The 52,670-nt window shown below is 48.6% G+C and carries 40 protein-coding genes; 16 read left to right on the forward strand and 24 right to left on the reverse strand.

Going from position 1 to position 52,670, the window contains the following annotated elements; translation table 11 throughout:
• The first annotated feature begins 519 nt into the window (after positions 1-519).
• A complete protein-coding gene (locus tag ACLR2L_RS04975) occupies positions 520-1,611 on the forward strand; it encodes a glycosyltransferase family 2 protein (protein WP_413366223.1) in 1,092 nt (363 codons plus the stop codon).
• Positions 1,612-1,627: 16 nt separating this feature from the next.
• On the opposite strand, the gene ACLR2L_RS04980 is transcribed toward ACLR2L_RS04975, so the two are convergent.
• On the reverse strand, positions 1,628-4,033 hold the full coding sequence (locus ACLR2L_RS04980; protein WP_413366225.1) for a DNA polymerase II: 2,406 nt from the start codon (positions 4,031-4,033) through the stop codon (positions 1,628-1,630).
• A 144-nt stretch (positions 4,034-4,177) separates the two neighbouring features.
• Here ACLR2L_RS04980 and ACLR2L_RS04985 point away from each other — a divergent pair, with 144 nt between their 5' ends.
• Complete coding sequence (locus tag ACLR2L_RS04985) at positions 4,178-5,191, forward strand: MBL fold metallo-hydrolase (RefSeq protein ID WP_413366227.1); 1,014 nt, start codon at positions 4,178-4,180, stop codon at positions 5,189-5,191.
• Between the two features lie 35 nt (positions 5,192-5,226).
• Here ACLR2L_RS04985 and ACLR2L_RS04990 read toward each other — a convergent pair whose 3' ends face one another.
• The 11 genes from ACLR2L_RS04990 to ACLR2L_RS05040 form a co-directional block, all read right to left on the reverse strand.
• Positions 5,227-6,291 (reverse strand): tetratricopeptide repeat protein, encoded by a 1,065-nt coding sequence (locus tag ACLR2L_RS04990; RefSeq protein ID WP_413366228.1) that lies wholly within the window; start codon positions 6,289-6,291, stop codon positions 5,227-5,229.
• Between the two features lie 36 nt (positions 6,292-6,327).
• Entirely contained in the window at positions 6,328-6,828 is a 501-nt protein-coding gene (locus tag ACLR2L_RS04995; protein ID WP_413366230.1) for an Ig-like domain-containing protein, read from the reverse strand.
• 11 nt (positions 6,829-6,839) lie between these two features.
• On the reverse strand, positions 6,840-8,417 hold the full coding sequence (locus tag ACLR2L_RS05000) for a DUF4331 domain-containing protein (protein ID WP_413366232.1): 1,578 nt from the start codon (positions 8,415-8,417) through the stop codon (positions 6,840-6,842).
• Between the two features lie 215 nt (positions 8,418-8,632).
• On the reverse strand, positions 8,633-9,331 hold the full coding sequence (locus ACLR2L_RS05005; RefSeq protein WP_413366234.1) for an anti-sigma factor domain-containing protein: 699 nt from the start codon (positions 9,329-9,331) through the stop codon (positions 8,633-8,635).
• A complete protein-coding gene (locus ACLR2L_RS05010) occupies positions 9,328-9,864 on the reverse strand; it encodes a sigma-70 family RNA polymerase sigma factor (RefSeq protein WP_413366236.1) in 537 nt (178 codons plus the stop codon). The genes ACLR2L_RS05005 and ACLR2L_RS05010 overlap by 4 nt, the downstream gene beginning before the upstream one ends.
• 108 nt (positions 9,865-9,972) lie before the next feature.
• A complete protein-coding gene (locus ACLR2L_RS05015; RefSeq protein WP_413366238.1) occupies positions 9,973-11,280 on the reverse strand; it encodes an ATP-binding protein in 1,308 nt (435 codons plus the stop codon).
• 18 nt (positions 11,281-11,298) lie between these two features.
• Positions 11,299-11,883 carry a chemotaxis protein CheX gene (locus ACLR2L_RS05020; RefSeq protein WP_413366240.1) on the reverse strand — a complete coding sequence of 195 codons (585 nt, stop codon included), beginning with the start codon at positions 11,881-11,883 and terminating at the stop codon, positions 11,299-11,301.
• Positions 11,880-12,245, reverse strand: a complete 366-nt coding sequence (locus tag ACLR2L_RS05025) for a response regulator (RefSeq protein WP_140961435.1) — start codon at positions 12,243-12,245, stop codon at positions 11,880-11,882. Before ACLR2L_RS05025 ends, ACLR2L_RS05020 begins: the two co-directional genes overlap by 4 nt.
• Before the next feature lie 276 nt (positions 12,246-12,521).
• A complete protein-coding gene (locus ACLR2L_RS05030; protein WP_413366242.1) occupies positions 12,522-14,399 on the reverse strand; it encodes a phytase in 1,878 nt (625 codons plus the stop codon).
• Positions 14,396-15,388, reverse strand: coding sequence for a metallophosphoesterase (locus ACLR2L_RS05035; protein WP_413366244.1), 993 nt, complete (start codon positions 15,386-15,388; stop codon positions 14,396-14,398). Before ACLR2L_RS05035 ends, ACLR2L_RS05030 begins: the two co-directional genes overlap by 4 nt.
• Before the next feature lie 116 nt (positions 15,389-15,504).
• Positions 15,505-18,198 (reverse strand): TonB-dependent receptor, encoded by a 2,694-nt coding sequence (locus tag ACLR2L_RS05040; protein ID WP_413366246.1) that lies wholly within the window; start codon positions 18,196-18,198, stop codon positions 15,505-15,507.
• A 359-nt stretch (positions 18,199-18,557) separates the two neighbouring features.
• On the opposite strand from ACLR2L_RS05040, the gene ACLR2L_RS05045 reads away from it, so the two are divergent.
• Together ACLR2L_RS05045 and ACLR2L_RS05050 are read left to right on the forward strand one after the other, a co-directional pair.
• Positions 18,558-19,457, forward strand: a complete 900-nt coding sequence (locus ACLR2L_RS05045; protein ID WP_413366248.1) for a GGDEF domain-containing protein — start codon at positions 18,558-18,560, stop codon at positions 19,455-19,457.
• 39 nt (positions 19,458-19,496) lie between these two features.
• On the forward strand, positions 19,497-20,525 hold the full coding sequence (locus tag ACLR2L_RS05050; protein WP_413366250.1) for a helix-turn-helix domain-containing protein: 1,029 nt from the start codon (positions 19,497-19,499) through the stop codon (positions 20,523-20,525).
• Positions 20,526-20,634: 109 nt separating this feature from the next.
• Here the strand turns inward: ACLR2L_RS05050 and ACLR2L_RS05055 are convergent, their stop codons facing one another.
• From ACLR2L_RS05055 to ACLR2L_RS05065, 3 genes are all read right to left on the reverse strand, one after another.
• Positions 20,635-21,810, reverse strand: a complete 1,176-nt coding sequence (locus tag ACLR2L_RS05055; protein ID WP_413366252.1) for a pyridoxal phosphate-dependent aminotransferase — start codon at positions 21,808-21,810, stop codon at positions 20,635-20,637.
• A gap of 30 nt (positions 21,811-21,840) precedes the next feature.
• Positions 21,841-22,662 (reverse strand): sulfite exporter TauE/SafE family protein, encoded by an 822-nt coding sequence (locus ACLR2L_RS05060; protein WP_140961449.1) that lies wholly within the window; start codon positions 22,660-22,662, stop codon positions 21,841-21,843.
• A 172-nt stretch (positions 22,663-22,834) separates the two neighbouring features.
• The gene (locus ACLR2L_RS05065) at positions 22,835-25,411 is read right to left on the reverse strand and encodes a TonB-dependent receptor plug domain-containing protein (protein WP_413366287.1); all 2,577 of its coding nucleotides are present in this window, start codon (positions 25,409-25,411) and stop codon (positions 22,835-22,837) included.
• 479 nt (positions 25,412-25,890) lie between these two features.
• Between ACLR2L_RS05065 and ACLR2L_RS05070 the strand changes: the two genes are divergently transcribed.
• Both ACLR2L_RS05070 and ACLR2L_RS05075 read left to right on the forward strand, forming a co-directional pair.
• Positions 25,891-26,925 carry a LysR family transcriptional regulator gene (locus ACLR2L_RS05070; RefSeq protein WP_140961453.1) on the forward strand — a complete coding sequence of 345 codons (1,035 nt, stop codon included), beginning with the start codon at positions 25,891-25,893 and terminating at the stop codon, positions 26,923-26,925.
• A gap of 36 nt (positions 26,926-26,961) precedes the next feature.
• Positions 26,962-27,600: a Vat family streptogramin A O-acetyltransferase gene (locus tag ACLR2L_RS05075; protein WP_140961455.1), complete on the forward strand. Its 639-nt coding sequence runs from the start codon at positions 26,962-26,964 to the stop codon at positions 27,598-27,600.
• A gap of 12 nt (positions 27,601-27,612) precedes the next feature.
• Here ACLR2L_RS05075 and yjeH read toward each other — a convergent pair whose 3' ends face one another.
• The gene (gene yjeH / locus ACLR2L_RS05080) at positions 27,613-28,869 is read right to left on the reverse strand and encodes an L-methionine/branched-chain amino acid transporter (RefSeq protein WP_413366257.1); all 1,257 of its coding nucleotides are present in this window, start codon (positions 28,867-28,869) and stop codon (positions 27,613-27,615) included.
• A gap of 270 nt (positions 28,870-29,139) precedes the next feature.
• Here yjeH and ACLR2L_RS05085 point away from each other — a divergent pair, with 270 nt between their 5' ends.
• Together ACLR2L_RS05085 and ACLR2L_RS05090 are read left to right on the forward strand one after the other, a co-directional pair.
• Entirely contained in the window at positions 29,140-29,559 is a 420-nt protein-coding gene (locus tag ACLR2L_RS05085; RefSeq protein WP_140961459.1) for an Lrp/AsnC family transcriptional regulator, read from the forward strand.
• Positions 29,560-29,722: 163 nt separating this feature from the next.
• Entirely contained in the window at positions 29,723-29,920 is a 198-nt protein-coding gene (locus ACLR2L_RS05090) for a hypothetical protein (RefSeq protein ID WP_140961461.1), read from the forward strand.
• Between the two features lie 46 nt (positions 29,921-29,966).
• Here ACLR2L_RS05090 and katG read toward each other — a convergent pair whose 3' ends face one another.
• From katG to ACLR2L_RS05110, 4 genes are all read right to left on the reverse strand, one after another.
• Positions 29,967-32,192 (reverse strand): catalase/peroxidase HPI, encoded by a 2,226-nt coding sequence (gene katG / locus ACLR2L_RS05095; protein ID WP_413366260.1) that lies wholly within the window; start codon positions 32,190-32,192, stop codon positions 29,967-29,969.
• 270 nt (positions 32,193-32,462) lie between these two features.
• Positions 32,463-33,989 (reverse strand): trehalase family glycosidase, encoded by a 1,527-nt coding sequence (locus ACLR2L_RS05100; protein ID WP_413366262.1) that lies wholly within the window; start codon positions 33,987-33,989, stop codon positions 32,463-32,465.
• Positions 33,990-33,998: 9 nt separating this feature from the next.
• Positions 33,999-35,231 (reverse strand): MFS transporter, encoded by a 1,233-nt coding sequence (locus ACLR2L_RS05105; protein ID WP_413366264.1) that lies wholly within the window; start codon positions 35,229-35,231, stop codon positions 33,999-34,001.
• Between the two features lie 110 nt (positions 35,232-35,341).
• Complete coding sequence (locus tag ACLR2L_RS05110; protein ID WP_140961467.1) at positions 35,342-36,355, reverse strand: LacI family DNA-binding transcriptional regulator; 1,014 nt, start codon at positions 36,353-36,355, stop codon at positions 35,342-35,344.
• A gap of 300 nt (positions 36,356-36,655) precedes the next feature.
• Here ACLR2L_RS05110 and ACLR2L_RS05115 point away from each other — a divergent pair, with 300 nt between their 5' ends.
• Positions 36,656-38,914, forward strand: coding sequence for a TonB-dependent receptor (locus ACLR2L_RS05115; RefSeq protein WP_413366266.1), 2,259 nt, complete (start codon positions 36,656-36,658; stop codon positions 38,912-38,914).
• A gap of 144 nt (positions 38,915-39,058) precedes the next feature.
• Positions 39,059-39,532, forward strand: coding sequence for a hypothetical protein (locus tag ACLR2L_RS05120; protein WP_140961471.1), 474 nt, complete (start codon positions 39,059-39,061; stop codon positions 39,530-39,532).
• Positions 39,533-39,607: 75 nt separating this feature from the next.
• On the opposite strand, the gene ACLR2L_RS05125 is transcribed toward ACLR2L_RS05120, so the two are convergent.
• A complete protein-coding gene (locus ACLR2L_RS05125; RefSeq protein WP_413366269.1) occupies positions 39,608-40,186 on the reverse strand; it encodes a porin family protein in 579 nt (192 codons plus the stop codon).
• Between the two features lie 311 nt (positions 40,187-40,497).
• On the opposite strand from ACLR2L_RS05125, the gene nei reads away from it, so the two are divergent.
• Positions 40,498-41,322: an endonuclease VIII gene (gene nei, locus ACLR2L_RS05130; protein ID WP_413366271.1), complete on the forward strand. Its 825-nt coding sequence runs from the start codon at positions 40,498-40,500 to the stop codon at positions 41,320-41,322.
• Between the two features lie 21 nt (positions 41,323-41,343).
• Here nei and ACLR2L_RS05135 read toward each other — a convergent pair whose 3' ends face one another.
• The gene (locus ACLR2L_RS05135) at positions 41,344-41,925 is read right to left on the reverse strand and encodes an outer membrane beta-barrel protein (protein WP_413366273.1); all 582 of its coding nucleotides are present in this window, start codon (positions 41,923-41,925) and stop codon (positions 41,344-41,346) included.
• Positions 41,926-42,041: 116 nt separating this feature from the next.
• Complete coding sequence (locus tag ACLR2L_RS05140) at positions 42,042-42,932, reverse strand: LysR family transcriptional regulator (RefSeq protein ID WP_413366275.1); 891 nt, start codon at positions 42,930-42,932, stop codon at positions 42,042-42,044.
• 170 nt (positions 42,933-43,102) lie between these two features.
• Here ACLR2L_RS05140 and ACLR2L_RS05145 point away from each other — a divergent pair, with 170 nt between their 5' ends.
• Both ACLR2L_RS05145 and ACLR2L_RS05150 read left to right on the forward strand, forming a co-directional pair.
• A complete protein-coding gene (locus ACLR2L_RS05145) occupies positions 43,103-44,662 on the forward strand; it encodes an MBOAT family O-acyltransferase (protein WP_413366277.1) in 1,560 nt (519 codons plus the stop codon).
• Between the two features lie 2 nt (positions 44,663-44,664).
• Positions 44,665-45,819: a hypothetical protein gene (locus ACLR2L_RS05150; RefSeq protein ID WP_413366279.1), complete on the forward strand. Its 1,155-nt coding sequence runs from the start codon at positions 44,665-44,667 to the stop codon at positions 45,817-45,819.
• A 73-nt stretch (positions 45,820-45,892) separates the two neighbouring features.
• On the opposite strand, the gene ACLR2L_RS05155 is transcribed toward ACLR2L_RS05150, so the two are convergent.
• Positions 45,893-46,804: an AraC family transcriptional regulator gene (locus tag ACLR2L_RS05155; protein WP_413366281.1), complete on the reverse strand. Its 912-nt coding sequence runs from the start codon at positions 46,802-46,804 to the stop codon at positions 45,893-45,895.
• A gap of 379 nt (positions 46,805-47,183) precedes the next feature.
• On the opposite strand from ACLR2L_RS05155, the gene ACLR2L_RS05160 reads away from it, so the two are divergent.
• From ACLR2L_RS05160 to ACLR2L_RS05170, 3 genes are all read left to right on the forward strand, one after another.
• Positions 47,184-48,419, forward strand: a complete 1,236-nt coding sequence (locus ACLR2L_RS05160; protein ID WP_413366283.1) for an efflux RND transporter periplasmic adaptor subunit — start codon at positions 47,184-47,186, stop codon at positions 48,417-48,419.
• A 5-nt stretch (positions 48,420-48,424) separates the two neighbouring features.
• Positions 48,425-51,595 (forward strand): efflux RND transporter permease subunit, encoded by a 3,171-nt coding sequence (locus tag ACLR2L_RS05165; RefSeq protein WP_413366289.1) that lies wholly within the window; start codon positions 48,425-48,427, stop codon positions 51,593-51,595.
• Positions 51,588-52,670: TolC family protein (locus tag ACLR2L_RS05170; RefSeq protein WP_413366285.1), on the forward strand; the 1,083-nt coding region annotated here is incomplete at its 3' end. The genes ACLR2L_RS05165 and ACLR2L_RS05170, both read left to right, overlap by 8 nt.

Consider the following 52,670-nt stretch of genomic DNA (forward strand, 5'->3'; position numbering starts at 1 on the left):
ATATCAGCATTATCTGGATAGCCCTTTATCTTAGAAAGGCACTAGCGTGCCACTCCCATGAAGAGCCTAACCCATCGGGGCTTTTTAATTTCAAGGCGCTGCACAAAAGATGAGTAACAACCCCTCCCTGGTGCAATGTCCAGTCGCGCATCCATGCGCGCCGCTCTGGTCGCTGCGAACGTCCGCAGGACATTCGGTCAACCTCCGCCCCCATGTGAGAGTATGACTCGACACGAAGTCGAGCGCTCGCACCGGCTACGGGGCTCCCAATTAAAAGAAAGGCCCACTCGATTGAGTGGGCCTTTTTTGTTTCTGCAAAACACCCGACTTCCTGGAAAGTGCGACGCTCTTATCTGGGACCTCTGCTAAAAGGCATAACAAATATCGTTATCTAGTAAGGCAAATAATCATAGTAATGACAGCCAGCATAAGAGAGAATGCTGTTTTATGGAGAGTTTGTGGCGGCAAGGTTGTCTGCATAGCAACATCAAGAGCGACGCTAAGAAGTATTAAGGTAATATGAAATTCAAAACACTATTCAATGTGGTCCAGTCAAAAATAGCGTCATTGCGTTATCCATACTTCAGAGCAAGATCAAAAGTTAATTTTCAAAAGCCCAGAATCAAACTCGTTGCTATTGCGAAGAATGAGTCTGCTTATCTTCCAGAGTGGATATATCATCATTTGTATTTTGGTTTTGATCAAATAGAGATTCATTTCAATGGGTGTACGGACAGTACCCTATTATTGTCTGAAGAATTAAACGAACCTCGCGTTAGCTTTTTTAATGCAGACCCGATTTTTGCAAAGTCGCAAATAAGTCCGCAAATGGATATATATCGTCCTGAGTTTGCTAAATCCCGCAGTCAGGGCTTTGATCATGTTATGTTTCTTGATATTGATGAATTTTGGATTCCGTTAGATCTAAGTTCATCAATAAAGGACTTTATTAAAAAATCCCCTTATTTTGACTCAATGTCTTTCCAATGGGCAAACAAGGTTGATGAATCAGTTTCCTTTTCGAGAGCGATATGCCCAAGTATACAGGTTGAGCCTGCTCGACAATTAAAATCCATTCATAAAACTTTTATAACACCTGGCTTAATGAATCCTCACAATGTCATTGATAATTCTCTTATCAGAGTTTTTTCAGATGGTAAGCCATTCACCCCATCAAATGAACATCATTCAATGGCCCCAACGGCAACTCTGCCAGAAAGGGCATTCATACTGCATAGAAAATACCGGAGCCAGATGGAATACATCGCGTTGTTAGGACGTGGTCGTCCAATTGGCCCAGAGAAAGCAATATCAGAGTTTAAGAACAACCGGGAAGGCTATTATATTAAGAATAATAGTGTCGAAGTCGCATTCGAAAATGATAGTTTTCATGCCTACAACCGCTATATGTCAGAATGTCTTGCTAAGTTAGATCAAACTAAAGTACGTGAGTTGTCAAAACAATCGGTGATTGATCGTTATCACGACGTCGTAAATGCCATCAGAATGGCACCAAAAGAAGAGTTGCCGACGCTAACAAAAATTCTAAAAAATGTCGATATTGAAGAAGTTCGGCAGGCATTTGAAGAATTCAAACAGCGTATCTCATAGCATTCAACGGCCAGTATCAAAACAACCCAATCTGCTGACTCGCCATCGAATCAAAGCTTTCGCCAATAGTGGGTAATATACTATCGGCGATGGGGCGGATTTGTTTCTCTATATAATGGTCATAGTCCAGTGGATGGGTTTGGTATTGAGTCACCTGCGGGCCTGCGGTTGTCATAACGTAATGGATAACCGTTCGCTTTTGATACTGAAGTGGCTTACCGGATCGGCGATTGTTTTCGTCGCCCTGGATCGCTGCTTTCACGTGAGGCGGTACTGACTTTGTGTATTCCGATAATGGCTTTCTTAGCTGACGGGTATAAACCAGTTGTTCATCACATTTAGCGTCTCGGATCGCATTAACGGTACTGCTGATGTAGTCGGCAACGGTTTCTCCGGCGAAAATCAATCTGTACAGTTTTTCCTGAAATGTTTTAGCCAGTTGCGTCCAGTCTGAGCGTACGTTTTCCAGTCCTTTGAAAATGAGCTGTTCTCTGCCATTTTTATGAGTAACACCGGCATAGCGTTTCTTACTACCGGCCTCAGAGCCTCGGATTGTTGGCATAAAAAACGTGCTAAAGTGCGTTTCGAATTCAATTTCCAGCGCGCACTGTAAACGGTGTTCTTCCTCAATTTTGTTCCGCCATCGCAAATTAATGTCGTCCTGCAAACGCTTGCCGATGGCATTGGCTTCTTCTTCATTCTGACATTGAGCCAAATGCACAAACGTCGAGTCTGTATCGCCGTAAATTACGTCGTAGCCGTATTCCTGAATCCACTTCGCAGTGGTTTGCATGATTTCATGGCCGCGCAAAGTGATAGAACTGGCAAGGCGAGGATCATAAAATGGACATCCACCACTGCCTAACACGCCATAAAATGAGTTCATTAAAATTTTGATAGCCTGAGAACGCGCCGCGTCTTTTTGGCGCTTGGCTTCATCCCGTTGGCGCCACAAACTACTGATAATGTCTGGCAGGAAGTGTTTTTCCCTGTGAAACATTGCACCTTTAAAGCCGGTTATCGCGTTATCCGGATGTTTTAGTCCTTCTACCAATCCCAATGGATCGATTTTGAAAGTACGGATAATAGACGGGTACAGACTTTTAAAATCCAGCACTAACACATGTCTGTACAGGCCAGGTTTCGAGTTCATTACATAACCGCCGGGACTTGCCAAGCCTCCATGTAGTGGGCGGTTTGGCGACACATAACCCGCGCGATGCAGCTTAGGTAAATATAAGTTAACAAACGACGCTACGGAACCACCAGGACGACCGATGCGCATGCCGGTTAATTCACTTCGAAGAATAAGAAAGTCGATAAGATTCACTTTGTCGGCAATTTCCAGTACTAACTGGCAATCTTCAAAGTTGTATTCAGCAAGGCTGGCTTTGTCTTCCCGAAACAGGCGCTTAATGGTGCCGAGTTTATCGGGATCATCTATGAGCTTTTGTTTGCCCAGAAGTTGCGTGGCAACATTGTCGAGGGAATAACTGTCGAACTGATAGGTCATGGTTTTCAGCCCTTCAATTCCATCTACAATCACTCTGCCAGGAATGTCCACATAAGCCCGGTTGTCCTCGAAGGTGCGCAAATCCAGGGCGGTATTTTCCCGTCCTACTGTGAGTAACACGCCACAGCGTTGAGCCGCTGCTTGCAGTACCGGAAAGTCGAATTGTTTTACATTCCAACCCAGAAAAATATCGGGATCTTCATGCTGCACAGTTTGAATAAAGGTGTTCAATAAATCTGTTTCATGTGCGCACCAAACATACTCAAAACGGCCTTTATTTCCTTGAGTTGGCAGAGTGTGTGGCTGAGAGAACTGTTCGCAAACTGGCTCGCCAACCGGATTGCCAATCATTAGCACCCGATTGCATTTATCAGACGCCAGTCCAATGGAAAATAGGTTTCCGCGCTCGTCGCATTCAATATCTATAGACATGACGTGAAGCGGGCAGCGATACTGCGCAGGGATTATTTTTACGTCTTCAACCACATGACTGTGTGAGGTGGTATATCCACGATAGTTTACGCCCAGCGTAACGAATCGTTCCATCAGGTAGCGATCCGGTGTTTTAATATCCGCTTCGTAAAGCGTTATTCCTTTCTCTGCCGCCAACTTACGCAATTGCTGTAACTGTCTGCTTTGACTGAGTTTTACGCTGGCTACCTGTTCATGGCCAAATGTGTTAAGGGCTATAGAAGATATGTTCACTGATACGCCAAGTGACGCGGCTATTGCTGCCAGCGCGCCACTGTCTTTTTGCGTCACAAAGCACACTGATGATTCAATCGGGCTGAGTAATTTTATCGGTCCGTTTTCGGTTGCCAACCATAACTCAATAAGCTCATGTTTACCCTGGAACAGGGTACGGGCAGTCAGGATGACGCCTTGTCCTGTTGTTACCTGACGAGTCATTCGGCAGTCTTCCGGTCGCGAAGTTTGGTGTAAAGGTATACGGGAAAGTTAGCGATAATCATTAGCGAAATAAATAGTCTCGGTGGCTGCTGACCAGGGTCTCAATGCTATACTGCTTGCACGACAGTGTAACACGGTACACCAATGATAACGCTAACTTCACATCCAACACCGGCATCCGGCGAGTGGACTCTACTGAGTGAGGACCTTTGGTGGTTGCGCATGCCACTGCCGTTCGAACTCGATCACATCAACCTTTATGTGTTGGAAGACACGAATGGAATCGTTGTGGTGGATACCGGACTAAGCAGTCGCCGGAGTAAAGCAATTTGGCAGGCCTGTTTTGAGCAATTCAATAAACCATTATTAGCTGTGGTTGTTACACACATGCACCCGGATCATTGCGGCCTGGTCGGGTGGTTATGTCGTGAGTTTGATGTGCCTTTATATATGAGTGCGCTGGAATATTTTGCCGCTCGCAGTATTTTTGGTCCTAACCCTGGCGCTGATCTCACTACCGATAAGCGCTATTTTCAGCGAGCGGGCGTTGAGCAATCCATTATTGATCAGCATGTTAAACCCCGGGAGTCGTATACCGAAGGTGTGGAGCCATTGCCTCTTGCTTTCCGACGATTAAAACACGGTGAAACGTTGCAGGTCGCGGGCAAATCCTGGCTGATCATGACGTTTGCTGGTCATTCGCCAGAGCATGTGTGTTTGTATAACTGCGAACAAAAGCTGCTTATTGGTGGTGATCAAATTCTGCCCCAGATCTCTCCTAACATTGGTGTATACAGTCAGGAACCAGAGGCGAATCCATTGGCTGATTATTTTACGAGCCTTTCCGCTCTGGCTGAAATGCCCGCTGATACCTTGGTTTTGCCCTCACATAATGTGCCTTATATTGGCTTACCTCACAGAGCAGTTGAACTTCGCCAGCACCATCAGGCTCAACTGGACGCGCTGGAAACCTTTTGTGAAACGCCGCGTAGCTTAGTGGAATGCTTGCCTGTTATGTACAAACGCCCGTTAACCGGGCGACATATGTTTTTTGCGGTGGCTGAGTGTCTTTCACATCTTAACTACCTGATGTATGCCTCCCGCTTAGTGCGAACTGAATCAAACGCTGGCGTATATCTGTATCAGCGCTGTGAGTGAGATTGCTCAGGTTCAGGGCATGTTGATGCGGCCGTTTAACGACTAGCAATCAACCGATTAGCAGACTTCGCTTGCTCCAATAATAGCCTGTCATTCAGCGATTTTGCGTTTTCCCAGTTCAGGGTTGCCCAGGTAAGTGCCTGTTCTGGCTGTTCTGCCAGGTGCAGGTAATACAAGGCCACCTCTGCCGCATGGGTCGTATCATTGTGCAGCTCCCGCAACTGAACGCGCTGCGCCATTTTTTTAATCCACTTATCAGTGGTGCCCACCTGTTGTTCAGCCAATGCCAAATAAAGCAACATACTGTCGTTAGGTACAGCGATGTTTTCAATATAAGGGGATAGACGGGTAAGAATGTCCTGGCCTTCACCCAGTGCTATTTTTGCTTTAGACCAGCTAGCCCAGGTACTTACAGGCCAATTTTTAAAATCGGTTTCCTCGCAATGCGTGATAGCTTGGGACGGTTGTTCAGCATACAGTGCCATATCAGCCAGCACCTCATTGAGCCAGGTTTGAACATTGATAGGAGCGCGAGCACTAAAGCGAGTCAGGTTAACCAGTTGCTTGTAGTGTTCTGTCGATGGGGATTGTTGCATGCGAGCTTCCAGCAGGCAGGTCGTCGCCACAATCAGATCGGTTTGCCCAACTAATCGCTCGCAAAGTTGAACGGCTTTTTCAGCGTTACCCTGATTCAAAGCGACGTTGGCAAGCAGTAATCTTGCCTGACTGTTCAGTGGGTTCATTTCGAGTAGTAAATTTAGCTGTACCTGCGCCTCAGCAAACCGATGTTCGTGTTGCAGTAGTCTGGCATAGAACATTCTCTGTTTTGCTGATAGTTCTGTTTCTGCGGCGATATGTTCCAAATAGTCTAATACCGGCGTTAGCTGTCTGGCATCGAAGTCTGGGCGTGTGCTGTTATCCAGCAATTGATCAATTTGCCGGGGGCTGTAAATGGTCTGTGCGGCGTTGTTAGTGTCGTCATGTTCATGAACATGAGCGAACGCAGTACCGATGGCCAAAATAAAAACCGCAATAATGGTTATACATAAGGCAGTAAAGCTGCCTAGCAGTGAAAATGGAATAGCAAGATTGTTCTTCATAAATCCACCTGATAGAGGCCATCCCTGGCCCGTTGGTTAGTCTTGTATCAGATCATCAAAGTTGCCAGGGTTATTGGCATCCTCAACATAGGCCCGACCATTCACGCTTACCGGTTCGTCTGTTGAGTTCAGCGAAAATATGTTTCTAACTGAGTCGTTAAACGATACTTCCAGCGCTTCAACGGTAATATCCACAAACCCGGTAACTGCAAATGCGGTGCCGTCAGAAACGCTGTAACTAAAGCTGTCACTGCCGGTGTATTCAGCTTGCGGTGTATAGGTAAATGCACCGGTAGCAGATAGCGAAAGTTCGCCGTACATTGGGTTGCTGACCAACTGATAGGTTAGCGAGTCGCCATCGGGGTCGGTTGCATTAAGCTGATCGTTAATAGTCACTTCAGCTTGAGTGGTTAATGCAAGCATACCTGCAACAGGTGCCCGGTTAGTGTCTTTGGCTACGTTGTCATTGTCTGATGAGCCTGAACATCCGGTCAGCGCTATGGCGACAGCCAGCAAAGCATACTGATATCTACGCATAGTTATCTCCTTTATTCTGAGCCTGGCAGTGGTGTAGCCAGATACGGGAAGCTGCTGTCCATCATTGAGGCATCCAACGGGGCGCCATCTGTGAAGGGGACGTTACCAACATTGGCATCTTCAGGGGCACACAACCCCAAATCGGTATCAACGCCGTTAACCGGAATGGGGTAACACAAGCGCCCCATTACAACCCGAAGTGCAATATCAACAACATCATCACCCGGACGACGTCCATTCGGGAATCCAGCCAGATCATCGCCAGCCACACCAGCCCATGACTGTGCTTCTGCAGGGGTTGCCGGAATAGCGGTATTTAAACGCAGCATTTCCGATGGCGTGACGGTGGCCAGTTGGTTTACGCCCGGGAAGCCGGTCAGGAAAGCTGTTACCAAGTCCATTCTGGGAATATTGGTGGGCGCCAGTGTATCCAGATTTGCGCCCAGCGTAGTATTCACCGCATCCTTGAATAAGATATTAAGCAGCTCTGGCAGAGCGGGGTGCGTAACATAGTCGGCAAACTGACCATCATCTTTCGGGTGCGCTGTCGAGAACAGATCTTTGTCGCCAATGCCAATAACTAACTCATTAACCAGTGGGTTGCCTAAACGAGAAACCTGAGTCAGTGGTCCTTGCTGTACATCCGGCTTACTGAATGTAGCGTTGGGATTCAGAATGCGCGCCTGCGGTAAGCTGGCAGTGGTCCAGGTACCTATAGTGCCGTTACCGTCACCGGTGATACAACTGGCGTGAATCTCAAGGGCAATGCTGGTTACATTTTTGTCTGCGAGGTCATCATTGCTGGTATCTTGCGTAATGCCACCTGGAAAGCCGCCAGCATCATTGGCGCCCGGTGCACTGTCGCCTTCAACGGGCACGTAGTTAACCAGGTCGAAGGTTTTTCCAAGGTTTACAACGAAGGGATCCTTGCGTTGGCCTACGAATACTTTTGCTGGCATTTCACAGCCAGGAACTGCAACACTGTACACAAATTTGTTTGCGTATCGCGCATACTCCTGTGCTGAACTAAAGGTTTTGTTGCCAATATAATCCAGCGGCTTGGCAAAGCCCATGCTGCCTTCTGCGCTCAGCATCGTTTGAGTGCCGGTGCGCATTGCACCTTCAATCATGGTGAAGTTGTAGGACTCTGAGAAGTTTGTCGCACTCATGTCATCGGCGCTAATCGCACCCACATTCTTAAGCGGTACCTTCACTGTTCGCTGATTATCGGCAGGGCCAATATTCAGTGCAATACCTTCGTTATTGGCAGCCAGGTTAGATGTAAATTGCCAGGTAAAGGTAATGTCTTCCACGGCATCCCCATCGTTATCAATGTGGATGGCGTAAACCGCGGCAGGATCCATTGCAAAATAGTTAGGACCGCCGTAGGCGTCCTGCAGCGGAATGTAGTTTGCGATGAGCGTAACAAACCCCTCACGGCCATCTTCATAACTGTTAAAGGCATAAAAGTCAGTGCTGTCCAGGGCAGGCGAACGCGCAATGTTCGGCGCCTCACGGTGACTGGATGCGTTAGCAAGCGATGTTATCGCCAGACTGCTTAGTAGTATTGGCAAGCTTATTTTATTCATATCAATTCCCCATGTGGGTGAGTGTTGTCGTGAGTTCCATGAAGAAGTTAACAGCTGTGTATAGGTGAAAGTACGTAGTCAACTTCTCTTATTAAACCGTACGACTGAGGGATGCGAAGTGGATGCAGCAATGTTGCTAAATTATAAAAATATTTTTATGGGGGCGATTTTTCGGGGAAATACGCGGGCTTCCGGCTTTGAAAGCCCGCTTGAAATTACACTTTGGTAAGTGGTGAGATATAGAGTACTTCGGTAGGCGAACCGTTGGGCGAACCACCAAGTGGCTCAAGACTAACCGCCAGCGCGGATACTCCGGCTAACACTAATTGAGGCGGTCTGATTAACTGAATGTCACCGTTTTTGGGTAGCAAATCGAGTGATATCGGTGCGGTACCGTCACTGGGTACCATCCATAATTCGTAGTCCTTATTCACCTGAGGCAGCAAATTACTGGTTGCCCGGGTGAAAATGTGTGTATCCGACAGTTCAATTAACCATAAAGGCTGGTGAGCCTGATCGGTGACTACTGCCACACTGGTTATCTCTTGCTCTACAACAGGCTTGGTAAATGGTAACAGTAAAACAAGCAGTAACACTGCCGCGGTGCTCAGACCCGCTAATACCTGCCAGAATTTGCCCGATGGCTTTTCTTTTATAAGTGGTACAACATTATCGGGTTTGTCTATCCATCCCAATTTTTGCTGAATGTTGGTCCACACGGCCGGTGGCGGTGTAACCGGTTTCAGGCCCTCACCCATGCTGTTAAGGTGCTGTTCCCATAACCAGGTTGTTTCCCTGATAGTTTGGTTTTCCATCATGAGTGTTTCGTAACGTTGCCGGGCTTTACCTTTCAGGGTGCCCAGAACATATTCGGCCGCTAATGCATTGCACAGTGTGTCTTTTGCGTAGTTCATAATGACAGGCACCTCTGTAAGCTTACCAGGCCTCTGCGGATCCAGCTTTTAATGGTGCCCAGGGGTGATGATAAATGTTCAACGACTTCCAGGTGTGATAATCCGTTAAAGTAAGCCAGGTGAATGGCTTGCCGCTGTTGAGTATCCAGTTCGTCAAGGCAGCCCTCAAGCTTTGGGTGTGAGAGCTTCGCCTCCAGTTCAAACCGGTTGTCGTCATCTGAAACCATCGTGTCCGGCTCAGTATCATCTGTTTTGCGTATGCGTTGATATCGGAGCATGTCGAGCGCACGGTATCTGGCGATACTGATTATCCAGGTCAGTACGGTTCCTCGGGCCATCTGATAGCTTGCTGCGTTATGCCAGACTTTTATAAATGCGTCCTGTGTTGCCTCTTCGGCGAGTTCTCTGTGCCTGAGTAATTTGAGGACCACGGCAAATACCTGTGGACTGGCCGCTTTGTAAAGTTCAGCAAAGTCTTCTCTGCGCCCTTGTGCTGTTCCGCATAGCAGCGGAAAAAGTGTTTCTTGCTCCATAACAGCCTCTTGTTGTGCTTGCGTAAGCGTTCTTAATAATCATCAATAGCGTTGTTTGTAGATCGAATTCCACACATACTGTGCATAAAAATCAGACGTGCTACAGGGTTATAACGATTCAGGATGTTTACTGGATGCAGGATCGGAAGAAATAAGATCTGCCTGCTGTTCAGATAACGCAGGCAATAAAATTTCGATAACCGTTCCTTTGCCGGGTTTGCTATTCGCCACCATTTTACCTTTGTGATTTTCCACCACGGTATAGGCAACCGATAAACCCAGCCCTTGCCCTTGTCCTTCCGGGCGAGTAGTGAAAAAAGGTTCAAAGATTCGGCCTAGGTGTTTTTCGTTAATACCACAACCGGTGTCCAGAATTTTAATGTGCAGCATTTGACCGCGTTGTACAAAAGACAGCATGACCAGCCCTTTATCACTAATCGACTGAGCGGCATTCATCAGCACATTGGTAAGCGCTTGTTTAAGGCTGGATGATTCGCAGTACCATTTTAAGTTTGCGGGCTCACATTGCACCTTGTAGGTGGGGGCTTTGTATTGTACGCCAATCAGCTGTACTAACTGTTTGGCCGTTTCGTCCAGATTTAACAATCCCCAACCCGTTTGTGTGTCTTCGGCAAATGAACGCAACGTCGATACAATTTCCCTCACCCGTTTCAGGCCATCTTTCGATTCGTCAATGAGGGGCGCAATATCGTCGCTTACCAGGTCTACGTGATTGGTTTGCAGTATTTTGTCAAACGCACGCTTTAACTCGCCGTCGGAGTGGGCATCAATTAATTGGCGGCTGGTTTCACAGGCGTGTAACAGGTGCTTAATGTATTGCTCAAGCGTATTCATGTTGGCTGTGATGAATCCCATGGGATTATTAATTTCATGGGCGATACCGGCAGCCAATTGTCCGGTAGAAGCCATTTTCTCTGCCTGGATCAGTTGCGCTTGTGCGCGATCCAGTTTGCGGATCAGTTTGCGCTGAGCCTCGTGTTCCGCTTTGAGCTCCTCGGCTAATTGCGCCTGTGCTTTAAAGTAGCTGGCCTGCGCGGTGACATCCTGAATTAAAATACAGGCGCATAGCTTGTCTGTGTCGGGGTCTTTATGCGGCACAATCTCCATATTTTGCACCATTTGCGTTTCTTCACCGGTAATAGGACGGCTGCTTTTGAAGGGGAAAATATGCGGTCGTTGCTCCCAATAACTAAAACTGGGGTGTTTTAATACGAAAACCGACTTGATTCGTCGTTTGAGGAACTTAATTTGCTCGGGAAACACGTCGTCTAAGGTTCTGCCCAGCGCATTGTCGCGAATGTCAGGGGGCATGCGATCTAAAAAAAACGCGTTCAGATAAGTGATAGTGTAATTTTCGTCAACTAAACAAATCCCAATGGGGAGTTTGTTAAGCAAAGGGTTGTCCATGACCCGCTAGCCCAAAAGCTCGTCGATGGTGGAAGTGAGCGTATTTAAAGAGGCGTCGTCCAGGCAAAAAACTACCCGCATGGTGAAAGACGAAATCTGAATATCGAATTTTACTTCCATCACCAGGCTGTGTTGCCAGCCAAGTTGTTTAAAATCGTGTTTTTCCGGGTGAAACAGGGTGGGCATTTGCAAATTGGTGGAGAGTTCCAATTGCTCCGACAGGCCCGACAAACAGGCGCCTGCCAGAATGTTACAAAGTTCCAGAATGGTTTCTTCAATGTCGCTTTCAGACAAGGGTTGCTCGTATTCCATTAATTCGGCCACTTCGGCAAGTCCCGACTGCGACAGAATAGACATTACCTCGCCGTGAATATTACCCATAAATGACTGACGGGTGTAATAGGCTTCCTGATTGTGCCTTACCATATCAAACAGTTGTTCCGGGGTGACGGCAGTTATGTTGGGAATCGATATGCCAATTTTGGTTTCGATTAAGTGGGCAAGGCTATTGGCAGCCTGGCCCATGGAAATGTTCATAAGCTCTTGCAGGGCATCCCGTTGGTCTTCGTTAAAAGCAATTGCATCGTTCATAGATAACCTAACTCAAAAAGCGTCATGGCCAGCTCTTCTTTGTCGAGTGGCTTGCGAAGAAACTTCTTGGCACCCAACGACATTACAATGCGCTGTTTTTCAGGCTGAAAATCGGCGCTGATCACAATGACGCTGGGCGTCTGTGGCTGACTGGACAGGAACTCCAACACGCCAACGCCATCAATTTCCGGCATGGTTAAATCGAGTAGCAACAACTGAAATGGCTGTGCAGACAGCAGGTCTATAGCCTCTTTGCCGTTTGAGGCTTCCTCTATGTTAACGTCCAATTCTGGCGGAAGCGCGCGTATTACGCTTCGCCGTGATAGCTTTGAATCATCTGCTACCAGTACCGATAAACTCATGCAGCACTCCGGGGCCTATTCGTTAACCTAAGTATTTGTCATTTTCATAATCCTGCAAGTGATCTTGGTGTAATTATGAAAATTTACTGCTTACAAGTAATTTGTCAGACATCGGGCTCAATGTATTGCGACAAATGTGACTATTGGCTATTTTATGGTAATCCTGCACATGTTATGTATGAGCCTGTATACCTGAGTATCAGGCGAAATAAGAGGCGATTCAAAGTACGAAAAAGCGGAGTACCCCGGGATTATCCGCCCCGGGGTAAGTTTAGACTACTGATGACGTTGTATAAATTCTACGAGTTTTTCGCCATTGAGTATTTTGAAGTTTTGCGGCGCGGCCGGCATGACATTTCGCCCGTCCTGCACAACCAGCATGCCCATGGGGTAGTCGTCTCCTAAAGCGTGTGAAGTCACCGCTAGACCGTCTGTTTCCGATACGCCATCTATGCCAGCCACATGGTTAATTGCTATACCAAAAGTGCCGAGCAGGCGATGATTATCGTCCAGTGCGTAAACCGCAAATCGGCTGTTGCCCTGACTGGACACGATCAGGTAACGCTGATTGTTAAACCGATAGATGTCCATTCCTTCGATATCAGCGTGTACTTGCGCGTTGGTACCTGCAATTAACTCCGGTGATGCGCCGACAGTTGTCAGGTGGCGCATCCAGATGCCCGTTGATTCCTCGCCATAGTAAAGAGTGCTGGTGGCATCGTCTATCACGCAGCCCTCTGGCTGGCTGGGCAGGGTAAATTCGCTAACAAGCTGCGCGCTTACATGGGAGTTTTCTATTGTTAGTGCATAGTGTTCAAATCGACCGTCCGTATCGTTAACCACAACCTGCAATCTGTTGTTAATGACACCCGTACACAAACCATACACGTCCGACAATCTGGTGGGCAGATTGTCCAGCAAGGCTACCGAACCTTGTTGATTAATCGAGAAAACAGACAGCGACTGCGATGAGCGATTACTTGCTACCGCTATATCAACTCTGCCGTGGCCGCTGGCAATACCTTGTCGCACATCCACATTATTTACCCGGCCAACCGGTAAGGTTTGCTGCAAAGTACCATCAAGGCTATATACGTTCAGACCAAATTTTTTGTCGGTACCCAGGATGAGGCTGTCTGCCGGCGCTTGAGTATTTATCCAGAACGCCGGATCATCGGCGGCATCGCCATAACGGTTCACCGGCGTGGTTTGGGCATCTGCGGTTAACAAGTCGGTGCGAGAAACCACTTCACGTGTTACGGGAGCCCCCGATAAATCTAACGAAAACAGGGTGTTACTTGCCTCATCGTAGATGCCTGCGATTAGACCCTGCTCCGTAGAGGCAACACGGATACTCTTGAGTTCCCACTGTGCTTCAACCGGCCATGCGGTGTTATTATCGCTTCGTTGGTGAATAACCGGCTCACTGGTTGCCACCGCGAAATACCGCCCGTCGGGCAGTGCCGAAACAGATTCAATTTCTGGCGTGTTAGGGAAGTAATCCAGTATTCGTCCATTTTCGCCTTCAGAATCGGCTTCATACTGCCAAATACCTACTTCTTCTTCGGCCAGATAGAGCGTTGCTGTGTCGTCTGCAACACTACACGAGGAAATGTTGGGCCCAATCATCAGGGTGCGAACATCTGCTATCTGCCAATTCGAGGGAGATAACTGCAATAGCGAGTGAGTCAGCAATCCGCGGGCATCAGTGCTAAACAAAAAGTAATGCTCGCCTAATTGTTGCAGGCAAACCGTTTCGCGATCAGCAATGTCTGACGGCACCTGCAATTGTGAGGTGAATTGGCCGGTGTGGGTATCCAGAGTCAGCAGGTGCAAAGCTGTGGTGTTATTGTCCAGGGCTGCGATTAACAGGGTGTCGTTGTTAAGCCAGCGCCAGTCAGCCTGGCTAATATGACCTTGCCATTGGTATTGCGATTGAAAGTCTGGTGTCAGCCAGATTAGGCCGCTTTGTTCGCTGGTTACCAGCCACCCCTCGAGTGCATTATTAGCAACCGGTAACAGGCTTTCACCTTTCACTGGTACCGCGTTAAATATAATTGGATTGGCCTGCTCTGTCAGAGCGGGTGTGTCGGCGGTGACTGTGCAGCCGGTGAGCAGCAACCCCAAGGTGAGATTGAATAGAGCTAATTTCATTGGGTAATTCCCTTATGCGGCTGTAACGAGTAGTGGTAAATCACCTTGCCGTGATCATCAATAAACTGAATGAGTGTTTCCAGGGCATTAATACTGACTGCCGCAAAACCGGCGCTTGACGCGGCGAAGCGGGTAAATTCATGCTGGCCGGTGGGACGAACTTCTGACCCCGCGCCTGAAACGAAATGGGCCATGTGTTTACCCATCGGTTGATTGTGCTGTAAGTCGTGTTCGTGTCCAGCAAAGTAAGCGTCCACTTGGTATTGTTCCAACAGGGGTTCCAGCACTGAGCGTATGGCGTCATTTTTACCGTATCGTTTACCGCTTGAGTACAATGGGTGATGCGCAATAACAAAGGTCCAGGTGGCGTCCTTGTGTTCCTCCAGTTGCTGGTGCAACCAGGTTAACTGGGCGGTGGCGTCCTGTTCTTGTGTTTCGGCGTATTTGGTATCGTGCTGATAGTCTGGATTCAGCGGGCTGGTATCCAGAAAAAGTAGGTGAACGGTGGCACCGTCTTTCAGCGTTTTCATCATGCTGTAGTACTGTGCAGGCATATTCCAACGGCGGCTTTTGGCACTGTATTCAATTTGTGCCTGCCAGTTTCCGCGGTAGTCATGGTTGCCAAGCACGACATACCAGTCTTTAAATAAATGCGGGCCGTGATAGATCTGCTCAAAGGAGGTTTGCCAGAAGGGATCGTCTATCGAGGCAATGCCGTTGTCGTAAAAGTTGTCGCCGGTTGAGACTATCATGTCGGCGTCAAACTGGTAGGCAGCGATGTCCATCCAGCGGGCAACGTCACGCTGGGCAAAATGGCCATTGCGTCCCCAATCGCCCACTACAAGCCAATTCCAGCTTTTGTCTGCTACTTGTTGATGTGCGGTGGCAATAGTGTGTTGCTGATAATACGCTTCGTTATAGACATCTGTTGCCAGGGAGGCTGCGGAAAATGCTAAACATGCTACGCCCCATAAAACCTGTATTTTCATTTTTTACCTTAGGTGTTGCTGTGTTGCTGTCCGGCCGGGCCGGAGCCCGTAAGCCGGACAGTTAAAACGGAATGTGGGCGCACGTTTTATTGAGTACGCCCACACTGTGCTGTGGCTTATAACTGCCAGTTAAAGCCCAGTTCAAAGGTGCGGCCATATTCTTCAAACTGCGCGTTTTGATTGCGCTGATCAAAATAGTGGTAGTACGGTTCGTTATTTATGTTGATGGCATTGAAATACACAGTGACATCTTCGTTTACGAAGTACTTGCCGGTAAAATCGAACTGTTGGTGAGCGTCTTCCATGCGGATCATGTCACCATCGATCTCTTCCAGGTTTTTGCTCTTGTAAGCCATAGTTAATCGCAGGCTGAAATTGTTGGCCTCGTATCCCACGGTCAGGTTACCCACGGTGTCAGACTGGTTGGGCAAACTGGTTTTATAGCGCTCGCCGTCCAGTAATGTCGTCGCATCCGAGTCAGAGAAGGTGCCGTTAGCCGACAACAATAATCCATTGTCGAACGCTTTCACCCAGGACAGCTCCAGGCCCAGTAGGTCTGCACTTTCGCCATTAAGTGGCTGAATCACTTCATCAAAGCCTTCCCAGCCACTGGTGCCTGCAACATCGGCGTAGATTACGAAATTGTCGATCTGCTTATAGAATAAGCCCGCAGACAACACGCCGATGTCGCCTGGGTAGTATTCTACCGACAAGTCGTAGTTGGTGGCTTCATAGGGCAACAGGGAGGGATTGCCAACTTCCGCTTCGCGTTCGGTAACAAATTCACCGTCGTCTTCTTCCGTTTTACTTTCAATAATCTGATAAGCCGCTGATTCTTCAAAGCGCGGACGAGAAATGGTTTGAGTAAACGCGGCACGCAGGATCAACTGCTCTGAAACAGTGTATTTGGCGTTTATACTGGGCAGAAAGTAATCGTAAGAACGCTCAGCCTGCCAGGGGGTATTTACCACTTCTTCTACGTCGTTTTGTTCGTCTTCAACCAGTTCAACGCGCATACCAGCGGTATCAAAATCCGTGCTTTCGTAACGTACACCCGCCACAATATGCCATTGCTCAATGTCGAAGGTACCCATGAAATACGCCGCGAAGATATCTTCGTTGGTGTTATACGATGCTCCTTTAGACTCAAGTTCTGAGTCCAGTTCAGCCAATTCCAGCGCGCTGCGGTGTTGATTAAAGTAATTGCGCAGTGTTGAGCGATTCAGGCCCGGGCCGAAGTTGCCCAGTCCCCAATCGGGCGCACTGGCGGCAAACTGAGTTGGGTCTACGCCGTCAAAATCGCCGTCGTAAATGTAAATATTGCTGTCGACCTTTTTACTGCGCTGACGCAGCTTGAAGCCCGCTTTCAGTTCGCTCAGGTAAGGATCATTGGCGAATGAACGTGTGATGTTTGCCTGAATACTGTGCTCGGTGTCCTGAGTGTAGTTGTCTTCAAAACTGATTTCGTCCAGCTCGTAGGTGCTGAGATCATTCACATCTGCATTGTATGACAGAGAGGGAATCTGGCGCATCAGGTCGCCATCCACGCTGCTGTTTTCTGTTACCAGCGTAAAATACAGCGCATTAGGCTCATCTTCGTCAGATTTCGCATAGCCTGCCTGGTAGTCAAACAACCACTCGCCGCGGCTGTGTTCACCGCCAAGCGCAGCGGTAAAAATAGATTGTGATTCATAGCGGTCTTTTGAATCGCGCTCAACTTCTGAGTCTTCGCCGTCGAGCACAAAGGTATTGCGCTGGCGGTATTCAGTGTCTGAGAATTCACTGAACAGGGTGCGCAGGTAATACTGGTTGTTAAAATCGGGGCGATAGTCCAGGTTTAACGCTGCGCCCAAGCGCTCACGGGTTATGGTGTACTGGCGTTGCTCGATTTCATCGTCGGCATTGGATTCAATATTGTCTGATCCAAAGTCGCGTTCAAAGTAACTCAGTGCAGCGGCTACACCAAAAGTGTCATCCCACAGGTTAGTGTAGGTTGCCGAGGCTTTGGGGCTCAGTTCGTCGCGCAACTGGTTTTGGCTCACTTGTGCGCTTAGGGTGGCCGTTTGACCTTTGCGGTCGAACGCACTGACACTTTTTACTTCAATGGCACCACCGATGGCATCGGCGTCCATATCCGCAGTAACCGATTTAGACACTTCCAGGGTTTGAATCAGCTCTGATGGGATAACGTCCAGTGCAACAGACCGCACACCGGCTTCGGGAGAAGGAATGTTCAAGCCGTTAATCGTTACGTTATTCAGGTTAGGATCGATACCGCGTATGCCTACAAACCGGCCTTCGCCCTGATCCCGCTCAATGGATAAGCCCGGCAGGCGCTGCAACGATTCCGCCGCGTTTTGGTCAGGGAACTGACCAATTGCATCCGCCGATACAATCGACTTGATGTTGTCGGCCATACGTTGTTGGTTAATTGCACTGGCTTGTCCACTGCGTTGCCCGCGTACCATCACTTCTTCGAGTGCGTCGTCTTTGGCTTCCAGTGTGATCACCGGGGTCATGTTTTCCCCTGCAACAAGTGACACAGCCTGAGTAACGGGCTTGGTGCCTAAGTAAGTCACTACCAGTGTGTAATTACCTTCCGGCAGGTTGGAGAACCGAAAGGTACCGTCCCGGCGGGAATACGTTACTTTTTCAAGCTCTTTTATTTCGATTTTTGCGCCAGCAAAAACACGGTCCTGCTGAACGTTGGTGAGCTGACCGATAAGGCCAGCGTTATCCGCGGCAACCGAAGCTGTGGCAGCAAAGAGTGTTCCCACTGCAACTGCGATCTGTGAAATTCTCATAGTCATGTGCGTTCTCATTGATGAAGTGTTAAACACCAACCTCATGCATGGGTTGGTATGTATGAATGTGTGCTGCGGCTAAGGTAGAAATCAAAAATGACAGTTCTGTGAAACACGCTGAGATGTTTTGGCGATAACAGCTAAAAATCCTATCAATTTGGCTGAATTCCAAAAACAATGAGCCAAAATGACCCCCTTCTAAATTATTGATTATTAAAAGCTACTCGAATTTTTAACCGTTGTTGAGCCCCTCGATATCACAGTAATGTCATATTTGTGAGCCAGAATGACCCCTGTGATTTGTGCAATAGCATTTACGCTGTGGTACGTGTTTTATCGTTACTGCAGAAAGTAGGAACTACCGAATGAACTTCAGTTTATTGTTTCGACACCAGGGGCTGCTTGCCTTTGAACTGGTGATATTAACCCTGGCTGTTGCCCTGTGTTCACTGCATGGCGAACTTAAGCCTATCAGCAACGTTGAATGGCTGGATGTGGTGGGCGAGGGAAGTGTGTGCTTGCTAACCTTATGTTGGATCCTGGCTGTGATGATGAGCAGACCCCCGGGGCAAGTTACGTCATTATTGGCAATCGGGCTGTCTTTGTTCAGCTTTTCCGCACTGTTAGACGTGATCGATGAGTTTATGCATTACAGTAATGCGGCAACCTGGTTAAGCCTGGTGGAATCTATTCCGGCAGCCGTGGGCATGATCGTGATGAGTTATGCGTTGTATCTCTGGCATCAGGAGCAACTGGCGCTAAACAAGCAGTTACAGCGCAGAGAACTTTGGTATCGCAGCCACGAGCAAATTGATGTAATCACGCAATTGTACCGTGCGGATTACTGGCGTGACAGGGCAACCGCTTTACAGGAGCAGGGCATTGACGCTTCTGTAGTCGTATTAGACATCAATGATTTTTCTGAGTTTAACCTGCGTTATGGTCATCAGGAAGGTGATCGCTTTTTGCGTGAAATTTCCCAGCTTATCGTGATGAATTTACGTGCTGTGGATCTGGCCTGTCGTTACGCTGGCGACCGATTTGTGATCCTGTTACCGGATACCGGATTAACTGAAGCCCGCGAATTGGCTAGCCAACTAGAGCGAAGCATTCGCAACGTCGCGTTCAAAAGTGGCGGGCAAACAACCGCAATTTTCCATTCGGTTCGTAGTGCCTGCGCGCGGTTAAAGCACCAGGGTACCCTGTCTGAGTTGATGTCAGGATTAAACCGGCAATTAGACGAAACGTCTCAGCAGGTGGCGTAAGCAAGTGCGCAAAATGGTTTGCTTGTCAGAAGTGAAAATATGATGCATCGCTTGTGCTCAGGTTCAGGGTTTGCACCGCTGCTTACGCTTAGCGACAAGGTGTTGCCAGGGCGTCAGATTGCGGCTAGCTTAGTCTCTGTCGCCGTCGCCCGTGGGGCACCGGAGCATAAGTTATTGCGCGGTACAGGTATCTTCGCCGACGATCTGGTGAGTAACAACGCTTTGAGTTGCGGGCAAATTCAAAAACTTGCCGCTAACGCACAGCAATACGCAAAAGGCTTTGATGTTTCGTTTCGTTTTGGGCAGCAGCTGGTAACAGGGCATATGCATGATGCGCTGCCGTATTTCCTGCATGCCCGACATTTTGGACAATGCATCAGAGCCTTGCCAGTCTTGCAAACCCTTGTTAGTCCGTTTGTGTCGGCGCAACGCTATCAGGATGATGTGAACGAGTATTATCTGCTCCAGGATGCCATGGGCAGCGATAAGCAATTTGTTTTTATGGTTGAAGCTTATTGTGCAGCGCTGGTGGCGCTGGCTAAACTGTGTACCGGGAAGCGCCTGCCGTTCCATTTTGACTTTCCATTCGGACGACCCCGTCATATTCAGGAGTACGAAGCGCATCTTGGTTTCAGACTTAAATTTAACCAGCCGATGTTTTCGATCAGAATAGAAAAATCCGCGTTGCGTGTACCCTGTTTACAGGCCAGTTCGATGCTCAATGCTTATGCTCGTCATCGCCTTTTGCGGCAACGCATTTACCGAATGGGGTTACTCGATAACGTCAGGTCATTGCTTAACGCAAATGCTGCACTTACGCTACCCGAGGCTGCGAGCCAATTGGCATTGAGTCCATCTTCGCTGAAGCGAAAATTGGCCGAACATCACACCAGTTTTACTGAACTGCACGACAGTATTCGCCGGCAACAGGCTATCTTCTATTTACAAGTACAAAAGCTGAATAACGAGCAAAGTGCACTGAAAATGGCCTTTACCGACATTACGAACTTCAGGCGTGCGGTAAAACGCTGGACAGGCTTGACACCCAGTGAATTGCGGCAAGTCTGACATGGAGCTTTTGTGCTAAATGACATGAATGTGCAATAAAAAAGGCCGCGTGATGCGGCCTTTGACTTCCTGTCGTCTTGTACTGTCCAAGGGACTCGTTCGAATGCCGTTAGGCTTTCATTAATTTGTACATTTCATCCAGTGCTTTTGGCATTGCTGCGGCGTATTTCTTAACATCTTCGATACGGCCGGTACTGACGCGTGACCATTGTTGATAAGTACGGTACTGACCGCGAATCAATACGTCCTGCTGCTCCATGGCTTTGCGGAACGCATTGGCATCACCGTCGTCACCCAGGTTTACAAATACGAAGTTGGTGGTAGAAGGCAGCGCAGTCAGGCCATTGGCTTTTACGGCCGACATAATGATCTCACGGCCTTCTTTTACCTTGTCGCGGGAGAAGGTTTTAAAGGCTTCATCATTGTAGCTGGCAATGGCTGCGGCTAAGCCAGCCTGGTTGATTGAGTATCCACCCAGACCATACTTGTTGATAAACTCCATGTTTTCTTCGCTGCCCAGCATGTAGCCAACACGCATACCAGCCAACCCGTAGATTTTAGAGAAGGTGCGGGCAACAATGATGTTGTGACCTTCGTTGATCAACGGGATCATGGAGTGTTTAGGACCATCTTCGATTAGTTCGTTGTAGGCCTCATCAACCAGTACCAGCGTTTTCTTGGATGCCTTGATACAGAAATCGCGAAGCTTCACCGGATCCAGAATTTTGCCGGTTGGGTTATTTGGGTTACACACGTGTACCATGGCGATCTCAGGCGTGATCGCGTTATAAAGTGCATCAAGATCAATATCCAGCGCTGCGGTATTAGGCACGCGAACGATCTCCGGCCCACCCTGACGGATTGGCGCCATTGACGTGGTATCCCAGAATAAATCCGGACCCAGGATCTTGCCTTTGCTGGTGGCTGCGAAAGCGGCGAAAGCCAGAATTAAGCTGGATCCCGCGGTAATTGACACGTTTTCTGGTTTCAAACCATTTGATTCTGCCAGCATGTCACGCAGGTACATCGCAGCGCGATACGCATAATAAGCGCCGCCGTCTTTACTGGCCTCAGCAATGGCTTTCAATGCCAGATCGCTTGGGCCGTAAGGGTTTTCGTTGGCGTTAAGTTTAGCAACGCCAGGCGTTGGTCCATACATAATGTTAGGCGCCTGCATGGTTTTCGCCGATGCCAGACCGGCGGGGGTAATAATACCTGCCGCGCCTGCCGCTGAGGCAGCTAATGAACCGCCCAGAAATAGTCTTCTTGATGGGTTATATGTCATGTGTTGTTCCTCTAAATTGAGTGTGGCCGGTTATAATGCTTTACTAAACATGGCAATGGACACTATTACCAGATAAACGCCAAACAAGCGCTTTAGCATTTTTTCGCTGAAACTATGCGCCATCGAAGCTCCAATCGGCGCAGTCATAATTGATCCCACGCTAATGGCCACCAGTGCAGGTAAATTAATGTACCCAACAGTGCCCAATGGCATGGTTTCGGGACTGGCGTTCTTCATGAATAAAAATCCAATTGCGCCAGGCAGGCCGATGAGCACACCAACACCTGCTGCGGTAGCAACAGCCTGTTGAATTGTGCGTCGGCACATGACCATAGTAATCACCGTAGGGGTGCCCCCACCGATCCCCAGCAAGGCTGAAAATCCACCAATTACAAAGGCCAGAATGGCTTTCCCAGGACCGGTAGGCATAGAGAAAGACATACCCGGACGAACCACATAATCCGGGAATAAAAAGTAAATCGAATACAGCAATACACCTGCTGCAAATACGATAGTTAATCCACCACTGCTGGTGTGGTTGGCAATGACCACACCGCTCAGCACGCCAAGTACAATCCAAATAAACCAGGACTTGAGCATCTCAAAATCCACTGCACCACGTTTCTTGTGTGCAAGGACTGAACGAGCACTGGAAATCACAATGGAGGCCAGGGAGGTCCCGATTGCAACTTTCACTAACTCATCAGAGGCTGGGGTGAAAAAAGGAAAAACTGCGAGAAGGGCAGGTACGACGACAAAACCTCCGCCATTGCCAAAAAGGCCGGATGTAATGCCTGCGACTGCGCCCGCAACGCACAAAGTGAGGACGAACCAGACGAGTTCAATCTCCATAACAACAGTGCTCCACTTGTTAAATAAAAATTCGATTTTTTGTAATATTTATAAAGTAGAAAGTATAATTTTTTGGGCGGTTTGTCGCGTGGATCGCGATGAGTTACCCGATACAGACGACCAGCCTTTCGGCTGGTCGTAATCGGGTTAGATCATCATTATGAAGCGCATCTTAGAACGTTGCGTTCAGCTTCATGTAGTAGTATCCACCTTGCCAGTCAACGATAGAGTCTGAGCGGTAGATTCGACCACAGCAGGTTTCACCCATCGCATCAGTACCTGGATCAGGGTAGTTGTCGAACAGGTTACGTGCACCCAAAGACACAGACAGTGTTTCGTTAATGAAGTAAGTACCTTCTAAGTCAAACATGTACTCTGGATCCCATTCCTGGATTACTGCAAGAGAGCTGCTTGCTGCGTTTTCATAACCACCGTAGTAGCTCACGCGACCAGTAACAGAGAAGTCATCCATTGTGTGTTTAACCGAGAAAACGCCACGTGTTTCTGGTGTACCGTTTTCGAAGTCGAAACGGTCTTCTGCGTTAAACAGATCACCCGGGTCGCCGTCGAACTCGTTAGTGCCGTAGTTGAATGACGCCGTGATCATGGTGTCACCGTACTCAGATTCCATGCTGTAGGTAGCAACGATGTCCACACCTTCGGTTACGGTATCGAATGCGTTCTGGAAGAAGAACACACCACCGATAGTGTTTGCACCTACTACACCAGCCTCTTCAAGTGCCAGGTAGTTGTCGTATGCGCTTCCTGAGGTTGGATCAGTTGATACATCCAGAGTTGAAATCGCGTTAACACGGTCTTCCAGCAGAATGTGGTAGTAGTCAATGGTCAGGGTCAGGCTGTCATACTCAGCTGTCATACCAAACGTAAAGTTGGTAGAGGTTTCAGGCTTGAGGATGTCTGCACCAAGCGCCTGTGCAACAACGCTGTTGGCCGGGAACAAACCAGTAGCAACCGGGAATCCGTTTGGTAAGCGGGTAGATACGTTTGTGGTACCTTGCTGACCCGGAGTTGGAGCGCGGAAACCTGTGCCGTAAGAAGAGCGCAATGCGATTTCTTCGGTTAACTGGTAAATACCTGCAATTTTGTAAACCACTTCTGAACCAAAGTCAGAGTAATCTTCGTAACGGATCGCCGCCTGTGCAAACAAAGATTCAGTTAAATCACCAGAAATATCAGCATAAACCGCATAAGAGTCACGCTCGTAAGTACCGATGAATTCGTCTGAATAGCCAGGGAAACCGTTAGAGCCTACACCAACCGCGGTATATACCGGGTCACTTGAGTCGCTACAATCCAGACCATTAGCAATAGCGGTTGCAACCTGGGCGTCGGTAGCTAAACCAAAACCGTTGTCTACGCGTGAACACAGACCGTATGGATCAGGGATTGAGTGTGGGCCTACTGCATAAGAAGCTTCGTCACCCTGAGAAATCTCGTAAGACTCTTCCATGTAGCTGGCACCAAATGCCAGCACATATTCTGCCAGGTCATAGGTGAAATCAGCCTGGAATTGCAATTCGTCGTTGCTCAGATCTCCGGGGTGGAATTTAGTTGGCGACGCACTACCCATTGACGGGTTGATGGTGTTAGCCAGCGTGTAGGAAATTTCGTTGTAGCCGTAACGACCACTTACGTCATAACCCAATGAACCTGCTGTTCCCTTGATACCGGCGGCAAAAGAGTAGTCTGTAATGTCACCGAAGAAGCGAGGGGTAAAGCCGCCTGGGAATTTTTCCAGTGGCGAGTAAATCGTACCGTCAATTTCACGCAGATCTTCAATCGTGCCATTGCCTGGATAACGATAGAAGAATGAACCGTCGCCTTCGCTTTCTGAATAGTTAGCAAAGCTATAAAGCTCCATTTCACCAGACAGCGCATAACCTGCGTTCAGGAATACCTTAGCACCGCTGTAGTTCGGCTGACCCCACGGTTGTACTTCACCGTCGGTACCGTGCACGCTGCGGCCTTGTTCTTCCGCTGCCGCGATGTATTCCGGAGACTGGTCATCTACACAGAACCAGCTTTCACAGTACTGTTCGTTGCGGTAAGTGGCTTCTGAATCGGTGATTTCTGCCGAAATACTCAGGAAGCCGTCATCACCCAGCGAGAAACCTTTGTTACCGCTGATGGTGTATTGCTGGCCGTCGCCTTCATAGTACTGGCCGGCATCCAGCGACAGTGAACCGCCTTCGGCGTTGTTCTTGAGCTGGAAGTTGATTACCCCGGCAATCGCATCTGAACCGTATTGAGCGGCAGCGCCGTCACGCAGTACTTCAACACTGCCAAGCGCGGCAGCAGGAATCGTTGCTAGGTCAGGACCCTGTGTACCAGAGCCACCGATTTGAACCAATGCCGCACGGTGGCGACGTTTGCCGTTTACCAGTACCAGTGTTTTGTCGGTTGGCAGGCCACGCAGTGACGCCGGACGAATAAAGGTACCACCATCAGAAATCGGCTGACGGCTGAGTGTGTAAGAGGGAACCAGCGTCATCATGATGTCGTTCATATCTGATGAAGCTACACCGTTAATGTCGTCGGCAGTCAAAACGTCTACCGGAACAGGTGAGCTGGTTACCGAGCGGGGAGCACCACGAGCACCCACAACCGCGATTTTTTCAACGTTCTCTTCAGCTGCTTCTTCTGCTAATGCAGAGGTTGCCACTGTCATCGAAAGTGAGTAGCCGGCAAGACCTGCCAGTACTGCTGCATGTAATTTATTGAGTTTCATCATGTGTTCCCTAAATTGCCATATTGCTATGATCTTTTAAGGTGCAAGCGCGCAAGGCGTGAAATCACGCTAATGGCTAAAATTGCCCCAAAATGGTACGCGTAAGCACCAAACTTAAACATTTCTTGAGCTTAGTGAGGACGACAACACGCGCCATCGTCTGTAATGAGACTAAGAAAAGAGCACGGTAGATCGGAAGAAAAAAGAATATTGAGGGTTATAAAGAAAATATTGAGCCCAATATTTTGATCAATGAAATCATGCGTTTAAGGGGGTGTTGGTACAATAAAATATTTTATAATAAATTCCATCACCACAATAATTTAACAATTTAGGCTCAAAACCTGACCAGGTGGTGGCATGTAACTTGCTGAATTCAAATAGGAAAAGTGAAGTATATTGAAATATAAAAGGTTTGTTACAAAACGCATATTTCGTATACCAAGTTGAGGCAGTACACTTGAAGAGTCTTTACCATTATGAATTCTAAACAGCTTCAGTATTTTCTTGTAACCGTGCAAACAGGAAGTATTGCAGCTGCGGCGAGGGAACTGGATATTGCCCAACCGGCAATCAGCCAGCAACTCGCCAATTTAGAGCGGGAAATGGGAAGTGCGTTGTTTGATCGCAGTTTTAAAGGGGTGAGTTTAACTGCGGCAGGTAAGTTGTTTGAAAAGCATGCCCGCAAACTCATCGACGATATCAACAGTGCCAAAATGGAATTGCAGCAGCTTGCGGCAGTTCAGCAAGGCAAAGTGCGCGTGGGCATGTTGCCATCGATTGGTAATGTGCTGTCAATGTCGCTGATTGCGCAGGTAACAAGATGGTATCCGCAGTTAAAATTGGAAATTAGCACAGGCCCATCCTATGCGGTCAAAGAATGGCTGCAAAGCAACCAGATCGACATTGCGTTAACCTACGAGCAGGAAGTGGAGCCCCGGTTTATGTCGGTGTATCCGCTAATAGAAGAATTTATGTATCTGGTGGTTGGGGTAAATGAAGCCTCCGATAACTACACCTCACTGAAAGCCAGGGACACCATTCGTTTCTGGGAGTTGAGTCAGTTCGAATTGCTTACGCCGGGTACCAAAGATGCGCTGGGGAGATTGATCGATAAGTACGAGCGGGAAACAGGTGTCGCATTAAAGCACGACAAAGCCTATTCAGGGCAGTTAATGACAGGACTCAGGCAAGTAATTCAGGGTGAAGGGCTAATGATTTTACCGTCATCGGCCATGTACCACCTGGAAGACAGCAAAGTAGTGAAATCACTGAAAATTACTCAGCCAGAAATGAAACGTCTGGTGATTGCTGCCACAAACAGCAATTTTGCGATTACCGATGCCATTGTAAAAATGATTGCAATCATTCAGGAAGTGACAGCATCAGAACAACAGGCAGGGCACTGGCGAGGGACATTCGTAGGGCAGCTTAAACACGCTGATGTGCGCAGTTTATCAGCGCCAACAAACGCGCCTGGCAGTCTGGAAGCAACCTTAAGGGCTTACGATTAGGTCTCAGTTTGCTTCTGTTTACATTGAGGAAGCACTATGACAATTGGACCAAACCCTAATCATCTGGCCCCCATTGCGGCGGCCGAGCAAGTTACATTTCTGAAGAATATCATTCAGTCGCCCAATATCATTGTGGGAGATTATACCTACGCAGATGATCCGGAGCTTGCGCGTAATTTCGAAAAGAACGTGCTGTATCACTTCGATTTTATCGGCGACAAACTGATCATTGGCAAGTTTTGCGCTATCGCGCACAAGGTCACATTTATAATGAATGGTGCCAATCATCCACTGCATGGTGTAAGTACTTATCCGTTTTATATTTTTGGCAATGGTTGGGAGTCAGTTGCACCTCAACCGGGAGAGCTGCCCTATAAAGGTGACACACGTATCGGTAACGATGTTTGGATTGGCTACGATGCCACCATTATGCCTGGCGTAACCATTGGCAACGGGGCCATTGTGGCGTCTAAATCGGTGGTCACCAAAGATGTACCTGCTTATGCGGTTGTCGCAGGCAACCCGGCCCAGGTCTTAAAAATGCGTTATGACGATACTACTATCGCTCTGCTGGAAAAGCTGAGCTGGTGGGATTGGCCGGTTGAGAAAATAACATCGGCCTTACCCGCCATCACCAGCGGCGACATTCCGGCGCTGTCGGCTATGGCTGAATGAACCGCAGCGTTTTTACACGCTGCGCTTGAGTCTGGGTAAAATGTACCGTTGTTGATACCACAGCAGCGGGGCAAAAATCGTAAATAAGCCCAGGGCATAGAGCATTTTAGTGCCTAAACCAACAGCAATGGTGGCACAAAAGATACAGCTTAATGCAACCAGTGGCTGGTGACGTGCCGACAGTAGCCTTAAGGCCGCTAGCATACTCGCCAGGTAGATCAGCACAAAGACGCCGTTTACCCAGCCAATCAGATCTTCCAGATCATGCGCACTGTAGTGGGTGATCACCAGCGTTGCTGACATTACAACCAATATGCATTGCAATGCGCGTTGCGGAACGCGGTAATTGTTCAATTGCTGAAAGTAACGTGGCAACACATTGTCGTTGCTCAGACTCCAAATCAGGCGGGATAAACTGGCGGTATACACATTAACTGTTGCCAGGCCACCTGCCACACCCAATGCGCCGATGATATAGGCGCCACCATTGCTAAACAACTGGTCGAAAACGCTAACCATACTCAGTGTGTCGGTATGTGGCGTATCAATGAGTAAATAGGTACAACCCAGATAAATCACACCAACTAACAGGGTGCCAGTCATAATAGCGGGTACCAGATCCCGCTTGGGCTCGGCAAAATCCTCAGCCAGATGAGAAATAGCTTCAATACCCAGGAAGCTCCAGAAGGCAATGCCCATCGCCCCGAGCACCGGCGTCCAGTTTAATGGCGCTTGAAACTGCGCTGTCGTGCTGATGTCAGGTAAAAATGATTTGCCTGCTACCATCGCAATCACCACCAGGGTGATGATCAGAGTGAGCATAAGTTGCAACGTAGCGGAAAACTGAATGCCCCGGTAATTCAGTAAAAACAACAGCGCAATAATACTAAACTGCACTGGTAGAGCCCATTCTGGTGATAGTCCAAATAAAGTTTCGATAAACCAGTAAGTCATAATAATCGCAGCTGGCGCACCTATGGGAACGACGAATAAAAACAACAAACCAATGGTTCTGCCGGCTGATTTGCCAAACGCCTTTTCAACAAAATACGCAGGGCCCCCGGCATGGGGAAAATGCGACGATAACTTAGCAAACACCATGGCAACCGGCAAAATAGCAAGGGTGAGCAGTACCCAGCTTAACATTGCCCAGTCACTGGCGGTTTCAATGGTCATTTGTGGCAGGATAAATACGCTGGTACCCAGCAAAGTGGTGGTTAGCAGGCCTGCACCTTGCCATCGTCCGATTTTATTTGCGGTGTGTTGCATAAGGGTGTTCGATGTCCTGTTTCAGTGAAGTGTCAAAATGTGTACAGTGGCTTATAGTGTTTTATCGTTATGATTTTAAATTGGTTTTTTATATTTTGTTGTGAGGCAGACCAGCAAAAACCAAAGCTCAGGTTTTACAATGCATAAAACCATATTGCGTAATATACTGCTTTTTGTTTTTCATTGTGTGTTAATTGCCCTGCATTCAGCGGGTTGTTACCGTCATTATGACGGTACAAAGCACATTTACCGTTAAAGTGTTGGAATCCTATGGATAAATTCGATCGTGCAATTATCGCACAGCTAAGACAAAACGCACGCGCCAGCGTGTCAGCTATTGCTGATGAAGTGGGGTTGTCGCGCTCAGCGGTAACCGAGCGCATAAAAAAACTGGAGTCAACCAATGTAATTCGCGGTTATCAGGTGATGTTGTCGGAGTCGCAAAAAGAGGGAGTGGCTGCCTACCTGGAGATTCAGCATAAGCGGGCCAGATGTGCCGATGTTGTCCCCTATTTCCGGGCGATACCGGAAGTGGTGTCGTGCTACGGGGTTACCGGAGAATGCGACCTCATCGTATTAATTCGGGCCGATACTATGCGCCGTTTGCACGAGATCCGAGAGCACATAGATACCATAGATGACATCATTAAAATTAAAACTCATGTGGTGCTGAATCAATGGCTGGGTTAGTCGTTGTCGGTATAATTGACACAATTCACTAATGTCAAAAACGTGATTTTATTAAGCCATTAATAGATAACGCTATTTAAATTATGGTCCGGGATATGCACAATTTTTGTACACAATGGCATGTGCTTATTGATGTGAGACAAACAGAGAAGTAGAGGTATGTATGTCTTGTTTAACCCGGGAACTGCAAAAACAATTGGTGCGTTATGTTCAGCGCAATACCAGAATTGACTCTCGCTGTGATCCTGCCTCAGTGCGCAGTGATCTGATTAGTCAGGGCTTATGCCCGAGCTCGGTAACCGAAAGCCAAATGCGACAAATACTTGTAGCAGCAGGTGTAAAGCAAACCCTGCCTAATTAAAAAAGGCGGCGCATAATGCGCCGCCTTTTAGCATCACAAGCCCGATTTATTTCAGATCAAAGCGGTCGTTTTGCATGACTTTAGTCCAGGCTGCCACGAAGTCATTGATGAACTTCTCTTTGGCGTCGCCAGCGGCATACACTTCTGCAATGGCACGCAATTCGGTGTTAGAGCCGAAGATCAGATCTACTGGTGTTGCGGTCCACTTCACTTCGCCAGTGCTGCGATCGCGACCCTCGTAAACGCCTTCCTGGTCGGTTTTGCTCCACACTGTACCCATGTCTAACAGGTTGGTGAAGAAGTCGTTGCTCAATGTACCAGGTTTGCTGGTGAATACACCGTGCTGCACGCCCTGATAGTTGGCATCCAGCGAGCGCAAACCACCCAGAAGTACGGTCATTTCAGGTACCGACAGGTTCAGCAGATCGGCACGTTCAACCAGCGCTTCTGCAGGAGATAAGTAGTTCTTCTCCGGTGCATAGTAGTTGCGGAATGCATCAGCTACTGGTTCAAGTACAGCAAACGATTCTACATCTGTCATTTCCTGAGAGGCATCCATACGGCCTGGTACAAACGGTACTTTCACGTTGTGACCTGCGTCTTTGGCTGCTTTTTCAATTGCTGCCGCACCCGCCAGAACAATAATGTCTGCTGTAGAAATACGTTTTTTACCAGCCTTGCGGTTAAAGTCATTCTTCACTTTATCCAGTGCCAATAATACTTTATCCAGCTCAGCCGGGTTGTTTACTTCCCAACCGTTCTGAGGCGCAAGGCGAACACGTGCGCCGTTCGCACCACCGCGCATGTCTGTACCACGGAAGCTAGCGGCAGAGGCCCAGGCTACGCGAACCAGTTCCTGGACGCTTAAGCCGGTATCCAGAATTGCTTTTTTGAGCTTGGCTACGTCTTTATCGGTAACCAGTTTATGGTCTACCGCCGGGATCGGATCCTGCCATACCAATTCTTCTGCCGGTACTTCGCTGCCCAGGTAGCGTGCACGCGGGCCTAAGTCGCGGTGATTCAGTTTGAACCAGGCTTTGGCAAATGCCAGTTCGAATTGAGCCGGGTCTTCACGGAAGCGTTCAGCAATGGCGCGGAATGCCGGATCTTCTTTCATCGCGATGTCAGTGGTAAACATAATTGGCTTGTGTCGCTTAGTAGCGTCATGAGCGTCAGGTACCATGTTCGCCGCTGCGTCTGTATCAGGCTCCCACTGAATTGCGCCAGCCGGGCTGGTGGTTTTCACCCAGTTAAAGCTGAACAGGTTATCCAGGTAGTTAGTTGTCCACTGGGTAGGCGTTACTGTCCAGGCACCTTCTAAACCACTGGTTACTGTGTCTTCTGAGTGGCCTTTGCCGCATTTGTTCTTCCAGCCGAAGCCCTGGTCTTCAATGGCACCCGCTGCTGGCTCTGCACCAACACATTCTTCCGGTTTCTTGGCACCGTGTGCTTTACCAAAAGTGTGACCACCGGCAATCAGCGCCACAATTTCTTCGTCGTTCATTGCCATGCGGCCAAACGACATGCGAATGTCTTTTGCTGCCAGTAATGGATCAGGATTCCCGTGCGGGCCAACTGGGTTTACGTAGATCAGACCCATCTCAACTGCCGCCAGTGGGCCTTTCAGTTTACCAAACTTGTCGCGACGCTCGTCGGTCAGCATTTTGCCTTCCGGGCCCCAGTAAACGTAGTCTGGTTCCCAGTCATCTTCACGACCACCGGCATAACCGAAAGTTTTAAAACCCATGTCTTCCAGTGCTACGTTACCGGTAAGCGCCATCAGGTCAGCCCAGGAAATCTTGCGGCCATACTTGGATTTAACCGGCCACAACAGGCGACGGGCTTTATCCAGGTTGGCGTTGTCCGGCCAGCTGTTCAGCGGATCGAAACGTTGTTGACCACCGCCTGCACCACCGCGGCCATCATGTACACGGTAGGTACCTGCTGCGTGCCAGGCCATACGAATGAAAAACGGACCATAATGGCCGTAGTCTGCTGGCCACCAGTCTTGAGATTGGGTAAGCACGGCGCGGATGTCTTCTTTAACCGCTTTCAGGTCCAGTGAATTGAACTCAGCGGCGTAATCAAATTTTTCGCCGTATGGGTTAGATTCAATGCCGTGGGCGCGCAATTGGCTGAGGTCGAGTTGATCCGGCCACCAGAATTTGTTGGTTTTTGGCTCTGCTTCAGCGTGAGCTGAGGCAGTGAACACCACTGGTGATAAGGCAATGGCAATTGCCGCCGCCAGTGATAACGTTTTTTTCATTTTCATATATGCTCTCCTCGTTCGGGATAAAACCCGTGTTGTAAACAAGAGTAGTTGTAAACAAGAATAATTGTTAATGAGGAAAGGGAATTTAGATAATTAAAAAATCAGATTCAGTTGATTGGAAAAACCAAATCAGAGTGTAAGTTAATTTAATTCAATTAGTTGTGTGATTTTTTGGCTAATTTATTACGTGTTTTCTGAAACAGAAAAACCGGCAAAAAACCGGCTTTTTATCTTTCTTATTCAAATGTATTAGTACAATTTATTTTCATTTTATTTACATTGTGACTGGCTATTCATCAGGCATTCGAAATCCTGATAAACCCCATTGGACCAGCCAAATCCCAATTGCACTTCATACTCGCCGCCGCCGACTGCGCTGGCGGGATTCACTACATTGTACTTTTCCAGGATTACGCCATGTGAAGCAAAGTGCGCTGCCATAAGAGAATTCCAACGCTGCATGATAAGCTGAGCAAGATCGTTATAGCCATACTGCATCAGCCCCTTTACGGCGAACCACTGGAGCGGTGCCCAGCCATTGGGTGAATCCCATTGCTGGCTGGTGGTGTTCACTGTAGTAACGAGTCCACCCTCGCAGAGAAAGCGGGCATAAAGCATGTCGGCAACCTGTCTGGCTTGCTCCGCTGTGGCGATGCCGACAAACAATGGCATGACGCCAGCAAGCGACAGTACGCTGGTTTGTTGCCTGGAGGGAAAGTGATAGTCCATAAAATAACCACGTGAAGCCGACCAGCAATACTGGTGTATGGCTTCAGCCCGGATTTGAGCTGAGCGACTGTATTGAATCGCAACATCGCCCGTAGTGTTGTTCGCTAAGGTTCTTTCCAGCTGGTACAGCAAACAATTTAAGTCTACCGGAATGATGTCGCAGGTTCGGATTGTCGATAGCGACTGTGGATCGCTTAACCAGCGCGAACTGAAGTCCCAACCTGACTCGCATGCGGCGCGAATATGCTGGAAGAATAACCCTTTGTCTTGGTCAGAAAAATCTTCTGCTAAGTGGCTGTCTTCGCGATAGCTTTCTGGTCTGGGAGTTGTGCTGGTATCAAAATAGCGATTCAGTATAGTCCCATTGTCTATTTGTACCGTGCGAAGGGTCGCTTCACCGTTAGCACCTGTCTCTTGCTGCATCCAAAAGCGGTACTCGTGCTCGAGACCTGCACATAAATCGGCCTGTAGCTGGTTATCGGCATTGTCGGCAAACCGGCTCATTAACGCCAATACCGGGGGCTGACTGCGCGTTGCGTAATACAGCCTGTTGCCGTTGGGTATACAGCCAAGCTCAGATTGAATATACAGAAAGTTTTTGATCAGATGGTGTACAAGTTCTGTTTTACCGCTGTGCGCCAATCCCAGCGCTGAGAAAAACGTATCCCAATAGTAAATTTCACGGAATCTTCCACCCGGCACAATGTAAGGGTGGGGAAGCGAAATCAGGCTATAGTCATTGCCGGCATCAGCCGGTTTGGTTAGCACGTCCCACATACGCACAATGTAGTCGCTTATACATGAGGGTGTGTCGCCGCCTAGTTTCATATTGACTGACGTAGGAAGTGTAAAGTTAGCACTCACAAACTCAATCAATGAAAAGTCGGGCTGCGCTCGCAATGCCAGATAGTCCGAAAGAATAGTAGCAATCGGTTTAATCGGGGTAGCATCAGCAAATGTCTTGCTGTCTGGGAATATCCCAGCGCATTGTACGTCAATAAACAACGGGCTATCGAAAAACGCCATGACTTCTTGCCAATGACGGTTTGGGGTAGCGGGGCTTGACATGAAAAACCTCTAAACCTGAGAGAAACGTTGCGTTGCGCGATGGAATTGAAACAGCGCCAACAATAAGCCGGATAACGGCACCAGTGCGAGATAGAAGGCAACCTGCCCACTGAATGCGGCAAATACACTACCCGTGATAATTGAGCCAGTGGTGCCACCCAATGCGGAAAATACCACTATTAGCCCAGTCATAGGCGCATGCTGGTGCTTGGGCAGAGAGCTAAGCATGACAGAATTTAACACCGGATAGATAGGTGCCATCAGCAGGCCAATTAACGGGAAAAGGTAACCTGCCAACGGAATGTCTAACAGGCCTTGCACACTGTTTTCTTGTACTGGTTGGGCTAACGGCAGGCTTACGCAAATCAGTATTGCCATGGCGATGAGACAGCCGTTTAAAAAAGGATACCAGTGGAGTTTGCGAAGCACGGCGCCCGCAGATAAGCGTCCTACTGCCAGTGCAATGGCAAATACACTGGTAAGCTGAATACTGATATTCACGGGTAAACCAATCACTTCGCGGTTAAATGTGGGTAACCAGGAACCGATCCCCTGTTCTATGAGAACGTATAAAAATACCGAAATCACAAAGATGAGTACCAGCGGCTGATACGTTAGTTTCAGAGTAGTAATAAAGTCTTGCCACGCTCCCGCTTTTAGCGGTGGAAGGGCGGGCTTTTCAATCGGCGCCAGCCATACTATTAGTGCAACCAATCCACCTAGTGCGGCTAAGGGGTAGTACACGTTCAACCAACCCAGATCGCTGGGATTTTGAGGATCGATAAAGGCGGCAAACACCCAATAGCCACTCAATACACCCAGCATAAAAATGCCTTCTACCACATTCATGATCGATGAGTGGGCACGGGTGTCAGGGGCAAGCTGGCCAATAATCGCGTACACCGACACTTTAACCAGCGCAAAGCTGGTACCCACGCAAGCAAAGAGCAGTTTTATCATCCAGAAATCAGGTAAGGATGGCGTAGCGGCGCACGCGAGTGTAACTAAAAATAACCCGGTGAGTAATGCCGCCTTGTAGCCCACTCTGGGAATAAACGAGGCGACAAGAAAAGAGACAAAGGCAATGGATAAATCCTTAAAGCCCTCCAATGTACTGGCATCGGGCTTGGAGATATCGAAACTGTTGATAGATTGCAGGATCACAGTGCCTACGCTGTTCAGCAGAATGGCAAACAAAAAGTAACTCGCAGCAATGGCGGCAAACACAAGAAATCGCGGCATCTGTAAATACTCTGTTAATACATTTTGGCGAAGTCTAGCCTTAGCAATACAAAAATGCAAACGTTTGCATTTCGTGTTACTACGATTCACCATTGTTTACTGGTATATAACTAGCTGGACAATCTCTTAACCAAATAGGTTTCAACCACTTGAGATGATACGGGTTGTTGATTCACCTGACACAGCAGTTGTTCCACCATCAGGTGTGCTGCCATCGTCACATTCTGATGTACGGTTGTGAGCGCCGGATGCATAAGTTCAGCAAGCATAATGTCATCATAGCCGACAATTTTCACATCGCCAGGAATACCGACATAGCGTTCCTTCAATGCTTTTATGGCACCAAATGCCACCATGTCGCTTACGCAAATTAAGCCGTCGAAGTACAGACCATGCTGTTTAATTGCGTCATTAATACACGCATGAGCGGCAGTAGAGGTAATATCAATGGGTTTGGTAAATGACGGATCGACGGTTAACCCTGCATCGCGATGCGCGTTTACATAGCCTTTATGGCGTTGTTCCATCTCTGCGTGACCGGGATCGCCCAGAAAAAGAATGTGTTTACTACCGCGCTCAATCAGGTGTTTGGTGGCCATGTAGCCACCAGCGTAGTTGTCGCCCCCAATGATAGGATAGTTGGCCGGCGTATGGGGCTCTCCCCACACTACAATAGGGACCTGCGCCTCTGCAGCCTTGTCTATTTTAACGGTACTTTTTCCCTGGCCAACCACAATGATGCCGTCAGCCCGCTGGCTGGACACAAAATAGCTGGCCCAATCATCGCTGGCCATAAACGAGTTCGACAACAGCATTTCATAACCGGCGGCGTTCAGTGCTTTATTCAATTCACCCACAATTTTTAGCAGGAAGGGGTCCGATACGCTTTGTTCTGTGTGATCGATCAGGTTCAGGATCACTGCAATTACATGGGTTTTTTGGGTACGCAAACGACTGGCAGCGGCGTTTACGCTAAAGTTGTGTTCACTGGCGAGCGCCTGAATGCGAGCTCTGGTTTCTTCCTTAATTAACGGATTGTCTTTTAACGCACGGGATGCGGTTGAGGTGGAAACGCCCGCCAGCTCGGCCAACTTGGCCAGGGTTAATTTGCTATCTGTTTTCAATGGTATGGATGCTCAAAATACCTTTTTATTCACTATAACGTGAATTGAGCAAATTGACACCCTGAAGTCCCCAAACCATGCACTCCGCGTAGTGTTGGCGCTTTTATGCTGAGCGTCTAGCAGGAGTACACCATGGTTTACGATTCCGGAAATGCTTAATTGCAATCGTTTGCATTTTATTATTGCAATCGTTTGCATTGTGATCTATTTTGACGTCTATACCGCACTTTGTGACAAAAAATTAACCAAATAACTGGTCGCGGTTAACAACTAATTTTGACTATCGTTCAGGAGCACACCATGAAAACAGGTTTTTCAAAATGCGTGTTAGCCAGCGCGGTTGCCTTTGCTTTAGCAGGGCATTCAGCGGTTGCACAAGAAGCCAAAAACACCCCGTCAGCGGGTGATAACACAGAAATCATCGTTGTTAGTGGTACGCCGGGTGGCGCAGGGATCAGAAAAATTGATGCCAGCTTTGCGGTAACGAATATCGACGCCAGCGACATTGAAAAACTTGCGCCTAAATCTACCGCTGATTTGTTTAAGGCCATTCCGGGTATTTGGGTTGAAAGCTCTGGTGGTGAGTCGGGCGCAAACGTATTTGTACGCGGATTCCCTGGCGGTGGTGATGCACCATTCTTAACCTTATCTTTGCAGGGATCGCCAGTGTATCCGGCTCCAACGCTGTCGTTCCTGGAAAACACGCAGCTATTTCGTATCGACGAAACTATTGAAATGGTGGAAGGGTTACGCGGTGGTCCAAACCCGGTGGTGAGCAATGGTCAGCCTGGGTTAACGACCAACTTCCGTTTAAAACGCGGCGGCGAGAGCACTGAGGCGCTGGCTAAGTACACGGTGTCAGATTACGGGCTGAACAGGGTAGACCTGGTGCTAAGCGGCGCGTTGGATGATGATCTTTATTACATGATCGGTGGTTACGTAAAGAGTTCACCGGGGATCCGTGATGCGGGTTTTCGCTCTGAGCAGGGTAATCAGTTCACCATTAACCTCACCAAGGTTTTCGAAAATGGCGAGTTGAATCTGTACACACGTCAAACTGACGATCACGGCACCTGGTACCTGCCGACACCACTGAATGTGGACGGCATTGATGCGGGCTATACACAAATTGGCCCGATGAACCGCCAGGCTACCATTACTTATGGGCCAGACAACACCGAAGAGTCTTTCGATTTCGCTAACGGCCGGGGTTGGGACGGCCACGTGAGCGGCGGAAGTCTGAAGCTGAATTTAGCAGATGGCTGGCGTGTAGTTGACCGCTTCTCCATTACTGATGGCAACGCCAATACCTTTGGTTTAGTGCCGAATGGTGCTGCCACAACGGTTGCTGACGTTACTGATGCAGTGGTAACTGGTGCCGTAACCGGCGCAACTTACGGCGGTAATACGCCGATTCAGCAAATTGGCCGCTGGGTAGTACTAAAAGACATTTTTGCTTTTACCAATGATGTTGCCGTTTCCAAGAGCTGGGACAACTTCGACACCGCCTTTGGTTTATATACCGCTACTACAGAAGCCAAAGACTGGTGGAGCCTGGGTAACCATGCCTATCACGTATTGCAACCCGGCGGTGAAATGCTAGCGGGGATCGACTGTAATACAGCACCGGAAGGCTGCGGCTGGAACTACGACATCAACTCTGCGGGTGACGCACAAACTACTGCCTTTTACGGCACGCTGTCTTACTACGGTATTGACAACCTGATCATCGACGCCGGTATTCGTCGCGAGCAGCACGAAGTTAACTACTCTGTTGACGAAGGTTTGGACGGTGTGGTTACCAAGGCCGTTCAATACGACGAAAGCAAAACGTCCTGGACGTTTGGTGCGAACTACGCACTTGATGACTTCAGTGGTGTGTTTGTACGCGTAAACCGCGGTTACAAAATGCCTTACTTTGACGACTTCCGTGATAACTGGGGTGCTTACACCGGCGGCGACGAGCTGATCAAAGAAGTTACTCAGGGCGAAGTGGGTTACAAGTATATGAATGATGAATTGCAATTCTTTGCAACGTTGTTTGCAAACCGGGTGAAAGGCGACACCTTTGTTCGTCAGCCCGGCGCGCCAGCGGAAATACTGACCAACGAGGCAATGGGTATTGAACTGGATGGTAATTATGAGCATGACTCAGGCTTTAGTCTGAATCTGAATGCCACTGTGCAGGACACTGAAATTACCGCCAGTGCGTCGAATCAGGGCAATGAAGCGCAGCGTCAGCCTGGCTGGCAGGTACGTATGACGCCATCTTATGAGTTTGAGGTGAGCGAGATGTACGCCAACGTGTATGCCACACTAACGGCCGTAGACGACCGCTTTGGCAACAACGAAAACACCGTTGTTCTGCCTGGTTATGAAAAAGTGGACTTTGGTGTCATGTTGGAACCAACAGATAAACTAAAACTACAACTATCGGTAGATAACGTAACGGACGAGCAAGGCATTACGGAAGGTGACCCACGTAACGCTGATGCACCCAACGGCCGTTATATTCTGCCTCGCAGTGTGAAGTTCAGCATCTCATACGCGCTGTACTAAGCTGATATCTGTTTCCAAAGACACATTTGTAGCCCGGGCTCGCCCGGGCTTTTTTACATTTCCACGCCGTATCATTCGTACGATAAACGTTAACTTCATGATATGCTTACCGGATTCACGCCTCTGAAGAACTTATAACACGCAATGATAGGTACCCTTCAACGCCATTTAATAAACCTGGATATGCTGCTGGCTGATCTGGAAATACTGCACGCCAGTGAATACGGACAGGCGGGGCACATTAAATTATTACGCGATATTCAAACTGTGCTCAAAGCCATTGATGACGTTGCCAAAGGCGAAACCGTTACGTCGTTTCAAAAAGCAGTCTCAACAACCGGATTGGCCAAAGCCATGGAAGACAAACGCATGCCGGGGATCTATAACCGCCTGATTGGATACGTGCTGGAATACTGGCAAACCAGTGAAAAGATCGAGGCCATTCTGGCGGACCAGTTTGACGAAAATGCCGATAAACGCCTTGACCTGCTGCAGGTAAAAAATATAAAGGCCAAGTCACAATTCAAAACGGTGGCACGTGCGATGGGCAAACACGACTACGAGTTGTTTGTACAAAATCTCGGGCTGAATCATCCCGATTGGGCCTGGCAGGCTTAATTCCGATCTTCTGAGCAAACTGGTAAAAACCGTTACCCGGATTCATCTGAACCCGGGTATCAGCAGTTTGGACATTTAGAAGCGGTATTCAACCCCGATACTGGCTTGCTTCAGATCCGTTTCAAAATTGGTATCTTCCAGGTCGTCAGCGACCTGATCAGCGTCCAGCTCCGTGTCATACACCACATATTCGGCATTGATTAAAAACTGCGGCGTAACCGCGAAACTTAAACCGGCACCGACAAACACACTCTCGTCGTCTTCTGTGGTTGTCGCGCCGGCTAACCGATAATCGGTTTCAGACCACAGTTGACCCAGCTTAGCGTAAGCTGATAGTCCACCAACAATAGGGACGATTCCTTTCAGCGCCGCGGTGTAACCGTCCGTTGATGCACCTGCAACATTATTGCCGTAGTCACCAAAGTCGATGTACGAGCCTTCCAGTGCAATGTAGGAATTGAATTTGTAACCCAATACGCCCTGCCATACATCTTTGTCGTCATCAAACTTGTCTTCGCCCTCAACGCGCAGGTAGCCATAGTTACCACCTACATAAATGCCCGATTCATTCAGGTTTTCATCTGGCGATTGTGCGTAAGTATTAAAAGCCGTTACAGCGGTTAACGCGGTTAGTGTAGTGATCAGTTTTTTCATAACACGATTCCTCTTGTTAATGATTGGCTTCCGGAGAAAAAGGCAGCCGGAATAGCACGTTTGGTTACAAGAGGTATTTCAAGTCGTGTGCCATTCATTATCTGCCTGATTGGAGGGTAAAAACGGGAATTTTTTTCATGGTTGTTGTTTTTTTGCGCGCAATTTTGACAAAAAAGGCGACCTGTAGCCATTCTGCAACGTGTTGAATTTTCATATGATTTATAAAAATTACCGAAGCTGGGTAACAATGTCGCTGGTGGTATCATCCAAATGCTCGCTTTATCAGTAACAACCGTTAAAAAGGAAATAACATGCCAGAAGGTCCGGAAATACGCAGAAGCCGCGATAAGCTTGCGCAGGTGTTAATCGACGCAAAGGTAACCCACGTTGATGCAGGGCACTCTGCCATTCAATCACATCGCCAGGAATTTACCGGCAGCACAGTTATAAATGTAGAGAGTCTGGGCAAAGCCATGCTGGTTCATTTTGATATTGGTTTGTCGGTGTATTCTCATAATCAGCTTTATGGCCTGTGGTATGTCAGGAAGAACGGCGAATACCCGAACACTAATCGCCAGCTTCGATTTGGCCTGCACACTGCCAAAGGCGCAGCACTGTTGTACAGCGCTTCAGACATCAGTGTGTGGCCGACCGCCGAAATCCAATCGCATCCCTTTTTAGTTAAACTCGGACCCGACGTGCTGAATGATTGCCCTTCTGTGGAAGAGATTACCGAACGGTTGATGATGACGCGCTTTCAAGGACGAAAGCTGGCCAGTTTGTATCTTGATCAGGCATTTCTGGCGGGAATTGGCAATTACCTTCGCAGTGAAATCCTGTTTTTCGCCGGCGTGCATCCGGATTTGCGGCCTAAGGATTTGACGGCAGAACAGCTTAAGGCATTGGCTTGCGTATCAATTGAGGTTACTCAACGCGCCTATAAAACGGCGGGATACACCGTCCCAGATGCGTTCTTCCGGTATGCCAAAAATCACAAGCTGCCCTATGAGGCCAGCCGCTTTATGGCATTTAATCGTGATACCCAGCCGTGCCGGGTGTGTGAGACGCCGATTGTCAGAATGGAGCGTGGCAATCGGCGCATTTATGTTTGTAAGCAGTGCCAGCCGGGCGGGTGAACGACCGGCCTTCGAGAGCAACTAAAAATTGTAGCGGGCAAATAACGTATATGCACTGGAGTCAGAGTATTTTACATACTCCAAACCTACCGCCAGCTCATTAAAATTGTACAGGCTGCCCAACCGATACGCTTTTTGGTCAGAGCCCTTTTTCCATTTTTGCCATTCCAGCCCGCCGTAAACTTCTACATTATCGGTGAGCATGTGGCGTGCGTGCGAAGACACGCTGTAATGACTGGCTGAGTCTTCAAAATCACCTTGGGGAATAGAGAAATCAAATGCGATATCTCCATAGTTCAAACGCACATCAAATACGGTATTCTCGCCATACGGCATTTGGTAACCCACGCCTACCTGCCAGTTGGTTTCTTCCAGTGTATACGACGAAATGTTGTCGTCCACCATGCGAAAACGGCCCGTTGTAAATATTGAGTCAGTCAGTTCAACACTGCCTTGAAATTCAAAACCGACCAGGTCGAAGGGTTGCAAATCCGCATAATCTGCATTCACGTAACCAGCCTGCACAAAATTATAAGAGGGGGTTTCTGCCATAACGGACGCCGAGAGCAGGCTGCCGATAATCAATCCAATGTACTTTTTCATTTTTTATTCCTTGTAAATTCACAATCCGACCCGAGCGTACACTCGGTCGGGTCAAATAGAGGTGAAAAAACGAGATAAGTTCAACACATTGATTTAACTGGTTATTGTTTGAGCACTTAGCTGTTGTCGGTGGCGTTAGCGTGGCGAATAAAATCCTGAACATAAGGGATGGTATGATCGACCTCGCGGACCCCTAAATAGATATGCTTATGAATGCCACTTTCACCAATTGCCAGGCTGGTGATGGGAAGTCGGTTGGCATATTCTTCAACCAGCCATCCGGGTAGCGCGCACACACAGCGGCCGGCAGCCACCATTTGCAGCATGATTTCTGTAGTTTCAATGGTTTTGTGTTGTTTTACCGTACAGCCCGCGGGCGTTAAAAATTGACTGAAAATATCCAAACGCTGGGGTTCAACCGGGTAGGTGATAAGCACTTCATGTTGCAGTTGTTCCGGCTTCACGAACGCGTGCTGAGCAAGTGGATGGGAGCGGGCAACCACCAGACGGTGTTCATAACCAAAAACAGGAGTAAAGGTGACGCCCGGTTTAAACAGCGGATCAGGCGTTACCAGCATATCTATTTCGTACTCGAATAGCGCTGCCATGCCCCCAAACTGAAAAGCCTGTTTTACATCAATATCCACATCCGGCCATGTTTCGAGAAAGGGCGACACCACCTTTAACAGCCACTGGTAACAAGGGTGACATTCCATGCCAATGCGCAACATACCCCGTTCGCCCCTTGCAATTTGCGACACCAGCAATTCCGTGTGCTCAAATTGAGGCAATACGCGTTTTGCCAACCTGAGCACTTCAAACCCTGCCCGGGTAAGGCGCAACCGGCGACCGTCTTTTTCCCAAAGTGGCGTGTCCATCTGCTGTTCCAGCTTTTTAATGCTATGACTCAGTGCGGATTGGCTCAGGTGCAGGGAGTCGGCAGCCTGTGTGAGGGTGCCCTGTTTTTCGATGGCATGAAGGATGGCAAGGTGGATTCGTTCTAACATTATTTAATGAGTAATGTGCATGGAATTGCGTAAATCTACCAATATTTTTCATGTATGTATTCATTCTTTTTATTATGGTGCGTTTAGCGCTTCAACCTGCCCGGCTTATAGGGTAAGGTCTTTGATCATTATTTGATCAATTCTAATAAGAATAACAAACATCCAATAGTATGCTTTTTAACTCATTCGAATTCATTTTTGCATTTTTACCCCTGGTGATCCTGCTGGTATGGGCGTTTGGCCGTTTTGCGTCGTTTAAAGCGGTTGTGGCTTTGCTGGTAGCGGCATCATTGTTTTTTTACGGCTGGTGGAACCCGGTTTATCTATTGATCATCGTGTTGTCGATGGTGATTAATTATCAATTGGGCAAGCGACTCAGCAGGCGAAAAGAAAAGCCACTGTTGTATGTTGGGGTCTTGCTCAACCTGTTCGCACTTGGCTACTACAAATACACCGACTTTGTGTTGGAAAACGTGAATCTGTTACTCGATTCCCCAATACCTTTGCCACACATCGTTTTGCCGCTGGCTATTTCCTTTTTTACTTTCCAGCAAGTCGCTTATCTGGTGGATTCTTATCGAGGCGAAACAGTAGAGAAACACCCTCTCGATTATGCCTTGTTTGTAACGTTTTTCCCCCAGCTAATTGCCGGACCCATCGTTCATCATAAAGAAATGCTGCCTCAGTTTGCAGAAGGACATGCATCCATTACGGCGAAAAATATGGGTGTTGGTTTGTCTATTTTCGCCATGGGGTTGTTTAAAAAGGCCGTGATTGCCGACGGTATTGCGGGCTATGCAAACAGCGCATTTGTTACCGTAGATACTGGCGGTACGCTGGATTTTTTTGAAGCCTGGGCTGGTGCGCTTGCTTACACGTTCCAATTGTACTTTGATTTTTCGGGGTATTCGGATATGGCCATTGGTCTGGCGCGTATGTTCGGCATTGTTTTGCCACTAAACTTCTATTCGCCTTATAAAGCCGTGAACATTTCTGAGTTTTGGCGGCGCTGGCATATGACACTATCCCGGTTTCTGCGGGATTATTTGTATATCGCGTTAGGCGGAAACCGCAATGGCAACGTTAACCGTTATCGCAACTTATTTTTAACCATGGTACTTGGCGGTATTTGGCACGGTGCAGGCTGGAATTTCCTGATTTGGGGTGTGCTACACGGTAGCTATCTCATGGTTTTCCATGGCTGGCGCAATTTGTGCCCGGCCTTACATGCCTCAAAGCACATGTTCGCCATGGGAGTAGCCTGGCTGGTTACTTTCCTCTCTGCGGTAGTGAGTTGGGTGTTTTTCCGGGCGACCACCTTTGATGGCGCGGTAACCATGTTAAAAGGCATGGTTGGGCAATTCGGAGTAAGTATTCCTCAGGGTATTTTGTCAAGGCTGGGGTCCTCTGTAACGTCAGTACTTGATGCTGGTGGTATTACAGCCTCTTCAGCCAGCAGCAGTGCATTTGTGTCGGTGTGGATTTGGAATGTATGTCTGTTAGTTGCAGTACTGGTGCTGCCCAATACGCAGGACATGTTTAGCCGCTTTAATGGCTCACTCAGTAACCTGTCGTTCAGTAAACACGATGCATTTTGGCCGGGACATAAATGGGTAACACGATTCACCTGGCAAACAACAACAGGTTGGGCGTTGTGGATGGCAATTTTATTTGTGGCCGGTGTAATGACCCTGTCGCAAGTCAGTGAATTTTTATACTTTCAGTTTTAATTATGCATTATTTACGTAATCTGCTTTTGTTCATTGTTAGCTTGTTTTTACTGGCCGGGGCGCTAAATGCATTCGTAGATCCATATGGATTTTACTGGTCGCCAACATTCGAGGGCTTTAACGCCAGGAAAACTCAGGCCGATGAGCGGGTGAGGGAAGTGACCCCCTATCGGGCCTTGGAGTTGCAACCTGATACCCTGTTGATTGGCAGCTCGCGTGTTCAACTGGGCTTTGCTGCTGAATCTGACTCATTTGGAGAACGCTCTGTTTTCAATCTGGCCCTTCCGGGCTCAGGCCTCACAGAGAACCTCAAATATGCGTTATTGCATGTCAAGCAAAATCCCAATTTACGTACCCTGATCATCGGGGTGGATTACCGCTATTTTCTGAACAATTACGGTAACGATCCAGGGCCGTGGACAACACAGCAGCTAATGGACAAGTACAATAAGAATCCTGAAACCACAGTGGAGAAAATCCAGCGCATCTACCCGGCGTTGTTTTCGTTGGACACGCTACAGGACTCTTTTGCAACCGTGATTCAGCAGAGGGGGTTATACAACCATATTACGCGTCTTGGCAGTAATACGGGTGATTATTATCTGGCAACCATTAAAGCAGAAGGCAAGCAGCGCTTTTTTACACATCAGCAAAGTGGCGTACAACAGCGCTTCGAGCGCGAACAATACCGCTATCGTGGTGAGCATGGTTTATTTGGAATAGGGATGTACCAAACCTTTATCGATGAGTTGGTTGCTAAGCATCCAAACGTAACCCTGTATACGTTTATTAACCCCTATCACCAGTCTTACTGGCGGGTTATTAAGCAAACGGGTCATTGGCCGGATTATTTGCAGTGGAAGCGTGACCTTGCAGCGTTGGCTGATATGTATCCGCAATTCCCTTTTTATGATTTTAGTTTGCCTTCTGTAGAAACGTTGGAAGATCCGGATTATGCCAAAAATCGCGAGCCAATGGTTTGGTTCTGGGAGCCCGCGCATTATCGGCCTGCCATGGGCGATCGTATTATCGAAACGATGTTCGCGTCAGAACAGGAAAATGCCGACTGGCCGATACGCTTAACCGGTAACAATATCAACAGAGCCATAGCCCAAAGTGAAGCGGGACTGAGTGCTAAACTTACCGGTTTGGATTAACTACAAACACCTGTGGCGAATTTAGGTAGTTAGCACGCGGAGCCCAAACGGCTCCATCGCAGAATGTGTTTTTTCAGGATGCAGCAGCTTGCGCCGTTTTAACCCGGTTGATATCTGTGATTGGCGGTGCACCGAACAAGCGGCTGTATTCGCGGCTGAACTGCGACGGACTTTCATAACCTACTTTATAACCTGCTGCGGCGGCTTCGATGCCTTCGTGCAACATCAAACGGCGCGCTTCGTTAAGGCGAAGGTGCTTTTGGTATTGCAGCGGTGACATACTGGTTACCGCTTTGAACGTGCTGTACAGCGACGACTCGCTCATGTGCACAGCGTTAGCCAAAGATTTTACTTTTAGTGGCGAATCAAAATTGTCGCGAATGATTTCAATGGCCTTACTGATGCGGTTGGCATTGGTATCGTAGAGCATAAACTGGCGTAACTGATTACCGGCTGGCCCTTTGAGCACGCGATACATTAACTCGCGCTTTAACATGGGCAGCATAATCGGAATATCCGAAGGTGATTCATGCAGCGACAGAATGCGTTTAAACGTAGAGAGCATGTCGATATCGGCATTGATAACCTTAATACTGCATTCCTTGCCGCACGTAGGCGTGCCTACATCGGCCATGTCGATCAATAATTCCGATAACTCACGCAAATCCAGCGCAATACTTATTCCTACGTAAGGCTCGTTATCACATGCCTGCACGATTTCACCGATTACCGGCATCATGATGGGCACCATCAGGTAGTCCAGCGCGTTGTATTGAAATACATTTTCACCCACGTACAGCTTTTTACTGCCTTGCAGTAACAAGCACAGCATGGGTTCATAAATCGCTGGGCTGGTGCAGGTTTTTGAATTACTTCGCAGCGTACGCACACCCGGTACCCGGGTTTCCATGAGCCCATTTTCCTGACTCACGCGCGCGGTCAGTTCGATTAACTCTTTTTGATAAGTATGTACCTGAGGGTTCATGGTGTCTCCTGAACAGCAATTCGTTTCTGAAAGTAAGTATAGAGTGTAATATTTACTCAGCCAATTTGTAGAATCAGGCATTGTAGGATTAGGCAATGATTGTGTAGGTTTTGGCAACTGTTTCTACGGAGGTATCCTCTTAAGCTATTGTACTTATTAGTCTACATGGATTTTGTTGTCATATTTTCTTACAAATTGGCAAGTCTTGCCTGATACTGTGCGTGCATTGCCTGATTCTCCAATGGTTAGAGAAATGTGCAATGATTGCCGAGTTTCAGATATTATCGTTCCCCCTTTCTAAATTTACACTTCTCACTTCTGAATGAGCACTCTCGATTGCTCATATTTATTTTGAAATCGTCCCAAACAGGAGTGAGACATGTCAACACGACACACCGCCAGGCTATTTTTACTAAGCGCTATTGCCACCGTTGTACTCGCTGGTTGTGGTAGCGATGCACAACAACCCGCCCAGCAAATGACGGCGCCAACGGTAAGCGTGGCTGAAGTTGTTAATATGCAAGTTAGTGACTGGGATGAATTTAGTGGCAGACTCAGTGCCCCTGAGTCTGTGACATTAATGCCACGCGTATCTGGTTACGTTAACCACATTCACTTTAAAGAAGGCGCGTTAGTTAAACAGGGTGAGGTTCTACTTGAAATCGACCCAACACCATTTGAAGTTGATGTTGCCAGGTTGCAAGCAGAACTGGACAGTGCAGCCAGCCAGTTAACGCTTGCTAAAAATGACTATGAGCGCGGTCAGCGTCTTAGCAAACAACAGGCAATCTCTCAGGAGGCCCTTGATGGTCGCTTCGCGGCATTACAACAGGCACAAGCCAATGTGTCTGCCATCAGTGCAGCACTGAAACGCGCCGAACTGGATCTGTCTTACACCAAGGTAACCGCACCCGTATCCGGACGGGTATCTCGTGCCCACATTACACAGGGTAATTATGTTACTGCCGGTCAGAGTGCACTTACCAGTATTGTGTCAGTTGACGAAATGTACGCCTATTTCAGTGTTGATGAGCAAACTTACCTGCGTTATGTGCGCAGCGAAGTCATTCAGAGTGGGTTTGATAACAACAACGCCAATCAACCCGTTGCGCTGGCGTTGTCTGGTGATAACGCATTCCAGTACCGCGGCTACATTGATTTTGTAGACAACCAGGTCGACCAGCAAACCGGCGGCATTACGGTAAGAGCACGTTTTAGTAATGACGATGGCGTGTTAATGCCTGGTCTGTATGCGCATATTCGCCTGGCAGGCAGTCAGCCACACGACGGCATTTTAATTGATGAAAAAGCCGTGGGTACCGATTTAAACAACAAGTTTGTGTTGGTCGTGGCGCAAAACAACGCCATTGAATATCGCCCAATTACCTTGGGGGAATCTGTGGGTGATCTGCGCCTGGTCACCTCCGGTCTTCAACCTGGCGACACTATTGTGGTAAATGGGCTGCAGCGTGTCATGCCCGGTATGACAATTAATCCAGACCCGATCCCAATGGCCGACGACGCCACCTTAACGGCTATTGCTACATCACAAGCCATGCTGGATCCCACACAAATTGCCTTGTCTGCCTCGTTTGACGTAACGGCAACGCAATAGGAGTCATTATGTTTTCCCGATTTTTTATACATCGACCGGTGTTCGCATCGGTCTTATCGCTGCTGTTTATTATTACCGGTAGCATCGCCGTGTGGCAGTTGCCGATCACGGAATACCCGGAAGTCGTGCCGCCTACCGTAGTAGTCACCGCCAGCTATCCGGGTGCTAATCCACAAATCATTGCTGAAACCGTGGCGTCACCTCTGGAGCAGGAAATCAACGGCGTTGAAAACATGTTGTATATGTCTTCACAAGCCAATGCCGATGGCCTGATGACTTTAACGATTACCTTTGCCATCGGCACCGATGTCGATTTGGCACAGTCGCAGGTTCAAAGCCGGGTTGATCGCGCCGTGCCGCGCTTACCTCAGGAAGTACAAAGATTGGGCGTAGTAACAGAAAAATCCTCACCTAACCTTACCTTGGTGGTGCACCTTTATTCGCCTAACGAACGCTACGATATGTTGTATCTGGCAAACTATGCCACGTTAAACGTGAAAGACGAGCTAGCAAAAATAAACGGTGTTGGTCAGGTTCGTCAGTTCGGCGCAGGTGAATTCAGCATGCGTGTGTGGCTGGACCCAAATAAAGTGGCCGCACTGAATCTCACTCCTTCAGACATTGCCAGTGCCATTCAGGAACAGAACCAGCAGGTTGTGGCGGGCAGTTTGGGTGCACAACCGGTAAAGCGAGCTGATTTTAATATTCTGATGAATGTAAAAGGCCGTTTGAGCAATGTGGAAGAGTTTGAAAATATCATCATTAAAGTGGGTGACAACGGTGCGATCAGTCGCCTTAAAGACGTGGCTCGCATCGAGTTAGGCGCAGACTCTTATGCCCTGCGCTCCACCATCGATAACAACCCTGCTGTCGGTATGGGGGTATTCCAATCGGCTGGTTCAAACGCCATTCAGATTTCAGAAGATGTGCGCGCGACTATGGCTATATTGGCTGAAAACTTCCCGGAAGGTGTGGCTTATGAGCTGGCCTACGACCCGACGGTGTTCGTGCGTGGCTCAATTGAAGCCGTGGTAAAAACCTTACTTGAAGCCGTTTTGCTGGTTGTGGTTGTTGTAGTGCTGTTCCTGCAAACCTGGCGAGCGTCTATTATTCCGCTGGTGGCGGTACCTGTTTCCTTAATTGGTACCTTTGCTTTTATGCAGGTCATGGGTTTTTCGTTAAACGCCCTGTCGCTGTTCGGCCTGGTGTTGGCCATTGGGATCGTGGTGGACGACGCCATTGTGGTGGTGGAAAACGTCGAGCGTAATATCAGCGAAGGCTTGTCGCCCGTAGAAGCAACTACCAAAGCCATGAAAGAAGTGACCGGCCCAATTGTGGCAACAACACTGGTACTGGCGTCGGTATTTATTCCTACCGCTTTTATGACCGGCTTAACCGGGCAGTTTTACAAGCAGTTTGCACTAACTATTACCATTTCTACGTTTATTTCGGCGATTAACTCGTTAACGCTGAGCCCTGCTTTATCAGCCTTGTTACTGAAAGGCCATGACGCCCCCAAAGACGGGCTTACCCGATTGATGGACAAGCTGTTCGGTGGCTGGTTGTTTGCGCCGTTTAATCGCTTCTTTGCGCGCCTGTCCAAAGGATATGGGAGCGTGGTGAAGAAGATTATCCGATTCGGTGTGGTAGTGGTGCCGTTGTATGTGGTGTTAGTGGGCGTAACGGGTTTGCAGTTTGCCACTACACCTACCGGGTATATTCCCGCGCAGGACAAGCAGTACCTGATTGCGTTTGCTCAACTGCCTAATGCCTCGTCTTTGGATAGAACCGACAGCGTCATTTCGCGTATGTCCGAGATTGCCCTTGAGCACCCAGGCGTTGCTAATACGATTGCATTTCCTGGACTGAGTGTAAATGGATTCACCAACGCCACCAACAGCGGTATTGTGTTTGTGACGCTGGATGACTTTGCAGAACGCACGGATCCGTCTTTGTCGGCAAATGCCATTGCCGGTGCACTTAACGCCAAGTATGCCTCTATTCAGGAAGCGTTCGTAGCCATCTTCCCACCCCCGCCGGTGCTGGGGCTGGGCACCATTGGTGGATTCCGTCTGCAAATTCAGGACCGTGCTGGTTACGGCTTTGAAGCCTTGAATGATGCCACTATGCAGGTGATGCAGAAAGCCTGGCAGGATCCGGTGCTGGCCGGCGTGTTTTCAAGCTATCAGGTGAATGTACCGCAACTGGATATTGACATTGATCGCGAGAAAGCCAAACAGCAGGGCATCGATCTCAATCTGTTGTTCCAAACCCTGCAAGGCTACATGAGTGCGACGTATGTGAACGACTTCAATCTGTTTGGCCGCACCTTTCAGGTAAATATGCAGGCAGATGCGCCGTATCGCGTAACTGCCGAACAAGTGGGCCAGCTAAAAGTGCGTAATCAGGCGGGTCAAATGGTTGCTTTGGACTCTTTCATTCAGGTTCGTGACGTTGCTGGACCCGACAGAGTGATGCACTACAACGGCTTTCCTACTGCTGAAATTAACGGTGGCCCTGCGCCGGGTTATAGCTCGGGTGAAGCTCAGGCAGCGATTGAAAAGATCCTGGCTGAAACCCTACCTAACGGTATGACTTACGAATGGACAGAGCTGACGTATCAGCAAATCCTGACGGGCAACGCCAATATGCTGGTCTTCCCACTGGTGATTGTGTTGGTATTTATGGTGTTGGCGGCGCAATACGAGAGCGTGCGTCTGCCGCTGGCCATTGTGTTGATCATTCCGATGACCTTGCTGTCGGCATTAAGCGGTGTACTGCTATATGGCGGCGACAACAACATTCTTACCCAGATTGGCTTTATTGTGCTGGTGGGGCTGGCCACCAAGAACGCCATCTTAATTGTGGAATTTGCCAAAGAGTTGCAAGACCAGGGGCTTTCGATCATGGACGCCATTCTGGAAGCAGGCCGACTGCGGTTACGCCCAATTCTGATGACGTCCATTGCGTTCATTATGGGGGTGGCGCCACTGGTGTTTTCTACCGGTGCAGGCGCGGAAATGCGTCAGGCAATGGGCGTGGCGGTATTCTCTGGCATGATTGGTGTGACTATTTTCGGCTTGCTATTAACCCCACTGTTTTATTTCCTGCTGGCAAAGCGCCAGCCTAATACCGCCGTTAAAGCATTATCACCAGAAGGAGAGGCGCATGCTTAAGCTTACTCGTATCGCCAGCGCAATGTTACTGGCCGGCATGGTTTCTGCCTGTGCAGTGGGGCCTGATTACCAGGTTCCCGATAAAGTATCGACTGTTGAGCTAACAACGTCCTACCAAACTGCCGATGCTGTGAAAAGCTGGTGGCAGGCTTTTGAGGACGAGACCTTGTCGTCTTTAATAGAGCTGGCGCTGACGGAAAACCGATCATTGCACGAAGCGCTCGCCAACGTGCGCCGTGCGCAAGCGGTGTTCAGTGAATCTGGTGCTCAGCGTTGGCCTCAGGGCAGTGTGTCCGCAGGCTATCAGGCGGTTGAAAATACGTCGTTGCTCGACGCCGACGATGGCGTACAGCTGCGCGGCTTCAATACCGGACTGTCATTGAACTGGGATGCTGATTTGGCTGGCAAGCTGATGCGAGCAGAGCAGGCAGCCTTAGCCAGAGCTGAACAAGCCAACTTGCTGTGGCGCGATGCCCAACTGCAGGTGATCAGTCAGGTGGTAAACAGTTATGGGCAATATCGTGGTGCGCAGATTCGGTTAGTGTGTGCGCAGATGAACCTGGCCTTTCTGCAGCAAAGTCGGGACGTGATTCAGGCGCAGGTTGATGCAGGAACCGTAACCACCTTTGAGCTAGCGCAAATCGATACCCAAATACACCGGGTTGAAACGGATATCCCATCGATGCGTATCGCTCAGGCGACGGCTAAACGCACACTGGCGGCGTTAGTAGCTCGTCAGGCTGATGAACTTGAGTTGGGCGGTGCCGCCAGTTTACCAACATTGCGATCACCATTGCCTGTAGCGCAAGGCGAAAACTACCTGCAATACCGTCCTGATGTGGCCAGTGCAGAGCGCGCCCTTGCCGCTTCCGTCGCTGATATTGGTGTGGCCACCGCGTCGCTTTATCCGTCACTCTCTGTTACTGGGTTTCTGGGCTTTTTGTCATCGCCAGGTCTGGCATTAAACAGTGCTTCGCAAAGCTGGAGCATTGCGCCCACGTTGCAATGGTCGGGGCTAAACTGGTCGGCAGTAAAAGCACAGGTGCGTGCAGCAAATGCTGACGCTGATGCGCAG

Origin of the sequence: Alteromonas sp. AMM-1 (assembly GCF_047290655.1) — a bacterium.
GTDB classification, from domain to species: Bacteria; Pseudomonadota; Gammaproteobacteria; order Enterobacterales; family Alteromonadaceae; genus Alteromonas; species Alteromonas mangrovi.

Excerpts from the sequence above, each read along its gene's own strand:
- ACLR2L_RS04990 (WP_413366228.1), bottom strand. The coding sequence starts at position 6,291 with ATGAAGAACAATCTTGCTATTCCATTTTCACTGCTAGGCAGCTTTACT.
- ACLR2L_RS05055 (WP_413366252.1), bottom strand. The coding sequence starts at position 21,810 with ATGACATATAACCCATCAAGAAGACTATTTCTGGGCGGTTCATTAGCT.
- ACLR2L_RS05075 (WP_140961455.1), top strand. The coding sequence starts at position 26,962 with ATGACAATTGGACCAAACCCTAATCATCTGGCCCCCATTGCGGCGGCC.
- ACLR2L_RS05020 (WP_413366240.1), bottom strand. The coding sequence starts at position 11,883 with ATGAACGATGCAATTGCTTTTAACGAAGACCAACGGGATGCCCTGCAA.
- ACLR2L_RS05060 (WP_140961449.1), bottom strand. The coding sequence starts at position 22,662 with ATGGAGATTGAACTCGTCTGGTTCGTCCTCACTTTGTGCGTTGCGGGC.
- katG (WP_413366260.1), bottom strand. The coding sequence starts at position 32,192 with ATGAAAATGAAAAAAACGTTATCACTGGCGGCGGCAATTGCCATTGCC.
- ACLR2L_RS05105 (WP_413366264.1), bottom strand. The coding sequence starts at position 35,231 with ATGCCGCGATTTCTTGTGTTTGCCGCCATTGCTGCGAGTTACTTTTTG.
- ACLR2L_RS05145 (WP_413366277.1), top strand. The coding sequence starts at position 43,103 with ATGCTTTTTAACTCATTCGAATTCATTTTTGCATTTTTACCCCTGGTG.
- ACLR2L_RS05040 (WP_413366246.1), bottom strand. The coding sequence starts at position 18,198 with ATGACTATGAGAATTTCACAGATCGCAGTTGCAGTGGGAACACTCTTT.
- ACLR2L_RS05155 (WP_413366281.1), bottom strand. The coding sequence starts at position 46,804 with ATGAACCCTCAGGTACATACTTATCAAAAAGAGTTAATCGAACTGACC.
- ACLR2L_RS05125 (WP_413366269.1), bottom strand. The coding sequence starts at position 40,186 with ATGAAAAAACTGATCACTACACTAACCGCGTTAACCGCTGTAACGGCT.
- ACLR2L_RS05070 (WP_140961453.1), top strand. The coding sequence starts at position 25,891 with ATGAATTCTAAACAGCTTCAGTATTTTCTTGTAACCGTGCAAACAGGA.
- ACLR2L_RS05030 (WP_413366242.1), bottom strand. The coding sequence starts at position 14,399 with ATGAAATTAGCTCTATTCAATCTCACCTTGGGGTTGCTGCTCACCGGC.
- ACLR2L_RS05050 (WP_413366250.1), top strand. The coding sequence starts at position 19,497 with ATGATGCATCGCTTGTGCTCAGGTTCAGGGTTTGCACCGCTGCTTACG.
- ACLR2L_RS05140 (WP_413366275.1), bottom strand. The coding sequence starts at position 42,932 with ATGTTAGAACGAATCCACCTTGCCATCCTTCATGCCATCGAAAAACAG.
- nei (WP_413366271.1), top strand. The coding sequence starts at position 40,498 with ATGCCAGAAGGTCCGGAAATACGCAGAAGCCGCGATAAGCTTGCGCAG.
- ACLR2L_RS05010 (WP_413366236.1), bottom strand. The coding sequence starts at position 9,864 with ATGGAGCAAGAAACACTTTTTCCGCTGCTATGCGGAACAGCACAAGGG.
- ACLR2L_RS05045 (WP_413366248.1), top strand. The coding sequence starts at position 18,558 with ATGAACTTCAGTTTATTGTTTCGACACCAGGGGCTGCTTGCCTTTGAA.
- ACLR2L_RS04975 (WP_413366223.1), top strand. The coding sequence starts at position 520 with ATGAAATTCAAAACACTATTCAATGTGGTCCAGTCAAAAATAGCGTCA.
- ACLR2L_RS05160 (WP_413366283.1), top strand. The coding sequence starts at position 47,184 with ATGTCAACACGACACACCGCCAGGCTATTTTTACTAAGCGCTATTGCC.
- ACLR2L_RS05090 (WP_140961461.1), top strand. The coding sequence starts at position 29,723 with ATGTCTTGTTTAACCCGGGAACTGCAAAAACAATTGGTGCGTTATGTT.
- ACLR2L_RS05135 (WP_413366273.1), bottom strand. The coding sequence starts at position 41,925 with ATGAAAAAGTACATTGGATTGATTATCGGCAGCCTGCTCTCGGCGTCC.
- ACLR2L_RS05035 (WP_413366244.1), bottom strand. The coding sequence starts at position 15,388 with ATGAAAATACAGGTTTTATGGGGCGTAGCATGTTTAGCATTTTCCGCA.
- ACLR2L_RS04995 (WP_413366230.1), bottom strand. The coding sequence starts at position 6,828 with ATGCGTAGATATCAGTATGCTTTGCTGGCTGTCGCCATAGCGCTGACC.
- ACLR2L_RS05120 (WP_140961471.1), top strand. The coding sequence starts at position 39,059 with ATGATAGGTACCCTTCAACGCCATTTAATAAACCTGGATATGCTGCTG.
- ACLR2L_RS05150 (WP_413366279.1), top strand. The coding sequence starts at position 44,665 with ATGCATTATTTACGTAATCTGCTTTTGTTCATTGTTAGCTTGTTTTTA.
- yjeH (WP_413366257.1), bottom strand. The coding sequence starts at position 28,869 with ATGCAACACACCGCAAATAAAATCGGACGATGGCAAGGTGCAGGCCTG.
- ACLR2L_RS05100 (WP_413366262.1), bottom strand. The coding sequence starts at position 33,989 with ATGTCAAGCCCCGCTACCCCAAACCGTCATTGGCAAGAAGTCATGGCG.
- ACLR2L_RS05005 (WP_413366234.1), bottom strand. The coding sequence starts at position 9,331 with ATGAACTACGCAAAAGACACACTGTGCAATGCATTAGCGGCCGAATAT.
- ACLR2L_RS05000 (WP_413366232.1), bottom strand. The coding sequence starts at position 8,417 with ATGAATAAAATAAGCTTGCCAATACTACTAAGCAGTCTGGCGATAACA.
- ACLR2L_RS05065 (WP_413366287.1), bottom strand. The coding sequence starts at position 25,411 with ATGAAACTCAATAAATTACATGCAGCAGTACTGGCAGGTCTTGCCGGC.
- ACLR2L_RS05115 (WP_413366266.1), top strand. The coding sequence starts at position 36,656 with ATGAAAACAGGTTTTTCAAAATGCGTGTTAGCCAGCGCGGTTGCCTTT.
- ACLR2L_RS04980 (WP_413366225.1), bottom strand. The coding sequence starts at position 4,033 with ATGACTCGTCAGGTAACAACAGGACAAGGCGTCATCCTGACTGCCCGT.
- ACLR2L_RS05025 (WP_140961435.1), bottom strand. The coding sequence starts at position 12,245 with ATGAGTTTATCGGTACTGGTAGCAGATGATTCAAAGCTATCACGGCGA.
- ACLR2L_RS04985 (WP_413366227.1), top strand. The coding sequence starts at position 4,178 with ATGATAACGCTAACTTCACATCCAACACCGGCATCCGGCGAGTGGACT.
- ACLR2L_RS05085 (WP_140961459.1), top strand. The coding sequence starts at position 29,140 with ATGGATAAATTCGATCGTGCAATTATCGCACAGCTAAGACAAAACGCA.